At 62.4% G+C, this 53,006-nt stretch carries 47 protein-coding genes, 2 tRNA genes and 2 pseudogenes (1 of these 51 cut by a window edge); 18 read left to right on the top strand and 33 right to left on the bottom strand.

Features of this window, described 5'->3' with window-relative positions:
- The 5 genes from BLS27_RS14840 to alaS all read right to left on the bottom strand — a co-directional run bounded on the left by BLS27_RS14840 (position 1) and on the right by alaS (position 4,649).
- Positions 1–77, bottom strand: a tRNA-Arg gene (locus tag BLS27_RS14840).
- 106 nt (positions 78–183) lie between these two features.
- Positions 184–274, bottom strand: a tRNA-Ser gene (locus BLS27_RS14835).
- Positions 275–346: 72 nt separating this feature from the next.
- The gene (gene csrA, locus BLS27_RS14830) at positions 347–535 is read right to left on the bottom strand and encodes a carbon storage regulator CsrA (RefSeq protein ID WP_043209419.1); all 189 of its coding nucleotides are present in this window, start codon (positions 533–535) and stop codon (positions 347–349) included.
- A gap of 167 nt (positions 536–702) precedes the next feature.
- Positions 703–1,938, bottom strand: a complete 1,236-nt coding sequence (locus BLS27_RS14825; RefSeq protein ID WP_043209416.1) for an aspartate kinase — start codon at positions 1,936–1,938, stop codon at positions 703–705.
- A gap of 86 nt (positions 1,939–2,024) precedes the next feature.
- Positions 2,025–4,649: an alanine--tRNA ligase gene (gene alaS / locus BLS27_RS14820; protein ID WP_043209414.1), complete on the bottom strand. Its 2,625-nt coding sequence runs from the start codon at positions 4,647–4,649 to the stop codon at positions 2,025–2,027.
- 388 nt (positions 4,650–5,037) lie between these two features.
- Here alaS and BLS27_RS14815 point away from each other — a divergent pair, with 388 nt between their 5' ends.
- Complete coding sequence (locus tag BLS27_RS14815) at positions 5,038–5,874, top strand: hypothetical protein (protein ID WP_090345411.1); 837 nt, start codon at positions 5,038–5,040, stop codon at positions 5,872–5,874.
- A 158-nt stretch (positions 5,875–6,032) separates the two neighbouring features.
- On the opposite strand, the gene astE is transcribed toward BLS27_RS14815, so the two are convergent.
- The 13 genes from astE to acs form a co-directional block, all read right to left on the bottom strand.
- Positions 6,033–7,040 (bottom strand): succinylglutamate desuccinylase, encoded by a 1,008-nt coding sequence (astE, locus tag BLS27_RS14810; protein WP_043209412.1) that lies wholly within the window; start codon positions 7,038–7,040, stop codon positions 6,033–6,035.
- 11 nt (positions 7,041–7,051) lie between these two features.
- A complete protein-coding gene (locus tag BLS27_RS14805; RefSeq protein ID WP_043209409.1) occupies positions 7,052–7,339 on the bottom strand; it encodes a hypothetical protein in 288 nt (95 codons plus the stop codon).
- A gap of 13 nt (positions 7,340–7,352) precedes the next feature.
- The gene (gene astB / locus BLS27_RS14800) at positions 7,353–8,702 is read right to left on the bottom strand and encodes an N-succinylarginine dihydrolase (protein ID WP_090345409.1); all 1,350 of its coding nucleotides are present in this window, start codon (positions 8,700–8,702) and stop codon (positions 7,353–7,355) included.
- A 23-nt stretch (positions 8,703–8,725) separates the two neighbouring features.
- Complete coding sequence (gene astD / locus BLS27_RS14795; RefSeq protein ID WP_090345407.1) at positions 8,726–10,189, bottom strand: succinylglutamate-semialdehyde dehydrogenase; 1,464 nt, start codon at positions 10,187–10,189, stop codon at positions 8,726–8,728.
- Positions 10,190–11,215 (bottom strand): arginine N-succinyltransferase, encoded by a 1,026-nt coding sequence (gene astA / locus BLS27_RS14790; protein WP_043209403.1) that lies wholly within the window; start codon positions 11,213–11,215, stop codon positions 10,190–10,192.
- A gap of 81 nt (positions 11,216–11,296) precedes the next feature.
- Positions 11,297–12,316 (bottom strand): arginine/ornithine succinyltransferase subunit alpha, encoded by a 1,020-nt coding sequence (gene aruF, locus BLS27_RS14785; protein WP_090345405.1) that lies wholly within the window; start codon positions 12,314–12,316, stop codon positions 11,297–11,299.
- Positions 12,317–12,464: 148 nt separating this feature from the next.
- Entirely contained in the window at positions 12,465–13,685 is a 1,221-nt protein-coding gene (locus BLS27_RS14780; RefSeq protein ID WP_090345403.1) for an aspartate aminotransferase family protein, read from the bottom strand.
- A 327-nt stretch (positions 13,686–14,012) separates the two neighbouring features.
- Entirely contained in the window at positions 14,013–14,993 is a 981-nt protein-coding gene (gene argR, locus BLS27_RS14775; protein ID WP_043209396.1) for a transcriptional regulator ArgR, read from the bottom strand.
- 99 nt (positions 14,994–15,092) lie between these two features.
- Entirely contained in the window at positions 15,093–15,857 is a 765-nt protein-coding gene (locus BLS27_RS14770) for an ABC transporter ATP-binding protein (protein WP_043209394.1), read from the bottom strand.
- A gap of 22 nt (positions 15,858–15,879) precedes the next feature.
- Positions 15,880–16,578: an ABC transporter permease gene (locus BLS27_RS14765; protein WP_043209392.1), complete on the bottom strand. Its 699-nt coding sequence runs from the start codon at positions 16,576–16,578 to the stop codon at positions 15,880–15,882.
- Entirely contained in the window at positions 16,575–17,264 is a 690-nt protein-coding gene (locus BLS27_RS14760) for an ABC transporter permease (RefSeq protein WP_043209390.1), read from the bottom strand. Before BLS27_RS14760 ends, BLS27_RS14765 begins: the two co-directional genes overlap by 4 nt.
- Positions 17,265–17,354: 90 nt before the next feature.
- Positions 17,355–18,140 (bottom strand): ABC transporter substrate-binding protein, encoded by a 786-nt coding sequence (locus tag BLS27_RS14755; protein ID WP_043209388.1) that lies wholly within the window; start codon positions 18,138–18,140, stop codon positions 17,355–17,357.
- A 524-nt stretch (positions 18,141–18,664) separates the two neighbouring features.
- Positions 18,665–20,626 (bottom strand): acetate--CoA ligase, encoded by a 1,962-nt coding sequence (gene acs / locus BLS27_RS14750; RefSeq protein WP_090345401.1) that lies wholly within the window; start codon positions 20,624–20,626, stop codon positions 18,665–18,667.
- Between the two features lie 416 nt (positions 20,627–21,042).
- On the opposite strand from acs, the gene BLS27_RS14745 reads away from it, so the two are divergent.
- Positions 21,043–21,300, top strand: coding sequence for a DUF2790 domain-containing protein (locus BLS27_RS14745; protein ID WP_043209383.1), 258 nt, complete (start codon positions 21,043–21,045; stop codon positions 21,298–21,300).
- 94 nt (positions 21,301–21,394) lie between these two features.
- Here the strand turns inward: BLS27_RS14745 and BLS27_RS14740 are convergent, their stop codons facing one another.
- Positions 21,395–22,954: a sigma-54-dependent phenylalanine hydroxylase transcriptional regulator PhhR gene (locus tag BLS27_RS14740; protein ID WP_043209382.1), complete on the bottom strand. Its 1,560-nt coding sequence runs from the start codon at positions 22,952–22,954 to the stop codon at positions 21,395–21,397.
- A 257-nt stretch (positions 22,955–23,211) separates the two neighbouring features.
- Between BLS27_RS14740 and phhA the strand changes: the two genes are divergently transcribed.
- The 5 genes from phhA to BLS27_RS14715 all read left to right on the top strand — a co-directional run bounded on the left by phhA (position 23,212) and on the right by BLS27_RS14715 (position 27,252).
- Positions 23,212–24,000, top strand: coding sequence for a phenylalanine 4-monooxygenase (gene phhA, locus BLS27_RS14730; protein ID WP_043209381.1), 789 nt, complete (start codon positions 23,212–23,214; stop codon positions 23,998–24,000).
- Between the two features lie 39 nt (positions 24,001–24,039).
- Positions 24,040–24,396, top strand: coding sequence for a 4a-hydroxytetrahydrobiopterin dehydratase (locus tag BLS27_RS14725; RefSeq protein ID WP_028691075.1), 357 nt, complete (start codon positions 24,040–24,042; stop codon positions 24,394–24,396).
- Positions 24,393–25,589, top strand: coding sequence for an amino acid aminotransferase (locus BLS27_RS14720; RefSeq protein WP_167358103.1), 1,197 nt, complete (start codon positions 24,393–24,395; stop codon positions 25,587–25,589). Before BLS27_RS14725 ends, BLS27_RS14720 begins: the two co-directional genes overlap by 4 nt.
- A 232-nt stretch (positions 25,590–25,821) precedes the next feature.
- Positions 25,822–25,950 carry a hypothetical protein gene (locus BLS27_RS24065; RefSeq protein ID WP_256543836.1) on the top strand — a complete coding sequence of 43 codons (129 nt, stop codon included), beginning with the start codon at positions 25,822–25,824 and terminating at the stop codon, positions 25,948–25,950.
- Positions 25,951–26,052: 102 nt separating this feature from the next.
- Positions 26,053–27,252: an MFS transporter gene (locus BLS27_RS14715; RefSeq protein WP_090345397.1), complete on the top strand. Its 1,200-nt coding sequence runs from the start codon at positions 26,053–26,055 to the stop codon at positions 27,250–27,252.
- A 105-nt stretch (positions 27,253–27,357) separates the two neighbouring features.
- Here BLS27_RS14715 and ydiJ read toward each other — a convergent pair whose 3' ends face one another.
- Positions 27,358–30,381, bottom strand: coding sequence for a D-2-hydroxyglutarate dehydrogenase YdiJ (gene ydiJ, locus BLS27_RS14710; RefSeq protein ID WP_090345394.1), 3,024 nt, complete (start codon positions 30,379–30,381; stop codon positions 27,358–27,360).
- 149 nt (positions 30,382–30,530) lie between these two features.
- Here ydiJ and BLS27_RS14705 point away from each other — a divergent pair, with 149 nt between their 5' ends.
- Entirely contained in the window at positions 30,531–31,415 is an 885-nt protein-coding gene (locus tag BLS27_RS14705; RefSeq protein ID WP_090345392.1) for a LysR substrate-binding domain-containing protein, read from the top strand.
- A 7-nt stretch (positions 31,416–31,422) separates the two neighbouring features.
- On the opposite strand, the gene BLS27_RS14700 is transcribed toward BLS27_RS14705, so the two are convergent.
- The 4 genes and pseudogenes from BLS27_RS14700 to BLS27_RS14690 all read right to left on the bottom strand — a co-directional run bounded on the left by BLS27_RS14700 (position 31,423) and on the right by BLS27_RS14690 (position 34,688).
- On the bottom strand, positions 31,423–32,016 hold the full coding sequence (locus BLS27_RS14700; protein ID WP_090345390.1) for a tRNA-uridine aminocarboxypropyltransferase: 594 nt from the start codon (positions 32,014–32,016) through the stop codon (positions 31,423–31,425).
- A 75-nt stretch (positions 32,017–32,091) separates the two neighbouring features.
- Positions 32,092–33,072 (bottom strand): annotated as a pseudogene (locus BLS27_RS24270) (methyl-accepting chemotaxis protein); the annotation flags it as partial.
- A gap of 303 nt (positions 33,073–33,375) precedes the next feature.
- Positions 33,376–33,651 (bottom strand): annotated as a pseudogene (locus BLS27_RS24265) (PAS domain-containing protein); the annotation flags it as partial.
- Between the two features lie 143 nt (positions 33,652–33,794).
- Positions 33,795–34,688 carry a LysR family transcriptional regulator gene (locus tag BLS27_RS14690; protein ID WP_043209367.1) on the bottom strand — a complete coding sequence of 298 codons (894 nt, stop codon included), beginning with the start codon at positions 34,686–34,688 and terminating at the stop codon, positions 33,795–33,797.
- Between the two features lie 225 nt (positions 34,689–34,913).
- Here BLS27_RS14690 and speB point away from each other — a divergent pair, with 225 nt between their 5' ends.
- Positions 34,914–35,864, top strand: a complete 951-nt coding sequence (gene speB / locus BLS27_RS14685; RefSeq protein ID WP_043209365.1) for an agmatinase — start codon at positions 34,914–34,916, stop codon at positions 35,862–35,864.
- A 247-nt stretch (positions 35,865–36,111) separates the two neighbouring features.
- Positions 36,112–37,491 (top strand): sodium:solute symporter family protein, encoded by a 1,380-nt coding sequence (locus BLS27_RS14680; protein WP_090345388.1) that lies wholly within the window; start codon positions 36,112–36,114, stop codon positions 37,489–37,491.
- A gap of 87 nt (positions 37,492–37,578) precedes the next feature.
- On the opposite strand, the gene BLS27_RS24060 is transcribed toward BLS27_RS14680, so the two are convergent.
- Positions 37,579–37,707: a PA1414 family protein gene (locus BLS27_RS24060; protein WP_256543834.1), complete on the bottom strand. Its 129-nt coding sequence runs from the start codon at positions 37,705–37,707 to the stop codon at positions 37,579–37,581.
- A 125-nt stretch (positions 37,708–37,832) separates the two neighbouring features.
- The gene (gene ptrR / locus BLS27_RS14675) at positions 37,833–38,726 is read right to left on the bottom strand and encodes a putrescine utilization regulator PtrR (protein ID WP_090345386.1); all 894 of its coding nucleotides are present in this window, start codon (positions 38,724–38,726) and stop codon (positions 37,833–37,835) included.
- Positions 38,727–38,831: 105 nt separating this feature from the next.
- On the opposite strand from ptrR, the gene BLS27_RS14670 reads away from it, so the two are divergent.
- Positions 38,832–40,004, top strand: a complete 1,173-nt coding sequence (locus BLS27_RS14670) for a YbfB/YjiJ family MFS transporter (protein WP_090345384.1) — start codon at positions 38,832–38,834, stop codon at positions 40,002–40,004.
- A 21-nt stretch (positions 40,005–40,025) separates the two neighbouring features.
- Here the strand turns inward: BLS27_RS14670 and BLS27_RS14665 are convergent, their stop codons facing one another.
- Entirely contained in the window at positions 40,026–40,952 is a 927-nt protein-coding gene (locus BLS27_RS14665; protein ID WP_043209356.1) for a DMT family transporter, read from the bottom strand.
- A gap of 106 nt (positions 40,953–41,058) precedes the next feature.
- Positions 41,059–41,451: a transcriptional regulator gene (locus BLS27_RS14660; protein WP_043209353.1), complete on the bottom strand. Its 393-nt coding sequence runs from the start codon at positions 41,449–41,451 to the stop codon at positions 41,059–41,061.
- A 201-nt stretch (positions 41,452–41,652) separates the two neighbouring features.
- Between BLS27_RS14660 and BLS27_RS14655 the strand changes: the two genes are divergently transcribed.
- Positions 41,653–41,925 carry a hypothetical protein gene (locus BLS27_RS14655; protein WP_043209351.1) on the top strand — a complete coding sequence of 91 codons (273 nt, stop codon included), beginning with the start codon at positions 41,653–41,655 and terminating at the stop codon, positions 41,923–41,925.
- A gap of 107 nt (positions 41,926–42,032) precedes the next feature.
- Here BLS27_RS14655 and BLS27_RS14650 read toward each other — a convergent pair whose 3' ends face one another.
- Positions 42,033–43,358 (bottom strand): DEAD/DEAH box helicase, encoded by a 1,326-nt coding sequence (locus tag BLS27_RS14650; protein WP_043209349.1) that lies wholly within the window; start codon positions 43,356–43,358, stop codon positions 42,033–42,035.
- 144 nt (positions 43,359–43,502) lie between these two features.
- Between BLS27_RS14650 and BLS27_RS14645 the strand changes: the two genes are divergently transcribed.
- The gene (locus BLS27_RS14645) at positions 43,503–44,795 is read left to right on the top strand and encodes a mechanosensitive ion channel family protein (protein ID WP_090345382.1); all 1,293 of its coding nucleotides are present in this window, start codon (positions 43,503–43,505) and stop codon (positions 44,793–44,795) included.
- Positions 44,796–44,843: 48 nt separating this feature from the next.
- Here the strand turns inward: BLS27_RS14645 and BLS27_RS14640 are convergent, their stop codons facing one another.
- The 3 genes from BLS27_RS14640 to BLS27_RS14630 form a co-directional block, all read right to left on the bottom strand.
- Positions 44,844–45,713, bottom strand: a complete 870-nt coding sequence (locus BLS27_RS14640; RefSeq protein WP_090345380.1) for a carboxylate/amino acid/amine transporter — start codon at positions 45,711–45,713, stop codon at positions 44,844–44,846.
- Between the two features lie 196 nt (positions 45,714–45,909).
- A complete protein-coding gene (locus tag BLS27_RS14635; protein WP_090345378.1) occupies positions 45,910–46,509 on the bottom strand; it encodes an FMN-dependent NADH-azoreductase in 600 nt (199 codons plus the stop codon).
- Positions 46,510–46,610: 101 nt separating this feature from the next.
- Positions 46,611–46,937 carry a 3-phosphoglycerate kinase gene (locus BLS27_RS14630; RefSeq protein ID WP_090345376.1) on the bottom strand — a complete coding sequence of 109 codons (327 nt, stop codon included), beginning with the start codon at positions 46,935–46,937 and terminating at the stop codon, positions 46,611–46,613.
- Between the two features lie 48 nt (positions 46,938–46,985).
- Here BLS27_RS14630 and BLS27_RS14625 point away from each other — a divergent pair, with 48 nt between their 5' ends.
- The 4 genes from BLS27_RS14625 (at position 46,986) to BLS27_RS14610 (ending at position 51,181) form a co-directional block, all read left to right on the top strand.
- Positions 46,986–47,909, top strand: a complete 924-nt coding sequence (locus BLS27_RS14625) for a PA3225 family LysR-type transcriptional regulator (RefSeq protein ID WP_043209339.1) — start codon at positions 46,986–46,988, stop codon at positions 47,907–47,909.
- A 13-nt stretch (positions 47,910–47,922) separates the two neighbouring features.
- On the top strand, positions 47,923–48,735 hold the full coding sequence (locus BLS27_RS14620; RefSeq protein WP_090345373.1) for an alpha/beta fold hydrolase: 813 nt from the start codon (positions 47,923–47,925) through the stop codon (positions 48,733–48,735).
- On the top strand, positions 48,729–49,286 hold the full coding sequence (locus tag BLS27_RS14615; RefSeq protein WP_070571455.1) for a peptidylprolyl isomerase: 558 nt from the start codon (positions 48,729–48,731) through the stop codon (positions 49,284–49,286). Before BLS27_RS14620 ends, BLS27_RS14615 begins: the two co-directional genes overlap by 7 nt.
- Before the next feature lie 62 nt (positions 49,287–49,348).
- Positions 49,349–51,181 carry an ABC transporter ATP-binding protein gene (locus BLS27_RS14610; protein ID WP_043209332.1) on the top strand — a complete coding sequence of 611 codons (1,833 nt, stop codon included), beginning with the start codon at positions 49,349–49,351 and terminating at the stop codon, positions 51,179–51,181.
- A 59-nt stretch (positions 51,182–51,240) separates the two neighbouring features.
- Here the strand turns inward: BLS27_RS14610 and BLS27_RS14605 are convergent, their stop codons facing one another.
- Positions 51,241–52,368: a GNAT family N-acetyltransferase gene (locus BLS27_RS14605; protein ID WP_090345529.1), complete on the bottom strand. Its 1,128-nt coding sequence runs from the start codon at positions 52,366–52,368 to the stop codon at positions 51,241–51,243.
- A 253-nt stretch (positions 52,369–52,621) separates the two neighbouring features.
- Here BLS27_RS14605 and BLS27_RS14600 point away from each other — a divergent pair, with 253 nt between their 5' ends.
- Positions 52,622–53,006: the start of a putative porin gene (locus BLS27_RS14600; protein WP_043209330.1), read on the top strand. Its footprint extends 860 nt past the window's final position; 385 of the gene's 1,245 nt are visible here — the first part of the coding sequence; the start codon lies at positions 52,622–52,624; its stop codon lies off the right edge, out of view.

Here is a 53,006-nt window from a genome sequence, read left to right as displayed (position 1 = left end):
TGGCGGACTCAGGAGGATTCGAACCTCCGACCGCTCGGTTCGTAGCCGAGTACTCTATCCAGCTGAGCTATGAGTCCGTGTCTTGCCGTGCATTATAGTTCGCTGAATCGCTTTGCCAAGCACTTTTTCGTTTAATTTCAACGACTTAAGTGATCTGCCAATTACAGCGCCCTACACGAAAAATGGCGGTGAAGGGGGGATTCGAACCCCCGATACCCTTATGAGGTATACTCCCTTAGCAGGGGAGCGCCTTCGGCCACTCGGCCACCTCACCGCAACACGGGGCGTATAATAACCAGACCCTTCCCCGTTTGCAAACCCTTTTTTGAAAAAAAATCGATAAAAATTAAAGGGTTGGTTCTTCGTCCTTCTCTTTCTTGATCCGCAGGTAGATTTCTTCGCGGTGAACGGCCACTTCTTTAGGGGCGCTCACACCAATGCGCACCTGGTTGCCTTTCACACCCAGGACCGTCACGGTGATCTCACCGTCTCCAATGATCAGGCTCTCGGCGCACCGACGAGTCAGAATCAACATAACTTTCTCCTCACGCAATTCAATCAGGGACAACAGTCTGTAATGGGCAGGGCCTAGGCCGGGAAAGCAGCAGGCCCAGGTGAGCCATCGCGCGAGGCAGGACAGGTACCTGCGCAACAGCCAGAAACGCGAAGGGCGCGGCAAGCCGCGCCCCTCCAGGCAGCGTCTTACTCGCCCTGTCGGGCAGGAGCGTCAAGTTCGAACGCGGTGTGCAGCGCGCGAACAGCCAGCTCCAGATACTTCTCTTCGATGACGACCGAGACTTTGATCTCGGAGGTGGAGATCATCTGGATGTTGATGCTCTCCTTGGCCAGGGCTTCGAACATGCGGCTGGCGACACCCGCGTGGGAGCGCATGCCGACGCCGACGATGGAAACCTTGGCGATGTTGGTGTCGCCGATCACTTCACGGGCGCCGATTTCACGGGCGGTGTTCTCCAGCACGCTATGCGCCTTCTCGTACTCGTTGCGGTGCACGGTGAAGGTGAAGTCGGTGGTGTTATCGTGCGAGACGTTCTGCACGATCATGTCGACTTCGATGTTCGCCGCGCTGATCGGACCGAGGATCTTGAAGGCAACGCCGGGGGTATCCGGCACGCCGCGAATGGTCAGCTTGGCTTCATCACGGTTGAAGGCGATACCGGAAATGATCGGCTGTTCCATGGATTCCTCTTCATCAATGGTAATGAGGGTACCCGGACCCTCCTTGAAGCTGTGCAGCACGCGCAGCGGAACGTTGTACTTGCCTGCGAACTCGACCGAGCGGATCTGCAGCACCTTGGAGCCGAGGCTGGCCATTTCCAGCATCTCCTCGAAGGTGATCTTCTCCAGGCGCTGTGCCTGTGGCACCACGCGCGGGTCGGTGGTGTAGACACCATCGACATCGGTGTAGATCTGGCACTCATCAGCCTTGAGCGCTGCCGCCAGGGCCACGCCGGTGGTGTCGGAGCCGCCACGACCGAGGGTAGTGATGTTGCCGTGCTCATCGACCCCCTGGAAACCTGCCACCACGACTACGCGACCGGCCTTGAGGTCGGCGCGAATCTTCTGGTCGTCGATCTGCAGGATGCGCGCCTTGTTGTGCGCACTATCGGTGAGGATTCGCACCTGGTTGCCGGTGTAGGACACTGCCGGCACGCCACGCTTGATCAGGGCCATGGTCAACAGGGCAATAGTCACCTGTTCGCCAGTCGATACGATCACATCCAGCTCACGCGGGACGGGATGATCGGTAATCTGCTTGGCCAGGTCGATCAGGCGATTGGTTTCTCCGCTCATGGCCGAAAGCACTACCACCAGGTCGGTGCCTTGGTCGCGGAATTTCTTGACCTTGTCGGCAACCTGCTCGATCCGCTCGATGGAACCGACAGAGGTGCCGCCAAATTTCTGTACGATCAACGCCATTTCAAAGCTGCCTCAGCCCACGATGGGCACCCAATAAACAATCCATCACGCCAAGGCCCACTACTAGACAGTGGGCCTCGGTCATCTCAAAGCCCCTGCTCGGCGAACGGCACGGCCAGGGCCAGGGCATCGTCCAGCGCAGCGACGTCGACGCCACCACCCTGGGCCATGTCCGGACGGCCACCGCCCTTGCCACCGACTTTCGCAGCGGCCTGTTTCATCAGGTCACCAGCCTTGAGTTGGCTGGAGAGGTCCTTGGTCACGCCGGCCACCAGCACGACCTTGCCCTCATGCTCGCTGCCCAGCAGGATCACTGCGTGGCCGAGCTTGTTCTTCAGCTGATCGACCAGGGCCAACAGAGCCTTGCCGTCCTGCCCATCCAGGCGAGCGGCGAGAACCTTGGCGCCCTTGACCTCAACGGCCGCATTGGAGAGATCGTCCCCGGCGGCGCTGGCGGCCTTGGCCTGCAGCTGCTCGAGCTGCTTTTCCAGCTGACGGTTGCGCTCGAGCACAGCCGACAGCTTGTCGATCAGGTTGTCACGATTGCCCTTGACCAGCTGCGCGGCTTCCTTGACCTGCTCTTCGGCAGCGTTCAGGTAGGCCAGCGCGGCGGCGCCGGTGATCGCTTCGATACGGCGTACGCCAGAGGCCACGCCGCCCTCGCTGATGATCTTGAACAGGCTGATATCACCGGTACGCTTGGCATGGATACCGCCGCACAGCTCCACCGAGAAGTCGCCACCCATGGTCAGCACGCGCACGGTATCGCCGTACTTCTCGCCGAACAGGGCCATGGCGCCCTTGCGCTTGGCGGTTTCGATGTCGGTGATCTCGGTTTCCACCGCAGTATTCTTGCGCACTTCGCGGTTGACGATGTCTTCCAGCGCCTTGATCTGTTCAGGCTTCACCGCCTCGAAGTGGCTGAAGTCGAAACGCAGGCGCTGGCTGTCGACCAACGAACCCTTCTGCTGGACATGCTCGCCCAGTACTTGGCGCAGCGCTTCGTGCAGCAGGTGAGTGGCGGAGTGGTTCAGCGAGGTGGCGTGCTGCACGTCGGCATCGACCTGCGCCGCGACCTCGGCACCCACGCTCAGCGCGCCACTGGCGACAACGCCGTGGTGCAGGAAGGCGCCACCGGTCTTGGTGGTGTCACGCACATCGAAACGCATGTCGCCGGCCTGCAGGTAACCGGTGTCACCTACCTGGCCACCGGACTCGGCGTAGAACGGGGTGCGATCCAGGATCACGACGCCCTGCTCGCCTTCGCCCAGTCGCTCGACGGACTGACCATCCTTGTACAGGGCAACGACCTTGCCCTTGCCTTCGGTGGTGCTGTAGCCGAGGAAGTCAGTGGCTACATCGACCTTCACCAGGCTGTTGTAGTCCATGCCGAAGGCGCTGGCGGAGCGGGCACGCTCGCGCTGGGCCTCCATCTCGCGCTCGAAGCCGGCTTCGTCGATGGTCAGTTCGCGCTCACGGGCGATGTCGGCAGTGAGGTCCATGGGGAAACCGTAGGTGTCGTACAGTTTGAACACCACGTCACCTGGCACTACGTCACCCTTGAGCTGGGCCAAGTCCTGTTCGAGGATGCGCAGGCCTTGTTCCAGGGTCTTGGCGAACTGCTCTTCCTCGGTCTTGAGAACGCGCTCGATGTGCGCCTGCTGGGCTTTGAGCTCAGGGAAGGCGTCGCCCATTTCGGCCACCAAGGCCGCGACGATCTGGTAGAAGAAGCTGCCCTTGGCGCCGAGCTTGTTACCGTGACGGCATGCACGACGGATGATGCGGCGCAACACATAGCCGCGGCCCTCGTTGGAGGGCAGTACACCATCGGCGATCAGGAAGCCGCAGGAACGGATGTGGTCGGCGACAACTTTCAGCGAAGGTTGATCGTCGTTGCTGCAACCGATGGCCTTGGCCGCGGCGGCCAGCAGACTGCGGAACAGGTCGATCTCGTAGTTCGAGTGCACGTGCTGCATGACCGCACTGATGCGCTCCAGGCCCATCCCAGTGTCCACCGACGGGGCCGGCAGCGGGTGCAGGACGCCATCGGCGGTGCGGTTGAACTGCATGAAGACGTTGTTCCAGATCTCGATGTAGCGGTCGCCGTCCTCTTCTGGCGAGCCGGGTGGGCCGCCCCAGATGTCCGGGCCGTGATCGTAGAAGATCTCGGTGCATGGACCGCATGGGCCGGTGTCGCCCATGGTCCAGAAGTTGTCGGAAGCGTACGGCGCCCCCTTGTTGTCACCGATGCGCACCATGCGCTCGGCCGGTACGCCGACTTCCTTGGTCCAGATGTCGTAGGCTTCGTCGTCGCTGGCGTAGACGGTGACCCAGAGCTTTTCCTTCGGCAGGTTCAGCCACTTATCGGAGGTCAGGAAGGTCCAGGCGAAGGTAATGGCATCGCGCTTGAAGTAGTCGCCGAAGCTGAAGTTGCCCAGCATTTCGAAGAACGTGTGGTGACGAGCGGTATAACCGACGTTTTCCAGGTCGTTGTGCTTGCCGCCGGCGCGTACGCACTTCTGGCTGCTCACGGCACGGGTGTAGGCGCGCTTCTCCGCACCCAGGAAGCAGTCCTTGAACTGGTTCATGCCTGCGTTGGTGAACAGCAGGGTCGGGTCGTTGTTCGGGATCAGCGAACTGGAGGCGACTCGGGTATGTCCCTGCTCTTCGAAGAAGCGAAGGAAGGCTTCACGGATTTCGGCGCTTTTCATAGGTTCTTCCACGGAAACGGCGGCCCTAAGGGGCAAACACGTCGACGAAACGACGGCAAAGGGCCGCATTATATCGGTCCTGCAAGCAAGGTGCAGTGTGTTTATGCGATAGAAAGCGTCGTTTCGACGGCTTTTAAGGCGCTTGCAAATTAAAAAGACATGGCCGGATGCTAAATGCAGCCTTTCGCCACTGGCAAGCCCATTACCGCCCAAGGGAATGGAAAATGGAACAGACGGTGAATGAAAAGGTTTTTATCAGAGATTGGCGGCCAGAATCGGACTGCCCCCCCATTAGCACAGGGGCCACCTTTTCGGCCCTACATGTATAGCGACGCGTCCGCCCTCTACCGGCTTAGCCTGCCCTCCCCATTCAAAGGAGGTCACGCTGATGACAACCCAAGCAGCAAACGCACAGATCATCGATGGCAACGGCAAAGTTCAGGAAGTCGCTATCGGCGAGATGGACGAGGCCATCGCCTACGACAATCCGACCGAGTCACAGCTCACCGCAGCACGGGTCTATTTCAACTACGAGCTGTTTGATCTCTACAAGGCAAGCAATGTCCATGTTCAGCGCAGGCTCATCGAAGCGATCGACGCCGGGACTGTGGCCGGCACACTCGACGAAATCCTGGTCTGGCTCACCACCACCGACGTGACACTGCGCCAGGAAGGCGCCTTCACCCTGCAAGCCGATGGCCAGCCTTTGACCATCCAACAAGCCTCGCCGAAGCAGCGCATTCATCTGCTGTTCATGGGCACGGAAGCCCCGGCGCATCTCACCGAGGGCATCACCCTTCCTCTGCGCGTGGACGGCAACGCAGGCGCGCAGGCGCAATTCGAGGTCACGGCGATCGACAATCTGTATCTCTACGGCACACCGCAGTTCCAGGAAAGGGTATTTGAGCAGTTGGCCTTGCTGCCAGGCTATCCGCAGCTCAGCCGGCTATTGGATACGGCGCGCAAGCAGTACGCCACGGTGCCTGACATCGTATTGATGCAATGCCATGCAGGCCCGCCCCAACAGGGCCCCGGCTTCGACCTGCACAGGGCGATGCCGGACAAGTACGCCCATCTGTTGAGCGGAAACTACACGGTCGTGCTCTATGATCCCTACGATGCAGAAGGCCTCGACGGGCTCACCACGCTCCTGCGGATGCTGCAACACGCATACGACACCCTGGCGTCCGGCATGTTGTTCCCAGCCCCAACGCAGGGCGACTGACCACCTCAAGGCCGGCTGAGACCGGCGCCGGACACAATGAAAACCCCTGCCCTGAGGCCGCTTTTGGCCTTGGGGCAAGGTTCAGGATCTGGGTATGAGCTTTGCCAAAGAAAGGCGCGGACGCGCCAGGCCTGGAAGTACGAGAGTCTGCGAACGCGTCAGCCAAGCTCACCGGCCAACGCAGGCACGATCAAGATGCCAGCGCGCAGCCCATTCCTGACCTTGGGGTTGGGGAAAATGATGCGCGCGCCCTCCTCCTCGACGACCCAGCGCATTTCAGCCAGGTCTTCAGCCAGCAGGTAGCCCTTGCTGAGCTCAGAGAAGTTTTCGATGTCAGCGGGCAGGTGCAGGTGGAAGTTATCGCTGTGTTTGATGATCTCGCGGGCGACGCTGAACAGCTGCAATCCATCGAGGCTCTCTTCGCCCTCAGGCTCGTTGCCCTCGATGATCTGCAACAGGCGAGCCTGCAAGCGGTCCAGGTTGACTTGCTGGTTATGACCAAACGGCCGCGCCTTGCCCAGCTCCAGCGTGAAAGCCTCGGCTTCCAGTTGCTCGTAGGTGAAAGCACTGAAGGTGATCGATGACTTGTTCTGCAGCAACACCGCTTCCATCCCCGCGGCGTTCAGGCGAGCCAGCTCACGACGGGAATGGCGACGCCCTTCCTTGTACGGATACAGCGCGAACTGCTCGATCTTCGAACCCCGGATCGCCGTGTGCAGGTCGTAATGCAGGCGGGTACGCCCCGGCAGGCTGAAGAACACCCGGGCGAACTGCTCCAGCTCTGCCGCGCGCAAGGCCTCGGGGCCACTGGAGAGTTCATGCCGACCGTTGAACAGGCGGTTGATGTCTTGCTCGACGTAACGCTCGCCCTTGCGGATCGCCTCGGGATTGCCGAACAGGAACAATACACGCGCCCGTGGCTTGATCTCGCCACGGGCCACACCGTGGAGGAGCTCGTCGAGCAGTTCAATGGGTGCGGTTTCATTGCCGTGGATGCCGGCCGACAGCAGCAGGTCCAGGCCATTGTCCTTGCCTTCGGGCGGACGTACCTCAAGGGCGCCCTCCCCCAGCCAGCGCAAGCGCACGCCCTCGACCGTCACTTGCGTTTTCTCGGCCGGTTCATGATCGGCCAGGGTCAGGTCAAGCAGTTTTCCGAGGGCGAGCATAGGGCGTTTCCTTAGTGATGGTGACCGCAATCCGGGCCATGCACGTGATCGTCGTCACCGACTTCAGCCGGCTCCATTTCCAGTTGCAGGCTGACCAGGTTGGTCGCCATGGGGCGCAGCAGCAGGTTGGCGTATTCGGTATCGCCTTCCTCCACGTCGACGCCGATCAGCAGCTGGCCGCGGCCATCCTGCTGGATCCAGACTTCCTTGCCCTGCCAGACCACAGCAAAGCGAGTGCAGGAGGTTTCCAGCTGGGTACCATCGTTGTCTTCAAGGATCAGCCGCAGGGCATCGGACATTACAAGTTCTCTCTCAAGGTTGGCGTTGGAACGGATAGACCGAACCCAGTTTCAGGATTTGGGTCAGCTCATCCAGTGCCGTACGGCATTCGTCCAGCAGTTGCGGGTCGGCCAGGTCCGCTTCGCTCAGGCGATCGCGGTAATGCTTGTCGACCCACTGGACCAAGGTATCGTACAGCGGCGCGGTCATGATAACGCCTGGATTGACCGCTGCCAGTTCGTTGTCCTTCAAAGCGACCCGCAGACGCAGGCAAGCCGGGCCACCGCCGTTCTGCATGCTCTGCTTGAGGTCGAACACCTTGACTTCCTTCACCGGGCCACCCTGGCTGGTCAACTGCCCCAGGTAGGACCATACCCGCTCGTTGTTACGGCACTCCTCCGGCACCACCAACAACATGGAGCCATCATTCCGGCTGAGCAGCTGGCTATTGAACAGGTAGGAGCGCACCGCGTCCTCCACCGTCACCTCGGCCCGCGGCACACGGATCGCCTGGAAGTTGCCGCCCTTGCTGGCCAGTTTAGCCTGCAACTGGCCAAGCACCGTATCGGTCTCGAGGAAGGCATCCTCGTGATAGAACAGCACTTCGCCATTGCCTACCGAAATCACGTCGTTGTGGAACACACCCTGATCGATCACCGCCGGGTTCTGTTGAGCGTAGACCACACCGTCATCGGCGAGCCCGTGCAGCCGTGCCACAGCCTGGGACGCTTCCAGGGTCTGGCGCGCCGGGTACTTCTGCGGCGCCGGGTACCGGCTGTCGAAGGCGCTGCGCCCGTAGACGAAGAACTCAACGCCTGGCTCGCCATAGGTACGGCAGAAGCGCGTGTGGTTGGCCGCACCTTCGTCACCGAATTGGGCGACTGCCGGCAGGGCCTGGTGGTGGGCGAAGTGCTTTTCGTCCGCGAACATGGCGCCCAGCACACGGCTGGTGGTGGGGTGCTCGATACTGCGGTGGTACTTGCAGTTCAGGTTGGCAGCGGTGAAATGCACGCGGCCATCGGCGGTGTCGGCGCTGGGGCTGACGGTCGCGGCGTTGGCCACCCACATGCTCGAGGCCGAGCAGCTTGCCACCAGCAGAGGCATGGCCTCTTTCGCCGCGAGGCGGATCACCTCGGCGTCGCTGCCGCTGAAGCCCAGGCGACGCAAGGCTGCAACGTCCGGACGCTCCTGCGGGGCCAGCACGCCTTGCTTGAAGCCCATGTCGGCCAGAGCCTTCATCTTCGCCAAGCCTTGGCGCGCCGCTTCACGCGGGTTGGACTGCTGCTGGCTGTTGCTCTGCGAAGCCACGTTGCCGTAGGACAGACCACCATAGTTGTGGGTAGGCCCCACCAGGCCATCAAAATTCACTTCGTAGGATTTCATCGGCTAGGCTCCGAGACCTGTTGTTATAGGGTGACGCCCGGCGTCAGAGTCGCCGGCAGAGTGAGGCTCGCGGTCTCCAGCGAAGCCACTGGGTAGGCGCAATAATCAGCCGCGTAATAGGCGCTGGCGCGGTGGTTGCCGCTGGCCCCGACGCCACCGAACGGCGCGCTGCTGGCGGCGCCGGTCAGTTGTTTGTTCCAGTTGACGATGCCGGCGCGACTGCGCAGCCAGAAGTACTGGTAGCGCGCCCGGGAGTCCGACAGCAGCCCTGCGGCCAGGCCGTACTGGGTGTTGTTGGCCTCGTCGATCGCGGCATCGAAGTCGCTGTAGCGGATCACTTGCAGCAGGGGGCCGAAAAATTCTTCGTCCGGGCGGCCAGCCACAGCAGTGACGTCGATGATGCCGGGGGTCAGCAGGGCAGCGCCGGCTTGTGGCTGGGTCATCTCCAGCAGCGCCACGGCGCCTTTACCCAGCAACTCGGCCTGGGCATCCAGCAGTGCGCGGGCGGCCTGCAGCGAAATCACCGACCCCATGAACGGCGCCGGTTGCTGGTCGAACGCGCCGACACTGATGGCACGGCTGACTTCGACCAGACGCGCCAGCAGCGCGTCACCCCAGGCGCCTTGAGGCACCAGCAGGCGGCGAGCGCAGGTGCAGCGCTGGCCGGCGGAAATGAAGGCAGACTGGATGATGGTATAGACGGCAGCGTCCAGGTCCTGGACCTCGTCCACCACCAACGGGTTGTTGCCGCCCATCTCCAGGGCGAGGATCTTGTCCGGACGACCAGCGAACTGCTGGTGCAACAGGTTGCCGGTACGGCTGGAGCCGGTGAAGAACAGACCATCGATACCGGGATTGGCGGCCAGCGCGACACCGGTCTCACGGGCGCCTTGCACCAGGTTGAGCACGCCTGCCGGCAGCCCCGCCTCGATCCAACACTTGACGGTCAGCTCGGCCACCTTGGGGGTCAGCTCACTGGGTTTGAACACCACGCAATTGCCCGCCAGCAAGGCCGGGACGATGTGGCCGTTGGGCAGGTGCCCAGGGAAGTTGTAAGGGCCGAACACCGCCACCACGCCGTGGGGTTTGTGTCGCAGCACGGCAGTGGCGTCGGCCAGTGGCCCACTCTTCTCGCCCGTACGCTCACGGTAGCTCTGCACCGAGATGGCCACTTTGTTGACCATGCTGGTGACTTCGGTGGCCGATTCCCACAGAGGCTTGCCGGTTTCCTCGCCGATGCAGCGGGCCAGGGCGTCACCATTGGCCTTGAGCTTTTCGGCAAAGGCTTCCAGCACACCGATGCGCGCATCCAGGCTCAACTGCGCCCAGGCTGGAAAGGCCTGGCGTGCGGCCTGCACGGCTGCCTGCACCTGCGCCTCGTCGGCCCCCTGCCCCTCCCAGACTACGGCCTGGGTCACCGGGTTGAGCGATTGCAGGGCCTGGCCCTGCCCGGCCTGCCATTGGCCGGCGATGTAATGGGTCGTCATTTAATTGGCCTCCCGGCTAGCGGACAGCGTCACGGCGCGCACACTGTCGCCGGCCCCCAGGCGCAGGCGCTTGGCGGTCTGTGGATCGACCACCAAAGTGCCAGCCGCCAGGCGTGCCGGCGCCGCGGTGATGCGGCAGTCCTCGCGCTTGCGGTTATGAATCAGATAAGGGGTCGCATCGTCGCCTGGCGTCCCGACCGCCAGCACCAGGGTCTGGCTTTCGCGCACGGCACGGATCTTCGAGGTTTCGCATTCGATGGCCGGGCCGGCGTCGAAGATGTCGACATAGCCCTGGTAACTGAAGCCTTCGCGCTTGAGCATGGCCAGCGCAGGCTCGGTGTCGGGGTGCACACGACCGATGATGTTGCGCGCAGCCTCCGACAGGAAGCAGGTATACAGCGGGAACTTGGGCATCAGTTCTGCGATGAAGGACTTGTTGCCTACACCGGTAAGGTAGTCGGCCTGGCTGAACTCCATCTTGAAGAAGTGCCGCCCCAGGCTCTCCCAGAATGGCGAACGACCGTTCTCGTCGGACATGCCACGCATTTCGGCGATGATCTTGTTGCCGAACAGCTCCGGGAATTCGGCGATGAACAGCATGCGCGCCTTGGACAACAGGCGGCCATTGAGGCCGCTGCGGTAGTCGCCCCGCAGGAACAGGGAGCACAGCTCGGAGTTGCCCGTCAGGTCGTTGGCCAGGAACAGGGTCGGGATCTCGCGATAGATCTTCAGTTCCTGAGAGGCGCTGACGGTCAGGCCGACGCGGTAGTTGTACCAAGGCTCGCGCAGTCCCACGGCGCCGGCGATGGCGCAGATGCCGACCACCAGGCCTTCGTCGTTCTCCAGCACGAACAGGTAGTCGGTATCAGCGCGCTCGGCCTCGCCACGGAAGCTCTTCTCGGCCCAGCCGACACGGTGTCCGAGGCGACCTTCGTTGGCCGGCAAGGTGGTCAGGCCGGTGCCGGTGCTGCGTGCCAATTCGATCAGCGCGGGTAAGTCGCTGCTGCGTACGGGACGAACGATCATGCTATCTCCTTGTGCGGCGGCTCGTGCCTACCGCGAATCTCTCTGAACCGGCGCCCCGACACGGGCGGGCCGGGCGCAGGCTTAGACGGCGACCAGGCGGACACTGCCGCCCTCACCGACCCCCAGGGCATCAGCGGCTTCGTGGCTGAGGCCGACCGGTTTACCCGGCACCCAGTCCAGCTCCAGCAGCACGGCGCGGTAATCCTGCAACTGGCCGTTGCAGACCAGATAGGCGCGCCCGCCCTTGATCGGGCTATCGTCGAGTTTTACCGGCACCACCCGGCTCTGGGCGATCGAGCGGATGCCCGAAGTGCGCGCGTGCAACGTCGGGCCACCGTCGAAGATGTCGATGTAGTGCTCGGTCTCGAAGCCTTCGCGCATGAGGATGTCGAAGGTGATCTGCGCTCGCGGATGGACCTGGCCCATGGCCTCCTGGGCCTCATCGGCCAGCAGCGGCACGTAGATCGGGTAGTGCGGCATCAGTTCGGCGAGGAAGGTGCGGCTCTTCAGGCCACACAGGCGCTCGGCGTCGGCGTAGTTGAGATCGAAGAAGTTGCGACCGATGGCGTCCCAGAACGGCGACTCCCCCTGCTCGTCGCTGTAGCCGACGATCTCGGTGACCACCGAATCGGCAAAGCGCTCCGGATGCGAAGCCATGAACAGCAGACGACCGCGGGAGTTGAGTTCGGCGAAGGCGCTGTTCACCAACTCCGGCAGCACGTAGAAGCTGGTCAGCAGGCTGTTGCCGGTCAGGTCGTGGCACAACGACAGGACGTGGATCTTGTTGTGGATCTTCAGCTCGCGCGAGGCGTGCACGAAGGTCTCGTTACGAAAACTGTAGAACGGCTCGGAGTAGCCCGCCGAGGCGACGATCGCCGAGCAACCGACGAGCTTGCCGGTTTCGTTGTCCTCAAGGACGAAGAAGTAGCTTTCTTCGCCGTTGAAGCTCACTTCGGCGGCAAACGACGTTTCCGAGGCGGCGATCTTGTCGCCCAGGCGACCGGCGTCGTCGGGCAGCGAGGTGACACCAATGGGGCTGTCGGCAGCCATGCGCTGCACTTCGTTCAGATCCGCCATTTGCGCGGGGCGCATCACCAGCATGGTGTCACTCCTTTGGGAAAACAGGCCGACGCATCGGCACGGAAAAACAACGGGCGCGCTACTTCGTTGGAAAGCGGGCGCCCGCGCAGAAATTCGGGTATCGCCAGCCCCGACCGCAGTCAGGGCCGGCGAAGGTGACCGCGGGCTATCAGCCCTGGATCAGCTTGGCCACAGCACGCTCGAAGCGCGCCAGACCTTCGTCGATGTCAGCATCTTCCACCACCAAGCTCGGGGCGAAGCGCACCACGTCCGGGCCGGCTTGCAGGACCATCACGCCTTCTTTCTCGGCGGCATTGAGGATGTCCTTGGCCTTACCTTTCCAGGCATCGCTGAGCACGCAACCGATCAGCAGGCCGACGCCACGCACCTGGGTGAACAGGCCGGACTGCTGGCCGATCTGCTCCAGGCGAGACTTGAAGCGCTCGTGCTTGGCCTTGATGCCGGCCAGCGTCTCAGGCGTGTTGACCACGTCGAGCACGGCGCAGGCCACGGCGCAGGCCAGCGGGTTACCGCCATAGGTGGTGCCGTGGGTGCCGACGGCCAGGTGCTTGGCAAGGTCGGTGGTGGTCAGCATGGCGCCAATCGGGAAACCGCCGCCCAGGCTCTTGGCGCTGGTGAGGATATCCGGGGTCACGCCATAGTGCTGGTAGGCATACAGCGAGCCGGTACGGCCCACGCCGGTCTGCACTTCGTCGAAGATCAGCAGCGCGTTGTGTTCGTCGCACAGCTTGCGCGCGCCTTCCAGGTAGGCCTTGTCAGCCGGAACCACACCACTCTCGCCCTGGATCGGCTCGATCACCACAGCGCAGGTCTTGTCGGAAATCTGGGCTTTCAGCGCTTCGAGGTCGTTGTATGGCACATGGCTGATACCGGTGATCTTCGGACCGAAGCCATCGGAGTACTTGGGCTGGCCACCGACACTGACGGTGAACAGGGTGCGACCGTGGAAGCTGTTCACGGTGGCGATGATCTCGTGCTTCTCCGGGCCGAAGCGGTCATGGGCCACGCGACGGGCCAGCTTGAAAGCGGCCTCGTTGGACTCGGCGCCAGAGTTGCAGAAGAAGGCACGCTCGGCGAAGGTCGCGTCCACCAGCTTGTGGGCCAGGCGCAGGGCCGGCTCGTTGGTGAAGACGTTGGACACATGCCACAGGGTATTGGCCTGCTCGGTGAGGGCCTTGACCAGCGCCGGATGGCAATGACCCAAGGCGTTCACGGCGATACCACCGGCGAAGTCGATCAGTTCGCGACCCGACTGGTCCCAGACTCGGGAGCCCTCGCCTCGCACAGGAATGAAGGCCGCCGGAGAATAGTTGGGAACCATGACCTGGTCGAAATCGGCACGTTGCACCGGGGCTTGCTCAACGGACATCTGAGTCTCCTGAAGAGGAACGCTGGCCTGGAAGTGGCGAGCGATGGGGGGATTGTAAGGACTGATCGGCGCCTGTCCTTGCTGCCAGGCGACAACTTGTTACAGCGCAAAACCCTGTTTCAGGCAGGTTTTCGGCAATGCGACAAACACTGTCGCAATCGCGCAGTGTACGGGAGAGAAAGGGATGGGTGAACGGGTGTTCACATAAGAAGAGCGGTGGCCTTTTCGCAGGTGAGCCCGCCCCACAGGCCACGCCGGGCACCAACGCCGACGGGGACCTGCAGGCGCAGGCTCACCTGCGAAAAAGGCCGACTCGAACGATCAGACTCAGCCCTTTTCGGCAGGCGCCGAACTGAGCTCGAACGGGCTGGCGCTGCGCCGCTGATTGCGGTCTTCGCGCGGGGTGGCCCCAAAGAAGTTGCGGTAGGCACTGGAGAAATGCGGCCCGGAGGAAAACCCGCACGACAACCCGATCTGGATGATCGACTTGCTAGTCTGCATCAGCATCTGCCGCGCCTTGTTCAGGCGCAGCTCCAAGTAATACTGGCTGGGTACGCGATTGAGGTACTGCTTGAAGATTCGCTCGAGTTGCCGACGGGACACACACACGTGCTGGGCGATTTCGTCGGTGGTCAGCGGCTCTTCGATGTTGGCCTCCATCAGCAGCACCGCCTGGGTGAGCTTCGGATGGCTGGAGCCGAGCCGATTCTGCAGCGGAATACGCTGGCGCTCGCCCCCTTCACGGATGCGCTCGACCACCAGCTCCTCAGACACCGCTCCGGCAAGCTCGGCGCCGTGATCACGCGCCAGCACCGCCAGCAGCAGGTCGGTGACAGCCATGCCACCGCATGCGGTCAGGCGATCACGGTCCCAGTCGAATAGGTGACTGGTGGCGATGACCTTGGGAAAGCGCTCGGCAAAGTCATCCTGCCAACGCCAGTGCACTGCGGCGCGATAACCATCGAGCAGACCCAGCGCCGCCAGCGGGTACACACCGGCCGACAGACCACCGATCAGGCAACCGCTGCGCGCCAATTGCTTGAGCGCGGACGACAGGGCCGAGCCCACCGCCACTGGCGGCTCATCCGCCAGAAGAAAGAGCTTCTGACAGCCCTCCAGACGACCGCTCCAAGGCTCGCCCGGCAAGCGCCAGGCCCCATCGGGCGCTACTTCAGCCTGGAGAAACACCAACTCGTAAGACACATCCGGATGCACCCGCTGGGCGACCTGCAGCACTTCCTCGGCCAGCGCCAGGGTCAGCGGCCGGGTACTGGGCCAGATGAGAAATCCGATTCGCTGGGTGGTCATAGGGCGTGGTCCGAAACCTGGGATCGTTCGTGTCTGTGGCGCCGGGTCAGGCTGCGCTTCGCTGCGCAGCATGCCCTATTCTGGTGCAAGGTGCAGCCTTTACTTCAGGCTGCCGGAAAGAAACTGCTTGAGTCGCTCCGACTGCGGATTGACCAGCACTTCACGCGGGTTGCCGCGCTCTTCCACCAACCCCTTGTGCAGGAACACCAATTGGTTGGACACCTCACGGGCGAAGCCCATTTCGTGAGTCACCACGACCATGGTGCGGCCTTCCTGAGCCAGCGATTGCATGACCTTGAGCACATCGCCCACCAGCTCCGGGTCAAGGGCCGAGGTCGGCTCGTCGAACAGCATCACCTCAGGCTCCATGGCCAAGGCCCGGGCGATCGCGACCCGCTGCTGCTCACCACCGGACATGTGCCCGGGGAAGGCATCCTTGCGATGGGCCACGCCCACCTTGTTCAAGTAGTGCTCGGCTTTTTCCAGCGCTTGCTTGCGGCTCACGCCCAGCACATGCACAGGAGCCTCGATCACATTCTCCAGCGCCGTCATGTGCGACCAGAGGTTGAAGTGCTGGAACACCATCGACAGGCGCGAACGCATGCGCTGCAACTGTTTGGGGTCGGCGGCCTTGAGCGCGCCATCCTTGCCGGGGACCAGCTTGAGCTCTTCATTGTTGAGCAGGATCTTCCCGGCGTGCGGCTGCTCGAGCAGGTTGATGCAGCGCAGGAAGGTCGACTTGCCCGAACCACTGGAGCCGATGATGCTGATCACGTCGCCCGCCTTGGCTTCGAGCGAAATGCCCTTGAGCACTTCGTGGCTGCCGTAGCGCTTATGCAGGTCTTGGACTTGAAGTTTGTACATGCTGTCGGTTCTCACAGAGCGATCAGTGCTTGCGTGGCGCCAGGTAGCTGAGCCAGCGGCGTTCGGCCATCTTGAACAGGCGCACCAGAATGAAGGTCAGGCACAGGTAGAACACGCCCGCCGTGATGTAGGCCTCGAAAGGCAGGTAGTACTGGGCATTGACGGTACGTGCCGCGCCCGTGATGTCGATCAGGGTGACGATCGAGGCCAGACTGGTGGTCTGCAGCATCATGATCACCTCGTTGCTGTACTGCGGCAGCGCCCGGCGCAAGGCCGACGGCAGCAGGATGCGGCGGTACATCATCATGCGCGACATGCCCATGGCCTTGGCCGCTTCGATCTCACCGTGCGGGGTGGCCCGCAGACTGCCGGCGATGATCTCGGCCGTGTAGGCGCTGGTATTGATCGCAAAGGCCAGGCACGCGCAGAAGGTCGCGCTCGACAGCCAGGGCCAGAGGAAGCTTTCGCGCACGGCTTCGAACTGCGCCAGACCGTAGTAGATCAGGAACAGCTGCACGAGCATCGGCGTGCCACGGATCACATAGGTATAGAGCCAGGCGACCAGGCTCACCAGCGGCTGCTTGGAGACACGCATCAGGCCCAGGGGAATGGCCGTCAGCAAGCCGAAGAACAGCGACAGCGCCAGCAGCTTCAAGGTGGTCAGCAGGCCGCCCAGGTAAAGGGGCATGGCCTCCCAGATGACGTTGTAGTCGAAGATCATAGTTCAGCCACCTTTACGCCCACCGAATAGCGTCGCTCGAGGTACTTCAGGGCCAGCAGCGAGATGCTGGTGAGCACCAGGTACAGTGCCGCTACTGCCAGGAAGAAGGTAAAAGGCTCGCGTGTGGCGTCGGCCGCCTGCTTGGCCTTGAACATCATGTCCTGCAGGCCGACCACCGAGATCAGCGCCGTGGCCTTGGTCAGCACCAACCAGTTGTTGGTGAAGCCCGGGATCGCCAGACGGATCATTTGCGGCACCATGATGCGGAAGAAAACCTGCATGCCGCTCATGCCATAGGCCATGCCCGCCTCGGCCTGCCCTTTGGGTATACCCAGGAAGGCACCGCGGAATGTTTCGGAAAGGTACGCACCGAAAATGAAGCCCAAGGTGCCCACACCGGCCACTAACGGATTGAGGTCAATGTAGTCTTCATAGCCGACCAGCGGCGCAATGCGGTTGATCAGATCCTGACCGCCATAGAAGATCAGCAGGATCAGCACCAGATCTGGAATGCCACGGATCACCGTGGCGTACATATCACCCAGCCAGGCCAACCAGCGTACTGGCGACAAACGCAGCGCCACGCCGATCAGGCCAAGCACGATAGCCAGGGCCATCGACGACAGGGCGAGCTGCAGCGTCAGCCATGCCCCATCGAGGATGACTGCCCCGTAGCCTTTCAACATGATTGGGATTCCTCGGGACTTGGAATGAAAAATGGTGCAAACCTCAGAGCCTCTGCTGTTTGCACCATTGCACAGGTGAAACCCAACGTCTTACTGAGCTTCAGGCCCATAGATGTCGAAGTTGAAGTACTTGGCTTCGATGGCCTTGTACTTACCGTTCTTGCGGATCGCGTCGATCGCGGCATTGATGCGCTCACGATTGGCGTTGTCGCCCTTGCGCACGGCGATGCCGACGCCGTCACCGAAGTACTTCACGTCGGTGAACGATGGACCGACGAAGGCAAAGCCCTTGCCGGCGTCAGTCTTGAGGAAGCCGTCCTCGAGCAGGGTGGCGTCGGCAACGGTGCCGTCCAGGCGACCGGCCGCGACGTCGAGATAGATTTCGTTCTGAGTGCCGTAAGGCACGACGGTGGCCCCTTTGGGCGCCAGGACTTCCTTGGCGAAGCGGTCATGGATCGAACCGCGCTGCACGCCGATCTTCTTGCCGCTGAGTTCATGCAGGTCTTCGCTGACCTGAGTGCCATCCTTCATGACCAGGCGAGCCGGGGTCAGGTAGTAGCGCTTGGTGAAGTCGACCGACTTCTTGCGGTCTTCGGTGATGGACATGGACGAGAGAATGGCGTCGATCTTGCGCACTTTCAGCGCCGGGATCAGGCCGTCGAACTCTTGCTCGACCCAGGTGCACTTGGCTTTCATCTCTTCGCACAGGGCGTTGCCGATGTCGTAGTCGAAACCGGCGATGCTGCCGTCGGGTTGCTTGAAGGCGAAGGGTGGGTAGGCAGCCTCGATACCGATTTTCAACGGTTTCTCATCGGCCTGCGATACCAGGGACAACACGGACAGCGCCAGGGCGCCAAGCAGTGCGAGCTTCTTCATCAGGTAACTCCATCGGTACAGGGCAATACAAGGCAGGTGTAACGACTGCCCGACATGCGAATGGGTACAACGCGAGCCGCGGGGGTATCGACCAAGGTCGCAGACCACGAGCGAGTGAGTGGCATTTTAACGACAGCCCGGTGGCCGATATTTCTTCAAAGCGACAACTACTTACAGAAGCGCCTTGAACCGCGGCGGGCGATATTGACAGCTCCCGCGCAATATGCAAGAGCAAAAGAAAAATAACCTATAAGCCAAGCAATAAGCGGGCCTATTATTGGCAAAGCCTTGTACTCCGGCAAGTCCAGCGTGCCAGCTTGCAAGAAAAGCCCGCGCGCAGCACCACAAAGGTATCTAACTGTTTCGACTCGCCCCGCTTTTGTGCGAATCCGGTGACAGGAAAGGTTACCGATGAATGTCGGGTAACATCCCTCCAGTAAAGCAAAAACCCCGCCGGTTGCCCGAGCGGGGTTTCGTTGTTTCGAAAAACGCGAGCGAAAGGGGCGCGAAGCGCCCCACAACCATCACGCCGACGCCAACGCCATCGACTTGTGGGTGTCGATCAGATGCTGCACCACCCCAGGGTCGGCCAGCGTCGAGATGTCCCCCAACGCATCGTATTCACCCGTGGCGATCTTGCGCAGGATGCGCCGCATGATCTTGCCCGAGCGAGTCTTGGGCAGCCCCGGCGCCCACTGGATCACGTCCGGCGAAGCGATCGGGCCGATCTCCTTGCGCACCCAGTTCTTAAGCTCCAGACGCAGCGCCTCGCTCGGTTGCTCGCCAGCATTGAGCGTCACGTACACATAGATGCCCTGCCCCTTGATGTCGTGCGGCACGCCCACCACCGCAGCTTCGGCGACCTTGGCATGCGCCACCATGGCGCTTTCGATCTCGGCCGTGCCCATGCGGTGACCGGATACGTTGAGCACGTCATCGACGCGGCCGGTGATCCAGTAGTAGCCATCCTCGTCACGGCGGGCACCGTCACCGGTGAAATACATGCCGCGGAAGGTCTTGAAGTAGGTATCGACGAAGCGGTCGTGGTCGCCGTACAACGAACGCGACTGGCCCGGCCAGGAGTCGAGGATCACCAGGTTACCCTCGGCAGCGCCCTCGATCAGATTGCCCAGGTTGTCCACCAACGCCGGCACTACGCCGAAGAACGGACGGGTCGCCGAGCCAGGCTTCAGGCCCGTGGCGCCTGGCAGCGGGCTGATCAGGATGCCGCCCGTCTCGGTTTGCCACCAAGTGTCAACGATCGGGCAACGCTCCTTGCCCACAGTCTGGTAGTACCAGTTCCAGGCTTCAGGGTTGATCGGCTCGCCCACCGAACCCAGCAGGCGCAGGCTGGAGCCGTCGGCACCGGCCACTGCGGCCTGCCCTTCGGCCATCATGGCGCGAATGGCGGTCGGTGCGGTGTAGAGAATGTTGACCTTGTGCTTGTCGATGATCTTCGACACGCGGGTGATGTCCGGGTAGTTCGGCACGCCTTCGAACAACAGCGTGGTCGCGCCGTTGGCCAGAGGGCCGTAGACGATATAGCTGTGACCGGTGACCCAACCCACGTCGGCGGTGCACCAGTAGACTTCGCCCGGACGGTAGTCGAACACCCGCTCGTGGGTCAGTGCGGCGTACACCAGGTAGCCACCGGTGGTGTGCAGCACACCCTTGGGCTTGCCGGTCGAGCCGGAGGTATAAAGGATGAACAGCGGCTCCTCGGCACCCATTTCCTTCGGGGCGCAGTGGCTGGAGGCGACCTTCATCAAGTCCTCGTACCAGATGTCACGGTGCTGGTGCCAGGCAATGTCACCGCCAGTGCGCTTGCACACGATGATCTTCTGAACGCTGCTGGTTTCAGGGTTAGTCAGGGCCAGGTCGACATTGGCCTTGAGCGGGGTACGACGACCACCGCGCACACCTTCGTCGGCGGTGATGACGACCTTCGAGCGGCAGTCGATGATGCGCCCAGCCAACGCCTCGGGCGAGAAGCCACCGAACACCACCGAGTGGATCGCGCCGATGCGTGCGCAGGCCAGCATGGCCACCACGGCCTCAGGGATCATCGGCATATAGATAGTCACCACGTCACCGCGGTGCACGTCCTGGCCACGCAGGGCGTTGGCGAACTTGCAGACCTGCTCGTGCAACTCGCGATAGGTGATGTTACGGCTGTCAGCCGGGTCGTCGCCTTCCCAAATGATGGCGACCTGATCGCCACGCTCGGCCAGATGACGGTCGAGGCAGTTGTAGGAAACGTTCAGAGTGCCATCAGCGAACCACTTGATGTCGACATGGTGATCGTCGAAGGAGGTCTGCTTGACCTTGGTGAAGGGCTTGATCCAGTCCAGGCGCTGGGCCTGCTCGCGCCAGAAGCCGTCCGGGTTGATCACCGACTGCTGGTACATGGCCTTGTAGGTGGCCTCGTCGGTCAGGGTATTGGCCGCAACCTCGGGACGAACGGGATACAGGGGAGCCGCACTCATCTGTTTTACCTCGGTGTAATAGTTGTTTTTGTATGGAATCGTTTGTAACTGTACCAGAGCGCGAAAAGCCATTCGACGTTGGTAGTAGCGAAACGCTGAATTCCCTACAAAAACTTACACAACCGCTCTAACCCAGCACTCACAGGGCGGTGAAGAAAAAAAACGAGGAGCCGATCCTGGGGATTGTTACAGATTCTGTCAAAAGGCAAAAAAACTTTATCAAAAGTCCATCTGTTTCAGTGCACTGCCCCGCCATAAAATTCATCTCGCCAACAACGGCAAGGCGATTAACTCAAGTAACAGCCCCCACGAAGGCAAGTTGATCCCTCTCTTGATCCGATAGTTAAGACCTGGCTGTACTCGCGGCGCCAAAAGCGCCGCGTGCCCCCTCACGACCTAAAATAGGTAAATTGAAAATGAAAGCGTTACTGGCATTGGTACTTGGCGGTCTTTGCAGCGCGGCGATGGCCGACGAAGTTGCAAAGGATGTCGAGCAGATTCCGGTTGAGCAGTACAGTTACTCGCAGCATCTGGACATCGCCCGGGTGCTCTCCATGAGCGAAGTCCCGAACGTCTGTGAAGTGGTTCCAGCCCGCATGACGTATGAGGATTCCCAGGGCCAGAAGCACATCCTCGAATACCGCGTGATGGGCAACGGCTGCTCCAACGGCTGACATTGGCAGTAACGCCCGCTGCGCCTCGAACATCCCGAGGCGCGGCGCCAAAAGTTGTGTTTATTCAATATCCGAGTAATTCATATCTCTTACTTCATTCCGCCGATTTGTTGAGCGAGTAATCGCGCAACTTATTGGCTATTGTCGTATGTGAAACACCCAGACGTTTGCCCAGCGCTCGACTACTGGAATATTCCGTCATCAAGGATTCCAGCACGGCCTTTTCAAATCGTCCGACAATTTGCGCAAGATCCCCTTCCAGCGAAAACTCACCCAATGGTTGCCGCGCCCCATAGTCCGGCAGGCGAATATGCTCGCCCTTCACTACCCCGCCCTCGCACAACGACACCGCCTGGAACAGCACGTTCTCCAACTGGCGCACATTGCCTGGCCAGTGGTACTGGCTGAGCTTGTCCATTGCCGCTGGCGCCAGACGCGGCATCGGGCAACCAATCTGCCGACTGGCCTGGTCGAGAAAATGCTGCACCAGCCCGTCCAGCCCGTCCATGCACTCGCGCAGCGGCGGGATATGCAGCGACAACACATTGAGGCGGTGATACAGGTCCTGGCGGAACTCGCCCCGGGCGCACAACTCGGAGAGATCGACCTGGGTGGCGCAAATGACCCGCACATCGAGATACACCTCCTCGTCACTGCCCACCCGGCGGAAGCAGCCATCCTGCAGGAACCGCAGCAGCTTGACCTGCAGGCGCGGGCTCATCTCTCCCACACCGTCGAGGAACAACGTGCCACCGGCGGTCAGCTCCAGCAGGCCCAGCTTGCCTTCGGCCCGGGCGCCTTCGAAAGCCCCCGGGCCATAGCCGAACAGCTCAGTCTCAGCCATCGATTCCGGAAGGCCCGCGCAGTTGAGTGCCATCAGCGGCGCCTGGCCGCGTGGGCTGGCCAGGTGACAGGCACGCGCCAACAGCTCCTTGCCGGTACCCGTTTCGCCTTCGATCAGCAGCGGTGCATCCAGAGGCGCCATGCGCCGCGCCTCGCGCACCACCGCAGCCATCACCCGAGAGCTCTGGAAAATACTGTCGAAGCCGCGCAGCTCCTGCTTGCGCACGTTGTAGATACGCTCACCGATACGATCTGCCCGGTGTAGCGTCAGCACCGCACCCGCCAGCGCCTCGCTGTCGTCGTGCTCCGATTGCAGCGGCGCGATATCGGCAAGAAACACATCGCCCTTGACCTTGACGCGCAAGCCGTTGATCCGCGACTTGTTGGCCCGTACCAGTTCCGGCAGGTCGAAGTCCTCGACATAACGCGCCAGCGGAAGCCCCGGCACTTCGTCGACCCGCACCCCCAGCAACTGGGCGGCGCTGCGGTTGGCCGCGACGATGCTGCCGCCCATGTCGACCGACAATACCGGGAAATCCAGCGCACCGAGCAAGGCGTTGAGTTCCATGTGCCGGCGTTCGCTGGGCATCAAGCCTACGCGTTTGACCCCGAACACACCGGCGATCGACTCGAACTTGGGCCGCAGCGCCTGGAACTGCAGGTTGATCAGGTTCGGGCAGTGCAGGTAGATGGCATTGCCGTGATCGCCGCCAACCTCCCCACGCAACACGTTGATGCCGTATTCCACCAACAGGTTGAGGATGTCCCGCAGGATGCCGATGCGGTTCTGACAATGCACTTTGATACGCATGGAAAAGCCCCGAGGCGCGCAGAAATTTCAGCGACGCGTGGAAAAGTCGTAAAGATAAGCTGACAAAAACCCAGCTAAGGCCAGCTCGATGCCTGTGATTTTCCGGCATCCCGGCCTTTTTGTAAAATTAACGTTACAGAAACTACGTAGCGATTCGGCCCACCCACGCGCCATACCCCGTGCAAAGGCTCAGGCAAGGGGATATTCCTTAAGGCATGTCCTGCACATAACAAGAAAGCCCTCACCAGGAGAGCCACATGAAACAGACGCAATACGTGGCACGCGAGCCCGATGCGCATGGTTTTATCGACTACCCGCAACAGGAACACGCGGTGTGGAACACCCTGATCACCCGACAGATGAAAGTGATCGAAGGCCGCGCCTGCCAGGAATACCTCGACGGCATCGAGCAGCTCAAGCTGCCCTACGACCGCATCCCGCAACTGGGCGAAATCAACAAGGTCCTGGGCGCCACCACCGGCTGGCAAGTCGCCCGCGTCCCTGCGTTGATCCCTTTCCAGACCTTCTTCGAGCTGCTGGCCAGCAAACGCTTCCCGGTGGCCACGTTCATCCGTACCCCCGAAGAGCTGGACTACCTGCAGGAACCGGACATCTTCCATGAGATCTTCGGCCATTGCCCGCTGCTGACCAACCCCTGGTTCGCCGAGTTCACCCACACCTACGGCAAGCTGGGCCTGGCGGCGACCAAGGAAGAACGCGTCTACCTGGCCCGCCTGTACTGGATGACCATCGAGTTCGGCCTGATGGAGACTGCCCAAGGTCGCAAGATCTACGGCGGCGGCATCCTCTCCTCGCCCAAGGAAACCGTCTACAGCCTGTCCGACGAGCCAGAGCACCAGGCGTTCGATCCGATCGAAGCCATGCGCACGCCCTATCGCATCGATATCCTGCAGCCTCTGTACTTTGTCCTGCCTAACCTCAAGCGTTTGTTCGACCTGGCCCACGAAGACATCATGGGCATGGTCCACCAGGCCATGAAACTGGGCCTGCACGCGCCGAAGTTTCCACCCAAGGCGGCTGCCTGAGCTGCCTTGTCGATAACAACTCAAATCGGAAAAACACCCATGAATGCCTTGAACCAAGCCCATTGCGAAGCCTGCCGCGCCGACGCCCCTAAAGTCACCGACGAAGAACTGGCCGAACTGATCCGTGAGATCCCGGACTGGAACATTGAAGTGCGTGACGGCCACATGGAGCTGGAGCGTGTCTTCCTGTTCAAGAACTTCAAGCATGCCCTGGCCTTTACCAACGCCATCGGTGAAATCGCCGAAGCCGAAGGCCACCACCCTGGTCTGCTGACCGAGTGGGGCAAGGTCACCGTTACCTGGTGGAGCCACTCGATCAAGGGCCTGCACCGCAACGACTTCATCATGTGCGCCCGCACCGACGAAGTCGCCAAGACCGCCGAAGGGCGCAAGTGATGCATTTCGCGGCCATTGGCCGGGTCCCAGGCGACCCGATCCTCGGGCTGATGGAAGCCTACGCCCGCGACACCAACCCGGCCAAGTTCGACCTGGGCGTGGGCGTGTTCAAGGACGCCCAGGGCATGACCCCGATTCCCGCGGCGGTCAAGCAGGCCGAACAGCGCCTGGTGGAGCATCAAGCCACCAAGAGCTACGTGGGCGGCCATGGCGATGCTGAGTTCGGCCGCCTGGTCAGCGAACTGGTCTTGGGCAGCGCCTCGCCGCTGCTCGACAGCCACCGTGCCGGCGCCACCCAGACCCCTGGCGGCACCGGCGCCCTGCGCCTGGCGGCGGAGTTCATCGCCCATTGCCTGCCGGGGCGTGGCATCTGGCTCAGCGACCCCACCTGGCCGATCCACGAGACCATTTTTGCTGGCGCCAAGCTTAAGGTGTCCCATTATCCCTACGTGGGTGCGGACAACCGCCTGGATGTCGCCGGCATGCTGGCCGCTTTGGAACAGGCTCCGGAAGGCGACGTCGTGCTGCTGCACGCCTGCTGCCACAACCCCACCGGTTTCGACCTGAGCCAGGACGATTGGCGCGCCGTGCTCGAAGTCGTGCGCAAGCGCAACCTGCTGCCGCTGATCGACTTTGCCTACCAAGGTTTCGGTGATGGTCTGGAAGAAGACGCCTGGGCGGTTCGCCTGTTCGCTGCGCAACTGCCTGAACTGCTGATCACCAGTAGCTGCTCGAAAAACTTTGGCTTGTACCGCGACCGGACCGGCGCACTGCTGGTCTGCAGCCATGACGCCGAAAAGCTCCTGGATGTACGTAGCCAACTGGCGCTGCTGGCCCGCAACCTGTGGTCCACACCACCGGACCATGGCGCCGCGGTGGTCGCACAGATCCTCGGCGATCCGGCCCTCAAGGCGCTCTGGATCGAAGAGGTCAACGCCATGCGCCAGCGCATCGCCGAATTGCGCGAGGGACTGGTCAAGGCCTTGGCCCCCCATGGTCTGGCCGAGCGCTTCGCCCACATCGCCGCGCAACGCGGGATGTTCTCCTACACAGGGCTGAACCCGGAGCAGGTCCGCCTGCTGCGTGAAAAGCACAGTGTGTACATGGTCGGCACAGGTCGGGCGAATATCGCCGGGGCCGATGCGCAGCGACTGGAGCAACTGGCAGCGGCCATCGCCGACGTCTGCCGGTAAGTGCCTATTCGCGGGTAAACCGCTCTGCCAAGGCTTGCACGAGGCCTTTGCCGGAGCGGGCTTACCCCCGCGAAAAAGCTTCCCCGATTGTCCGATAGCCGCCCGCAAAACCGCGCCGCAGGGCGGAAAAAACTCAAACTGTCATCCGGACTCCTGTATCCTGCCCCAGCTTTTCGAAGCCACTCACGCGCCTGGCGCAGTCTTTTCACTCACACTTGCGAGGAACGACGAGATGCATGAAATCCCGAATCTTCCCTTCCCAAGCCTGAACCCCGAAGAGCAAACCGTTGCCGCCCACACCGAACCGACGCCTGCCGTCGAACAGGATGGCGACGATCAATCCAGCGCTGACCAGGAATAAATCGCGCATCCCCCAGACTGTGTGAAAACGGCTGACTCGCGGGAACTTGCCCGTCATCGCGTTTTCACACCGTCCAGAACCCTCTACCCGCCAAAGACCTCCATGCCCGACTCACCGCGTCCCCTTGCGGTCACCCTGCAAGTCGTCTCCATCGTCCTTTTCACCTTTATCGGCTACCTGAACATCGGCATTCCCTTGGCTGTGCTGCCGGGCTATGTGCACAACGACCTGGGTTTCAGCGCGATCGTCGCAGGGCTGGTGATCAGCGTGCAGTACCTGGCCACCCTGCTCAGCCGCCCCCATGCCGGGCGCATCATCGACAATCTCGGCAGCAAGAAGGCCGTGATGTATGGCCTGCTCGGCTGCGGCCTGAGCGGCGTGCTGATGCTGGCCAGCAGCTTCTTCCCCCACCTGCCCTGGCTGAGCCTGGCGTGCCTGCTCATTGGACGCCTGGTGCTGGGCAGCGCAGAAAGCCTGGTCGGCTCAGGCGCCATCGGCTGGGGCATCGGCCGGGTCGGTGCCGAGCACACCGCCAAGGTGATTTCCTGGAACGGCATCGCCAGCTATGGCGCCCTGGCGGTTGGTGCACCGCTTGGAGTGCTGATGGTGGAAAGCCTGGGGCTGTGGAGCATGGGCGTGAGCATCATCCTGCTGGGGATCATCGGCCTGTTGCTGGCCTGGCCCAAGCGTGCCGCGCCGATCGTCGCCGGCGTGCGGCTACCGTTCCTACGGGTCTTGGGCAAGGTATTCCCGCATGGCTCGGGGCTGGCCCTGGGCTCGATCGGTTTCGGCACCATTGCCACCTTCATCACGCTCTATTACGCCAGCCGCGACTGGAACAACGCAGCGCTGTGCCTGAGCGTGTTCGGGGCCTGCTTCATCGGGGCCCGCTTGTTGTTCGGCCACTTGATCAATCGTATCGGCGGGTTCCGCGTGGCCATCGCCTGCCTGGCCGTCGAAGCCCTTGGCCTGTTGATGCTATGGCAGGCGACCAGCGCGGAGCTGGCCCTGGCGGGCGCCGCCCTCAGTGGTTTCGGTTTTTCGCTGGTGTTTCCGGCGCTGGGCGTGGAGGCAGTCAATCAAGTCTCAGCTGCCAACCGCGGGGCTGCGGTAGGCGCCTATTCGCTATTCATCGATCTGTCGCTGGGCATCACCGGGCCCTTGGTGGGCGCGGTGGCGTCGGGCTTCGGCTTTGCTTCGATCTTTCTGTTCGCCGCCGGCGCGGCGGCTTGCGGGCTGGTGTTGAGTCTCTATTTGTACCGCCAGGCACGACGCCCGCGCCAGCACGCCGACGAAACCTGAGAGCCCTGCACTGCCTGATCCGCTTCTTCGCGGGTAAGCCCGCTTCCACAAGGGTTGGCGATGATCCTTGTGGGGGCGGGTTTACCTGCGAAGAGGCCAGAACGACTAACGCTGCGCGTACTGCAACACCACTTCCAGTGGATGGCGCATCTGACGCTCGGTCATGCGCTTGACCTGGCTGCGGCACGAATACCCCGTGGCCAATGGCTCTCCCTCCTTGTCCAGCTTGGTGGCCCAGGACTGCTCGAAGATGGTCCGCGAGGTCTGCTGGTTGCGCGCCTCGTGGCCATAGGTGCCGGACATGCCGCAGCAACCGGTAGCCTCAGTGACCAGCTTCAGGCCCAGACGCGCGAACACCTGTTCCCATTGCCGGGTGCTGGCCGGCACATTGGTCTTCTCGGTGCAGTGGGCCATCAGGCGGAAGCTGCCAGCGTCGACGGCAGCCTGCTCCGGCAGCACGTCCATCAGCCACTCCTGGGGCAACAGTACCTTCGGACAGCCGTCCAAGCCATCGACCTTCTGGTACTCCTGGCGATACACCAGGGTCATGGCCGGGTCCAGGCCTACCAGCGGTACACCGCATTCGGCCAGCGCCTTGAGCTGGGTGGCATTGCGGATCGCCGCCTTGGCGAAGGCCCCCAAGAAGCCCTGCACTTGCAGCGGCTTGCCATTGGCGCTGTAAGGCGCCAGGAACACCCGATGGCCCAGACGATGCGCCAGCTCGATGAAGGCCGCCAGCAATGGCGTCTCGAAGTAACGGGTAAAGGCATCCTGAACCAGCACGATGGCGCGCTCGCGCTGGGCCGGGGTCAGCTCGCGCAGAGCCGGCACACTCGCCACACCGACGCGGCAGCGGGTCAAGGTCGACTGGAAGTTGAAGCGGCTGATCAACGGGCTGTCGACCATGCCGACCTTGTCGGCCAATAGCTTGCTCACCCATTTGGAGCCCATCACGGCGTTGTACAGGCCAGGCGCGTGAGCCAGATACGGGATGGTGAACTCCAGCGAACCGATCAGGTAGTCGCGCAGCGGGCGCTGGTAACGGCCGTGGTACAGCTCGAGGAAGCGCGAGCGGAAGTCCGGCACGTTGACTTTGATTGGGCACTGTCCGGCACAGGATTTACAGGCCAGGCAGCCGGCCATGGCGTCATAGACCTCGTGGGAGAAATCCTCCTGCCCCTGCTGACGGGCGCGGGCATTGCGCAGGCGTGCCGGCAAACCCTTGAGCCAGGACACCCCCTTGCCACGTGCGGCAGCGAGCACATCGATATCCGCCTCGCCCTGCAAGCGCAACCATTCGCGAATCAGCGAAGCGCGGCCCTTGGGCGAATGCTGACGCTCGCGGGTGGCTTTCCAGGAGGGGCACATGGCGTCGTTGGGGTCGTAGTTGTAGCAGGCGCCGTTACCGTTACAGTGCACCGCGCTGCCAAAGCTCTGCCAGACACGCTCGTCGATGGTGCGGTCCAGGTCGCCGCGCAGGGTCACGCCATCGACCGGGGTCAGGCCTTCGCTGCTGTCCGGCGGGGTGCAGATCTTGCCCGGGTTGAGCTGGTTATGCGGGTCGAAAGCGCCCTTGAGGCGTTGTAGCGCCGGGTACAGCTCGCCGAAGTATTCCGGCACGTATTCCGAGCGCAGGCCCTTGCCGTGCTCGCCCCACAACAGGCCGCCATAGCGTTGGGTCAATGCGGCGACGGCATCGGAGATCGGCTTGACCAGCGCAGCCTGGGCCGGATCCTTCATGTCCAGGGCTGGGCGCACGTGCAGCACACCGGCATCGACGTGACCGAACATGCCGTAGGCCAGGCCATGGCTGTCGAGCAATGCACGGAAATCCGCGATGTAATCGGCCAGTCGCTCCGGCGGTACCGCAGTGTCTTCGACGAACGGCTGCGGGCGAACCTCGCCCTCGACATTGCCCAGCAAGCCCACCGAGCGCTTGCGCATGGTATAGACCTTGGTCACCGCCTCGGCGCCTTCGGCCAAGGTGTGGCCCAGGCGCTCGACGCTGGTATCGGCTTTCAAGTGAGCGATGAATGCCTCGACCCGAGCGTTGACCTCGGCCGGCTCGTCACCGCAGAACTCGACCAGGTTGATGCCCAGGGTCGGACGCTCGGGGTCGGCCGGAAAGTATTCAGCGACGCTGTGCCAGACGATGTCCTGCATCGCCAGCATCAGCACCTTGGAATCGACGGTCTCGATCGACAATGGCTTGTGCGCCATCAGCGCGTTGGCATCGCGCAGGGCATCCATGAAGCTGGTATAGCGCACGTTCACCAGCACAGCGTACTTCGGAATCGGCAGCACGTTGAGCTTGGCCTCGACCACATAGCCCAGCGAGCCCTCAGCGCCGCACAGCACGCTGTTGAGGTTGAAACGGCCCTGTTCGTCGCGCAGGTGCGCCAGGTCGTAGCCGGTCAGGCAGCGGTTTAGCTTGGGGAAAGTGCTCTCGATCAGCTCGCCCTGGGTTTGCTGGATCTCCCGGGCCATGCGGTACACCTCACCGACCCGGCCGGGCGCAGCGCAGGCCTGCTCCAGCGTGGCATCGTCAATCGGCAGGCTGTGCAGACGCTCACCGCCGAGCAGGATGCTGTGCAGTTCGAGCACGTGGTCGCGGGTCTTGCCGTAGGTGCAGCTGCCTTGGCCGCTGGCGTCGGTGTTGATCATGCCACCGACGGTGGCACGGTTGGAGGTGGACAGCTCCGGGGCGAAGAACAGCCCATGGGGTTTGAGCGCAGCGTTGAGCTGGTCCTTGACGGTGCCGGCCTGGACCCGGACCCAACGCTCCTCGACGTTGATCTCAAGGATCTTGTTCATGTGCCGCGACAGGTCGACAACGATACCGTCGGTGAGCGACTGGCCGTTGGTGCCGGTGCCGCCACCACGCGGGGTCAGCTTGATCTGGCGGAACCGTGGCTCGGCCATCAATGTGGCAACCCGGGCGACATCGTCGGCGTCCATCGGGAACACCGCCGCCTGGGGCAGGCGCTGGTAGATGGAGTTGTCCGTGGCAAGCACGGTACGGGTGCCGTAGTCGGCGCTGATCTGGCCACGGAAGCCGCTGTTGCGCAGCGCTTCGAGGAATTCTGGGTAGTGGGCGGCGGGCGCACGGGTCGACAGCTGGGCGATCATCGAAGGATGGCCTCTATATAGGCAAATTCACGGAAATACTGTCACTCCGGCATGGATGGAATGCGCAGGGATGACGAATGCGCCAATGTTCCTGTAGTTTCCAGCCAAGGGCAAACGGATATTCCTGCCGCTATCGATGAGTTTTGCGAATGAATTACCGCCACCTGACCCCATCGATGTCGTTACTGCTGGCCTTCGAGGCCGCCGCCCGACATGAGAGCTACACCCGCGCTGCTGCCGAACTGTCCCTGACCCAGAGCGCGGTCAGCCGACAGGTGCAGGCGCTGGAGCAGCAGCTGGGTTTGACGCTGTTTCGCCGTGAAGGGCGCCAGGTCCAGCTGACCGACGTAGGCCGCCTGTATCAGCGCGAGCTCAGCGAAGCCCTGGGGCGCATCCGCAGCGCCACCTTGCAGGCCCTGGCTTACCAGTCGGGCGTCGGTACCTTGCGCCTGGCCACCTTGCCGACCTTCGGCTCCAAATGGCTGCTGCCACGCCTGCATGCGTTCTATACCGCGCACCCCGGGATGCTGGTGCACATCCATTCACGGATCGAAGCGATCAACTTCGACACCAGCGAAATCGACGCCGCCATCGGTGTCGCCACCCATGACCTGCCGGGACTGATTTGCCATCGGCTGCATGCCGAGGAGCTGGTCGTCATCCTGCCACCAACGGCTGCGGACGATGTCCAAGGCTGGGACCCTGCGCGCATCAGCGAACAAGTGCTGCTCAACGTCGCCAACAACCCGCATGCGTGGGGCGAGTGGTTCTCCCACCACGGCCTGCCCCATCGCAGCATGCGCCTGGGGCCAAGCTTCGAGCTGACATCGCATCTGATCCAGGCCGTACGGGCGGGAATCGGCATCGGCCTGGTACCGCGGATCCTGGTGGAAGAAGAATTCGCCAGCGGTGAGCTGGTCAGCGCCGGGGGCGCCTTTGCCAGCCAGCGCAGCTATTACCTGATCTATCCACCGCGCAACGAGGCGCTGCCCTCGCTGCGGGCGTTCCGGGGGTGGTTGCTGGAACAGATCTGATCGCCGCCTAGCCGTGATTGCGCTCGAACGTCTCCCGCCCCATCGCCTTGATCTGCCCTTCGATCAAGGCATCGAAAGGCCGGCACAGCGCATCGAAACGCCCTGCCCCCTCCAGGGCATTCAAGGCTTCGACCACGGCCTCGATGGTCGACAAGGCGCCCGGCTCCGGCGCCTTGCGCAACCGGTAGCGTGAGGGCGGTACCTGACCCAGGGTCACCCGTGGCAACGCGTCGAGCAGCGGATTGAGATACAGCAGCTTGCGTGCCTTGCGCCAAGTGCCATCGGGCACGATCAACAAAAGCGGCGTATCGTCTGCGATTTCGTAAGCCGACAACACCTGCGCCTGCTCCCCTGGGAACAACAGCACCGGCCGGTACCCGGGTGTGGCGAGCAGTGCCGGCAGGTCATCGAATACCTCGCCTACCCGCAGTTCGGCGTTCACCAGGCCAAGCGCGGCCAGGCGTGCGGTGTTCAAAGCATGGGACACTTCGCTGGGATGCTGCAGCAGGATCACGCGGGTCCTGCTGTCGAGGCTGGGAATCAATGGGCAAAGGCAGTGATCGAGCGGACGCTGGCAGCGTTCGCAGCGGGGTCTGGACATCGGCTTCTCCTTACCCGGCGCAGTGTGCCACAGCCGCTCGGAAAAGCCCCACATCCCTGTGGGAGAGGTGAATTTTCAGCGATTGAATCGTTCGGCCAGGCTGTGCAGGTACTCGGCCATGCGTTCGAGGTCCTGGCTGATCTGCGCGCCCTGCTTGGCCTGCCCGGCGCTCTCGTCGCACAGGTGGGCGATCCGCACGATCTGCTGATTGATGTCCTCGGCGACATGGCTCTGCTGCTCCGAGGCCGTTGCCATCTGCTGGCTCATGCCAGTGATACGGCTGACCGCCTGGACGATACCGGACAACGCCTCCTGGACCGCTTCGACGCTGTGCACGCTGTCTCGGGAAATCTGCTCGCCGCGGTTGGCGGTGGTGACCGCCCGCTCGGCGCCCGAACGCAGCGAGGCGATGATGTGATGGATTTCGTCGGTGGAAGCACGGGTGCGCTGGGCCAGGGAACGTACTTCATCGGCCACCACCGCGAACCCACGCCCCTGCTCGCCCGCCCGCGCGGCCTCGATCGCTGCGTTGAGCGCCAGCAGGTTGGTCTGCTCGGCAATGGAAGTGATCACATCCACCACGCTGCCGATCGACTGGGTCTGTTCGGCCAGCGCATTGACCGCCTGCCCGATGTCGTTGACCGCATCGCTCATGCTGCCCATGGCCTTCAGACTCTGTTGCGCCAGCTCACTGCCTTGCTGGGCCAGATGATCGGCATCGCTGGCGGCGTGAGCGGTGCTTTGCACGTTGTGGGTAACTTGCTGGATGGTTGCGGCCATCTGGGCGATGGCGGTGGCCGACTGGTCGGTCTCGCTGCGCTGGCGGTCGAGCATCTGCGCCTGGGCATCGGACAAACCGGCCGACTCCGCCGCCCGCGACTTGACCCCGACGCCGGCATCCACCAGACGGGTCAGGGCTGTTTGCAGGCGAGCCTCTTCACTGATGATGGCCAAGTCCAACTGCCCTTGCAGACCAGGGTTGTCGCTGTAGGTCAGGGCCACCAACGGGCTGGTGAACGCCTTGGGGTGCTCGGCCAAGGTCCGGCGAATGGCTTGGTTCTGCCGGTGTTCGATCCAGTACCAGGCCCCCAGCATGCTGGCCATCAGCACGCCCAGCGCCGCGTACTGCGGTAACCAGAGATAAGCGGCGGCCGACGCGAGACCTGCGCCAATCAGCGGCAAGCCATGTTGCAGCCCGGACCCGAGGCGTGCGGCCCAAGGCACTGCCGAACGTCCGCCACGCAAACGCGCATAAAGCGCCTCGGCACGGCGAATCTGGTCACGGGTCGGGACCGAACGTACCGACTCGTAGCCGCTGATCCGGCCATTTTCATAGATGGCCGTGACGTAGGCGCTGACCCAATAGAAATCACCGTTCTTGGCGCGGTTCTTGACCACCCCCATCCAAGGTTTGCCCTGCTTGATGGTTTCCCACATGTGGCCAAACACCGACGGTGGCATGTCGGGGTGCCGCACTAGGTTGTGCGGCTGCCCCACCAGTTCGTCGTAGGTAAAACCGCTGATGGCCACGAACGCGTCATTGCAATAGGTAATGCGGCTGTTCAGGTCGGTGGTGGAAATGAGCCGCTGGTCGGACGGGAAGGTTCTTTCTTGCTCTGTGACGGGCAAATTCATGCGCATCTGGGCAGTCCTTGCTTTGTTAGATGATGGGAAATTTCATCAAAGCAAATAGATATTTAGCAGAACGCCATCACTCCAGTCGCATGCCTCCCAGGAAATTTACACAGCCTGACGCAATGTTCTAAAAGCGACGTTTTTTAACTGACATTCAGTTGCGACTTGAGCAGGTCACGGAAGGTCTGGATCAAGGGCTCGCGGCTACGCCCACGGCGGATGATCAACGAAAACGGCGCCTGATAGCCAAAGGTGGCAGGCGACAGGACGCGCAGGTCTCCCTTGTCGACCCAGGCCTGGGCATAGTGTTCGGGCAGATAACCGATATAGGCGCCGGAGAGGATGAGAATCAACTGGGCCTCCATGCTCTCAACCGTCGCCGCGCTGTGCTTGAAACCGTGGCGCGCCAGCTCCGCTTGGCTCCAGTAGCCCCGCCCCACCATGCGTTGTTGGGTGATCACTTCTTCCGGCACCCGCCGCTCGCCGAACAACGGGTGCCGGCTGCTGCAGTACAGCCAGTGCTGCTCGCGGTACAACGGCTGATACACCAGACCGCTCATGCGCGAAGAGAAGGCGCCGATGGCCAGGTCCAGGCGGTTGTCCTGTACCCCCAGTTGCAACTCATAGGGGCTGGAGACCGACAGGTGCAGATGCACCGCCGGATGCTCCTGGCTATAGGCCCCGATGGCCTCGGCCAGCGGCAGGGCGCGGTCGCCCACGGTGGAGTCGATCACCCCGAGATTGAGGGTACCGCGCAGCTCGCCCTTGAGCGCCGCGGCGTATTGCTCGAAGCCATCGAGTTCGGCCAGCAGGCGCAACGTCTCCTGGTGGAATAGCTCGCCTTTGCTGGTCAGGCTGAAACCGCCACGGCCACGGTGACACAGGACGATGCCCAAGGCGCTTTCCAACTGGCTCATGTAAGTGCTGATGGCCGATGTAGAGAGGTTCAGTTCGCGCTGGGCGTTGGCGAAGCCCTGGTGGCGTACCACGCTGACGAAGATACGCAGCAGTTTCAGGTCGGGCAGTGAAGAAGCCATGGTGCAACGGTTCCGCAGGGTGGAAATCACCAGAGTCTAACCCGCTGTGAACGGATAGTTTAGAAAATCCTGAAGTAAGTATTTGTCTGTAGCGATTCCTCCTGCCCACTACCTTGCGCAGACTGGCTCCCAATGTCCCTGCCCGCCGGCGTCTCCTTGCCTGCCTGGCACGCTGCGGCACAGGTTCGAACAAACAAAACAATCGACCGACTGATGAGGCCCACCGTGGAAAAGATTCTCCACCAACCACTGGGCGGCAACGAAATGCCGCGTTTCGGCGGCATCGCCACCATGCTCCGTCTCCCCCACCTGCAAAGCGCCGAAGGCCTGGACGCCGCGTTCATTGGCGTACCGCTGGACATCGGCACTTCGCTGCGCTCGGGCACTCGTTTCGGTCCGCGTCAGATCCGCGCCGAGTCGGTGATGATCCGTCCGTACAACATGGCGACCGGAGCCGCTCCGTTCGATTCGCTGTCGGTCGCCGACATCGGTGACGTGGCGATCAACACCTTCAACCTGCTCGACGCCGTGCGCATCATCGAAGAGGCCTACGACGAGATCCTCGAGCACAACATCATCCCCCTGACCCTCGGTGGCGACCACACCATCACGCTGCCGATCCTGCGTGCGCTGCACAAAAAGCACGGCAAGATCGGCCTGGTGCATATCGACGCCCACGCCGACGTCAACGATCATATGTTCGGTGAGAAGATCGCCCACGGCACCACCTTCCGCCGCGCCGTGGAAGAAGGCCTGCTCGACTGCGACCGCGTAGTGCAGATCGGCCTGCGCGCCCAGGGCTATACCGCCGATGACTTCAACTGGAGCCGTCGTCAAGGTTTCCGCGTCGTGCAGGCCGAAGAGTGCTGGCACAAGTCGCTGGAGCCGCTGATGGCCGAAGTACGTGAAAAGGTCGGTGGCGGTCCGGTGTACCTGTCGTTCGACATCGACGGCATCGACCCAGCCTGGGCGCCTGGCACCGGCACCCCGGAAATCGGTGGCCTGACCACCATCCAGGCGATGGAGATCATCCGTGGCTGCCACGGCCTGGACCTGATCGGCTGCGACCTGGTCGAAGTCTCGCCGCCCTACGACACCACCGGTAACACCTCACTGCTCGGCGCGAACCTGCTGTTCGAGATGCTCTGCGTTCTGCCGGGCGTGGTACGCCGCTGAGCGAGTAGTCACACACCTTTGTAGGCGCAGGCTGCCTTGCGATGACGATGGCATGACCGGCCATGCAGTCCTCGCGACCGTGATCGCCGGGCCAGCCCGCACCGACGAAGGACGTGAACGCAATACCTGCGGCAGGAGCCATTAGGAAGGGCCATAGAGGCCCGTCAACACAAGACAAGACCGCTGGGCGCCATGAACCGCCCGGACGGTCGATCTCGCCATAATAAAGATAATCGGGAGACCCCCAATGGCCTTGGACATCTTCGTTGTACTGATCTATGCCGCAGGCATGCTCGGCCTCGGCTGGTATGGCATGCGACGCGCGAAAACCCATGAAGACTACCTGGTGGCAGGGCGCAACCTCGGCCCTACCTTGTACATGGGCACCATGGCCACCACCGTGCTGGGCGGCGCTTCCACTGTCGGCACCGTGCGCCTGGGCTACGTCCACGGCATTTCCGGCTTCTGGCTGTGTGCGGCCCTGGGTCTGGGGATCATCGCCCTGAACCTGTTCCTCGCCAAACCCCTGCTGCGCCTGAAGATCTTCACCGTCACCCAGGTTCTGGAGCGCCGCTACAATCCGATGGCCCGTCAGGCCAGCGCAGCGATCATGCTCGCCTATGCCTTGATGATCGCGGTCACTTCGACCCTGGCCATGGGCACCGTGCTGCAAGTGCTGCTGGATGTACCGTTCTGGATGGCCCTGCTGTTCGGCGGTGGCGTAGTGGTGGTGTACTCGACCATCGGCGGCATGTGGTCGCTGACGTTGACCGACATCGTCCAGTTCATCATCAAGACCGTGGGCCTGATGTTCATTCTGCTGCCGATCTGCCTGTACAAGGCCGGTGGCTGGGACACCCTGGTAGCCAAGCTGCCGGCGGCCAGCTTCAGCTGGACCACCATCGGCTGGGACACCATCATCACTTACTTCCTGATCTACTTCTTCGGCATCCTGATCGGCCAGGACATCTGGCAACGTGTGTTCACCGCCCGTGACGAGAAGGTCTGCCAGCGCGCCGGTACTGTCGCCGGTATCTACTGCGTCCTGTACGGCCTGGCCTGCGCCCTGATCGGCATGGCTGCCCACGTGTTGCTGCCTGACCTGGCCAACCCGAACAATGCCTTCGCCGAAATGATCAAGGGCCAACTGCCAGAAGGCGTCCGAGGCCTGCTGATGGCTGCTGCCCTCGCAGCGATGATGTCCACCGCCAGCGCAGGCCTGTTGGCGGCCTCGACCACCCTGACCGAAGACCTGCTGCCTAAACTGCGTGGCGGCAAGCAATCGAGCCTGGGCGTCAACCGCCTGTTCACCCTCCTCACCGGTCTGGTGGTACTGGGCATCGCCCTGGCGGTGAACGATGTGATCAGCGCCTTGACCCTGGCCTACAACCTGCTGGTCGGCGGCATGTTGATTCCGCTGATCGGGGCGATCTTCTGGAAGCGCGCCACCACCGCAGGCGCCATCACCAGCATGGCGCTGGGCTTCGCCACCGCACTGTTCTTCATGTTCAAGGACGGTCTGGATGCCAACTCGCCGATCTACTACAGCCTGGCGATCGGCCTGGTGAGCTTCGTGGTGGTCAGCCTGCTGTCGCGCCGCCCGGTGGCAACTGCCAACCTGGCGTGATGTAAAGCGAACGCTTGGCGCCCCGACGGGCGCCAGGCAAGAAAAAGCAAAGGCCGCGGCATCGTCAGATGCGGCGGCCTTTTCGTTTCAGCGGCGACGCGGTTGGCGCTTGCGCTGCTCTTCGTCGGTAGGAATCGGCACCGGTTGCAGCGGAGGTGGGAGCAAGCCCAGGGCGACGGCAAGGTCATGGAGCCAGTTGTACATTCGATTGTTCATAAATGCCCCCTTAACGGGTCAACCTCACGGCGATTCAGTCCTTCGATGCTTCATACAGATCATAGCCCGATGTCCTACATCGCGCATGCCTCTGATACTACAGATAGGGGCGAGTTTGACGCGGATCAAGCGGTAATGGCACGTGCCGACCGTCGGTCAATTGTTTCCCGTTGTTGCACATCGATCCACGCCTGCAGATTGGCCCCCAGCATGCCCTGGCGCCACATCAGCCAGGTGACTGCGTGATCGAACGGCGCCTGCAAACGGTGCGCCTGCACCTGGTCGCGACCAGGTAGGGTGTCGAGCATGGACTGGGCCATCAATGCCACCCCTGCCCCGGCAATTACGCACGCCAGCATGCTCTGGTATGACTCGATCTCCATCACCCGCCCCATGGGGGTGTGGTCATGGGCGTACCAGGCTTCCAGGCGCATGCGGTAGGAACAGCCCTGCCGGAACGCGAACACTGCACGCCCCGCGACGTCCCGCGCGCTGTGAACCGGCGGATGTTCCGGGCGGGTGATCAGCACCAGCACCTCCTCGCACAACGGCACGCCATCGAGCCCGGCCAGGCTCAGCGGGCCGTCCACCAGCGCTGCGTCCAACCGGTGGGCCATTAACCCCTCCAGCAATTCACCACTGGGCGCGGCTTGCACCTGCAGGTTCACCGCCGGGTAGGTTTGGTGATAACGCGCCAGCAACGGCGGCAAATGCGTCGCCGCGGTGCTGTACATGGTACCGAGGACGAAGTCGCCTGCCGGTTGACCGCCCTGCACCGCAGCGACCGCCTCATCGCGCAGGGTCGACAGACGATTGGCGTAGTCCAGCAGGACCTTGCCTGCCGGAGACAACTGCAAACGCTGGCGCTCGCGCACGAACAGTTCCACCCCCAGTTGCTCTTCCAACTGACGCAGGCGCGTCGACAGGTTCGAAGGCACCCGATGCAAGCGCTCGGCAGCACGCGTGACCGACCCCTCCTCGGCCACGGCCTGGAAGATGCGCAGTTGGCTGAACTCCATGGCATTCTCCAAAACAGAATAACTTGATCATCATTATTCAATTTTATTGAAAGTCAATCCCCTCTAACCTGCCCTCATCATTTTCGTCTGGCAGGAGACGCCGCCATGTCACCCTTCGTGCAACTGCTGGCCAGCGCCATGGCCTTGATGATGGCCATGGGCATCGGCCGCTTCGCCCTCACCCCGCAACTGCCACGCCTGATCACCGAAGGTCAGCTCGACCTGACCGCAGGCGGCCTGGTCGCAGCGGCCAACTACCTGGGCTATTTTCTCGGCGCGGTCGACAGCATGTTCGCCCGTCAGCCGGGCCAAGTGCGCCTGCGTCTGCTTGCCGGCCTCTGGCTATGCGTGTTGCTGACCCTCGCCTCCTGGGCTGCCGATGGCTTCTGGGGTCATATGCTCCTGCGCTTCGGCACAGGGGTGGCCAGCGCCTGGGTGTTGGTGATGATCACCAGTCTCAGTCAGCAAGTGGCCACCGCATACGGCCGTCCTCGCCTCGGCGCCCTGGTATTCGCCGGGCCAGGCGTGGGTATCGCCTTGACCGGCCTGCTGGCCCTGGGCGCACACTTGCTGGGGCTGGGGTCGGCCGCCCTTTGGCTGATCTATGCGGTGGCGGCGCTGGTCGTGCTGTTGGCCGTATTGCCCTGGCTGCCGCAGCCGCAGGCCACGAAGGTGCCGTCGGGCATGACCGACAGCGCAGCTGTACCCACCACCGGGATCGGACGGCTGGGCGTGATCTACGCCCTGTATGGCATCGGCTACATCCTGCCGGCGACTTTTCTGTCACAGATGGCCAGCCATCAGTTTCAGGGACATTGGGCGGCCGATCTGTTCTGGCCGGCGTTCGGCCTGGCGGCAGCATTGGGCGTGGTGCTGGTCAATCTGCGGCGCCCCACCCGGACATCCACCTGGCTGAGCGCGACTTTGTGGTTGCAGGGCCTGGGTGTGCTGGCGTGCTTGCTGGGCGACGGTCTTGGCCTGGCCTTGGGCGTGCTGCTGTGTGGCGCCCCCTTCCTGGCATGCATGCAGCTGGTAATGCAGCGCTCGCGAGAGTTGGCGCCCTATGCGACCCAACGGAATGCCGGCCTGTTGACCGCCTGTTTCGCGTTGGGGCAGCTCAGCGGCCCCTTGCTGGCAGCAGCGAGCACTCACTATTGGGGCGGGCTGCAGCCTGCCTTGATGCTCGCCGCAGGCGGGCTGGGGTTGGCCGGTGTATTGGCGCTGACCGGCCTCAGCGCCGCGCAGGTCAGCACGCCAAGGGCCTGCACCAGTTCCTGAAGTCCGATCGTGTTCGTTCCATCAGCCCACGAATCTGCGTAACTGCTGACGCACCCAGGGTTCGGCGCTGACCAGGATGACCCCGCCCAGGACCATCAATGCGCCCAACACGAAGTTCAGGCTCAAGGGCTCGCCCAGCAACAGCACGCCGAAGGTCACGCCGAACAACGGCGTGATGAAGGAAAACACCGCCAGGTTGGAGGCCAGGTACTTGCGCAGCAACCAGAACCAGGTCAGGTAACTGATGAAGGACACCACCACCGCTTGGAACAACACGCTGCCAACGGCTACCGGTGTGAACGCAACCCTGCCGATCTGGCCGCTGACCAGCGCAATCAGCAGCAACCCGACAAAGCCCACCAGCAACTGATAGAACAGGGTCAGATCGGCCGGGGCTTCCGACAGTCGCGACCCACGCACCACCACAGTGGTCGCGCCCCAGGCAAGGCCCGCCAGCACGCCCAAGGCGTCACCGAGCAACATTCGCCCATCCAGTTGGCTCAGCGACATTCCGCCGGCGAACGCCGTGGCGATCCCGGCGAAAGCCAACAGGATGCCCAGCCACTGCAGCAGCCGCAGGCGCTCGCTTGGCAGCGTGAAATGCAACCCCAGGGCTGTGAACACCGGGGCAGTGTAGAGAAACACCGACATGTGCGCCGCCGATGTCAGCTTCAGCCCCTCGGCGATGAACAAGAACTCCAGGCCAAACAAGGCGCCGGCCAACATGCCCGCCCGCCAGGTGCTGCCCACCATGGACCAGCCGCCGCGCCAGCAGACCAGCAGCCCCACCAGCACCGCGGCGATCCCGGAACGCAACGCCGCCTGCATCACCGGCGCAATGTCGCTGGCGGCCCATTTGATCATCACCTGCTGGCTGCCCCAGATCAGGCACAGGCCCAGCATGACCTGCAACGCAAAAGCATCGGGGTTCTTGCGGGCAGCGCTCATGGGCGACCCCCGTGGTCTATCGATGGCATGGGCGAGGTCCTGTCTCTGGCAACTGAGTGCCGATTATCGGGTTTGCCGGGGTGCCCATGCCAGTCTCAAAACGACCTCAAGCGATTTGCGCCTTGGTGGCCACCTGTTCGAAAGTCGCCTCATCGAGGGCGTCGTCCTGTTCGTCCAGCACCTGACGCGGATGCTCGAACCCAGGGATGCTGCTGTCGATCAGGCTGAGCAGGCGCGAGCCACGCTCGGTGAGAACGAAATTCTCGCCATTACCGCCGTCCTCCTCCGGACGGCTTTCGATGTAACCGCGCTCGAAGAGGATCTTCTCGTACTCGCAGGCCCGCGTCTTGAGATGATCCAGATCGCCCACCGGCTGACCGGCGGCGGCCAGGGCAGCCGCATGCTGCTCGGCATAGGGACGTGGCGTGAAGCTGTGGCCTGCGCTGTTCTGCACTTCATGCAACAAGCGTTCGATCAGGTCCCAGTCATAGGTGCTCATGTGGTGGCCTCCTGCTGTGAACGTGTGGGGTACACAGCATGGGACCGGTGAGTGGTGATGGGTGTTCCGGCGAAATCGGATGGCTAAAAAGCCGCTGGGACATACAGCGCTCTGTCAGGGTCAATGCCACCCATGCCATCTCGTTGAACTTCCAGAGTTCCCGTCTTTCAACCGCGTACACCCCACTCGGGAGGAAAATGGATGAAACGCTTACTGCCCTTCATGTGCGCGAGTGCATTGCTCTACGCCTTGCCCGGCTGGGCCTGCACACCGGAAGAAGCGACTCAGAAACGCGAGGAGCTGGCCGGGCTGGTGACCCAGTTGACGGAGCAGAATCCGCAGAAGGCCAAGGAAATCAACGAGGAGTTGCAGGGGATGGATCTGGGCACGGCCAGCAAGGACCTGCCGGACAAGTGCCAGCTGATCGACAAGCGAATCCAGGAACTCAAAGCAGCGGAGAAAAAGGCAGACTAACCCGCTGAAGGCCCTTTCACGGCAAACCCGCTTCCACAAGGATGACGCCCCTCCAGGTGGTGGGAGCGGGTTGATCCGCAAAGAGCCGCGCAGCGGCCCTGATGAGCTTACTCCGCCTTGGGCGCGCGTTTCTTCAGCGGGGCCATGCCATCGGCACTGGCCAAAGGCGCCTTGGACTTGGGCTTGGCGGCCGGCTTGCGCTTGGCGGTGGCGCCTTTCTTCTCGCCTGCCTTCTTCTCGATCTTTTTCTTCTTGGTACCGGCGGCCTTGCCCGAGGCCTTGACCTTCTTCGGCCCGCTGTAGGTGCCTTTGACCTCTTTGATGACCCGGCGCTCGAACTGCTGCTTGAGGTAGCGCTCGATGCTCGACATCAGGTTCCAGTCGTTGTGGCAGATCAGCGAGATCGCCAAGCCCTCGGCACCTGCGCGCCCAGTACGACCGATGCGGTGTACATACTCGTCGCCACTGCGCGGCATGTCGAAGTTGATCACCAGGTCCAGACCATCGATGTCCAGGCCTCGCGCGGCCACGTCAGTCGCCACCAGGACCTTGGAACCGCCTTGTTTGAAACGGTCGATCGCCAGCTTGCGATCCTTCTGGTCCTTCTCGCCGTGCAACACGAAGGCCTTCACATCCTTGGCCACCAGGTGACCGTAGATCCGGTCGGCCAGGGCACGGGTGTTGGTGAAGATGATCGCCTTCTGGTAGGTCTCGTTGGCCAGCAGCCACTGGACGATCTGCTCTTTGTGCTGGTCGTGGTCGGCGGTGATGATCTGCTGACGGGTGCCCTCGGAGAGCTGCGACACGCTGTTGAGCATCAGGTGCTCAGGATCCTTCAGCACCTTGCCGATGATGTCGCGCAGGGCTGCACCACCGGTTGTGGCAGAGAACAGCAGGGTCTGCTCACGGTTTTCGCATTCTTTGCACAGGCGCTCCATGTCCTCGGCAAAGCCCATGTCCAGCATGCGGTCGGCCTCGTCCAGTACCAGCACCTGGACATGGGAGAGGTCCAGGTTGCCGGCATTGAGATGTTCCAGTAGACGACCCGGGGTACCGATCAGCACGTCCGGGACCTTGCGCAACAGTGCGGCCTGCTCCTTGAAGTCCTCGCCACCGGTAACCAGGCCCGACTTGACGTAGGTGAACTGGGAGAAGCGCTGCACCTCTTTGAGGGTCTGCTGGGCCAGCTCACGGGTCGGCAGCAGGATCAGCGCGCGGATCTCGACGCGGCGCTCGCGCAGATCGACCAAGCGATTGAGCAATGGCAGCACGAAGGCGGCGGTCTTGCCGCTACCGGTCTGCGCGGTCACCCGCAGGTCACGCCCTTGCAGGGCCAGGGGAATGGCCGCTGCCTGCACCGGAGTCGGCTCGACAAAGTTCAGCTCGGCCACAGCTTTGAGCAGGCGTTCGTGCAGGGCGAATTGGGAAAACACGGATGTACCTCGGGCAGTCGCTGGAAATTCAGTTGCATAGGGTAACGTTTTCCATCGCTGGCGCCGAATTTCTTTTGGCAACTTGTTGCCGATCCGCGCTCTAATGGGCCTCGTTTTCGCAACACAGACCCTGCTATTACCCTCATGGATATACAACGACTCTGGAACGACGCCCTGGACCTCTGGGGCACCCTCGATCAACACCCCATGCTGCATGCGGCGCTAGGCCTGACGGTGCTGCTGTTGATTTCCCTGATCATCGGCCGCCTCGCGCGCTTTCTGATGCTGCACGCCAGCCGGTTGCTCGCTCGGCAGCAACCGCTCAAGTGGCTCGATGACCTGCGTCACAACAAGGTCTTCCACCGCCTGGCCCAAACCACCCCCTCGCTGGTGATCCAGTTCGGCCTCAAGCTGGTGCCGGAGCTGGGCGACACCGCCCAGCATTTCCTCGGCAACGTCGCCCTGGCCTTCACCCTGCTGTTCATGACCATGGCCGTCTCCTGCCTGCTCGATGCCCTGCTGGACATCTACGCCCGAACCGAGCACGCCCGCACCCGCTCCATCAAAGGTTACGTGCAACTGGCCAAGATGATGCTGTGGATCTTCGCCTCCATCGTCATCGTCGCCACGCTCATCGACCGCTCGCCGCTGTTGCTGCTGTCCGGTCTGGGTGCCATGTCGGCGGTGCTGCTATTGGTGTACAAGGACACGCTGCTGTCGTTCGTCGCCAGCGTGCAGTTGACGAGCAACGACATGCTCCACGTCGGAGACTGGATCGAGATGCCTCAGGTGGGCGCCGATGGTGACGTGGTGGACATCACCCTGCACACGGTCAAGGTGCAGAACTTCGACAAGACCATCGTCTCCATCCCCACCTGGCGCCTGATGAGCGAGTCCTTCCGCAACTGGCGCGGCATGCAGCAATCAGGTGGGCGCCGCATCAAGCGCAGCCTGTTCATCGACGCTGTTGGCGTACGCTTCCTTACCCCGGAAGAGGAGCAGCGCCTGGGCCAGGTCCGCCTGCTGGGTGATTACCTGGCGCAAAAGCGCAAAGAGTTGAGCACCTGGAACGAGTCGCTGGGCCCGGTGGCCGCTCTGTCGGCCAACCGTCGCCAATTGACCAATATCGGTACCTTCCGCGCCTTCGCCCTGGCCTATCTGCAGAACCACCCCGACGTGCAGCAAGGCATGACCTGCATGGTCCGCCAGATGCAGGCCACCGCCGAGGGCGTGCCGCTGGAGATCTACTGCTTTACGCGCACCACTGCCTGGGGCGAGTACGAGCGGATCCAGGGCGATATCTTCGACTATTTGCTGGCCGTGTTGCCGGAGTTCGGCCTGAGCCTGTATCAGCAGCCAAGCGGCAACGACATGCGAGTGGGTCTTGCTGGCAGGCCTCATTCCGCACAACGGCTGAGTGAACTCACCGAGGCTTGAAGCCGGCAGAACGGGGCCGCGCTGCGGCCCCAACGAGCCCTGACACTGTCAGCCAGATGCTGTTGCCGGGCGCTGCAGGCCCAGCCGGCTCATCCAGACCGACCCCAGAATCACCGCCCCGCCTATGAACAGCCGCCCCAGCGGCTCGTCCTGATTCCAGATAAGCAAGTTGAGCAACAAGCCAACGGGCACATGCAGGTTGTTCATTACCGCCAGTGTGCCACCACTGACCAGGCACGCCCCCTTGTTCCACCAGTACAGTCCAAGGGCGGTCGGGAACAAACCGAGGAACAACAACACCAGCCATTGCACGTCGGTGCTTGGCAGGTGCTGGGCGTTGCCGAACAACGCAAAGGCCGGCAGCACGACGATCAACGCCCCGAGGTAGAAGTAGCCAAAGCGCCGGTAGTGCGGCAGATCACTGGGATGCCGGGCGACCAGATGACGGTAGAGCACCTGGCCGGCGGCATAAGTGAAGTTGGCCAACTGCAGCAACAAAAAGCCCATGAAGAACTCACCACTGATGCTGTCGAAGCGGATCACCGCGGCACCGGCCACCGCCATCAGCGCAGCCAGCAAGGCCCAAGCGTTGAAGCGGCGGTTGAGCGCATCTTCGATCAAGGTCACATGCAGCGGTGTGAGGATGGTGAACAGCAGCACTTCCGGCACCGTCAGCACGCGGAAGCTCAGGTACAGGCAGACATAGGTGATGCCGTACTGCAGCGCCCCGATCAACAGCATCGCACGCATGAAGCGCGGCTCCACCTGGCGCCAGCGGGTCAGTGGCAGGAACACCAGCAGCGCCAGCACCACCCGTGCCAGCACTGCGAAGTAGCTGTCCACGTTGCCGGCCAGGTAGACCCCGATCAGGTTGAAGGAGAACGCCTGGATCAGCGCGACGATTATCAGATAGCCCATGATTGCCTCTCGTGAATCAAGGCGGCGACCTTAGCCGGTTGGCCTGCCGTCGTTCAACTATCAAGGCTTCGGCTAGCGCCGGGAACACAAGGCAGTGGCCTCGGCTGACGCGGCAAAAAAAAGCCCGGCCATCATATGGCCGGGCGGATACACCCAAAGGAGCGACAGGTGTCAGGGGTTGGGAATGCGTTGCGTGTCAGGCCACTGCCGCCAGCTTGGCCTTGGCCTGATTCAGGCCCTTCTCGTGGAAATCGCTGCTCATGTTCAAACCTTCGGCGTGAATGAACTCAACGTCGTGGATGCCGATGAAGGCCATGACCTGGCGCAGGTAGGGTTCCTGGTGGTCGGTGCTGGCACCGGCATGAATGCCGCCACGGGCAGTGAGCACAATGGCGCGCTTGCCAGTCAGCAGGCCCTGCGGGCCGGTCGGGGTGTACTTGAAGGTGATGCCGGCACGCAGTACATGGTCCAGCCAAGCCTTCAGCGTGCTGGGGATGGTGAAGTTGTACATGGGCGCAGCCATCACCAGCACGTCAGCGGCCAGCAGTTCATCGGTCAATTCATTGGAGCGAGCCAGAGCCTGAAGCTCGGTCGGCGAGCGCTGCTCCTGTGGCTTCATCCAACCACCGAGCAGGTCCGCGTCCAGGTGCGGTACAGGGGTAACCGCCAAGTCGCGCACACTGATTTCATCGCTCGGATGAGCGGCCTGCCATTGCTGGATGAAGTCGCGGGTCAATTGACGAGAAACGGAATCCTGCTGGCGGGCGCTGCTTTCAATGATCAGTACGCGGGACATGGGAGCCTCCATCGGCAAACAAGGGGATGCGATTCGATGGAGGTGAGATTAATACTTGACCTATCGATAAAAAAGCGTAAAAAGTGGGTGCAATCTATCGATTAATCAGTTCCTTCGGCTTTGCAGCTCAATGCGATGCGCAGCTTGATGATCTCCCGGTTGAAGGTGGCCGTGACATCGCGGCTCTTGCCCGCCGGCACGTTCACCCGTCGCACCCGCGGCGCTTCAGGCCCATTGCGGAAGGTTACCTTGCACGCCGCCGGGACCTGCCCATAGTTGTTCAGGTTGATCGAGCCGATATTGCGCGCGGTGTCGTAGGTGGTGTAGTCGAGCTTGACCCCTTCCAAGTCCTTCTCGACATCGATGGGGTAATAGGCCATCGCCCCGAGGGGCAGGCACATCAGCAATGCCGCACAACATTTCTTCATAGGGCGCTCTCCTTGACAGAGCGCAGCTTAGGACAACAGGAGCCGAAGATGAAAGCGCCACGCGTAACCCTGGATCAGTGGCGAACTCTCCAGGCAGTGGTCGATCATGGCGGATTCGCCCAGGCCGCCGAGGCCCTGCACCGCTCGCAATCGTCGGTGAGCTACACGGTCGCACGGATGCAGGAGCAACTGGGCGTACCACTGCTGCGCATCGATGGTCGCAAGGCGGTACTGACCGAAGCCGGCAACGTGCTGCTGCGCCGCTCACGCCATCTGGTCAAGCAGGCCAGCCAGCTCGAGGACCTCGCCCACCACATGGAGCAAGGCTGGGAGGCCGAGGTGCGCGTAGTGGTCGACGCCGCCTACCCCAGCGCCCGGCTGGTCCGCGCCCTGAGTGCCTTCATGCCGCAGAGCCGCGGTTGCCGCGTACGCCTGCGCGAGGAGGTGCTGTCGGGCGTCGAGGAAGTCCTGCACGAGGGAATCGCGGACCTGGCCATCAGCAGCTATAGCATTGGCGGCTATCTGGGCGCTGAGCTCAGTTCGGTGGAATTCATCGCCGTTGCCCACCCCGATCACAGCCTGCATCGCCTGGGACGGGAAATCACCTTCCAGGATCTGGAAAGCCAACTGCAAGTGGTTATCCGCGACTCCGGTCGCGCCCAGCCCCGGGATGTCGGCTGGCTCGGCGCCGAGCAACGCTGGACCGTCGGCAGCCTGGGCACCGCCGCCACCTTCGTCAGCAGCGGGCTGGGCTTTGCCTGGCTGCCACGGCACATGATCGAGCGCGAGCTGCAAGAGGGCGTGCTCAAGCCTTTGCCGCTGGATCAGGGTGGCAGCCGCCATCCGCTGTTCTACCTTTATTCGAACAAGGACAAGACCTTGGGTCCGGCCACGCAGATCCTCATCGAGCTGCTGCGCAACTTCGACACCGCGCCACTGGACGTGCCCTTCGCAGCCCCCCCGCAAGCCTGAGAGGACCGCGCCCATGGCCTATTTCGAACACGAAGGATGCACGCTGCATTACGAGGAATACGGCCAGGGCGAACCCCTGGTGCTGTTACACGGACTGGGCTCAAGCTGCCAGGATTGGGAGCTGCAGGTCCCGACGCTGAGCCGAAACTACCGGGTGATCCTCATGGACATCCGCGGCCATGGGCGCTCCGACAAACCCCGTGACGGCTACCAGATCGCGACCTTCAGCGCTGACCTGCTGGCGCTGCTGGAGCACCTGCACACCGGCCCCGTGCACTTCGTCGGCCTGTCGATGGGGGGCATGGTGGGTTTCCAGTTCGCCGTCGACCACCCCGCCTGGCTGCGCAGTCTGTGCATCGTGAACAGCGCACCTGAGGTCAGGCGCAACTCCGTCGCCCACTGGATCTGGTGGATCAAGCGCTGGAGCCTGGCCCGCATCCTGAGCGTCGAGACCATCGGCAAGGGCCTGGCCGAACGCCTGTTTCCCAAGCCCGAACAAACCGAGCTGCGTCACAAGATGGCCCTACGCTGGGCACGCAACGACAAGCGCGCCTACCTCAAGAGCTTCGATGCCATTGTCGACTGGGGGGTGCAGGAACGCATCGGGCAGATCCACTGTCCCACCCTGGTGATCGCCGCCGACCATGATTACACCCCGATACAACTGAAGGAGCGCTATGTCGCCCTGATGCCCCAGGCAACACTGGCGGTCATCGAGGATTCGCGGCACGCTACGCCCCTGGACCAACCCGAGGTCTTCAACCAGACCCTGCTGTGTTTTCTCGCAGCCGCCTCCACTCCTCAAGGATCTTTGAGCCCATGCTGAAAAAACTTCTGCTCACCGCCTGTTCGGTCGCCTTCGCCACCAGCGTCATGGCCTCCGACAAGACCCCTCACGTCCTGCTCGACACCAGCTTCGGCCCGGTCGAAATCGAGCTCAATGCCGAGAAGGCGCCGATCAGCACGAAGAACTTCCTCGAGTACGTCGACAGCGGCTTCTACAACAACACCATCTTCCACCGCGTGATCCCGGGCTTCATGGCCCAGGGCGGCGGTTTCACCGACCGGATGGTGCAAAAGCCGACCCGCGACCCGATCCGCAACGAAGCCAGCAATGGCCTGGCCAACACCCGCGGTACCCTCGCCATGGCACGCACCTCGGACCCGAACTCGGCCACCAGCCAGTTCTTCATCAACGTGGCCGACAACGACTTCCTCAACCCAGGCCGCGACCGTGGCTATGCCGTGTTCGGCAAGGTGACCAAAGGCATGGAAGTGGTCGATCAGATCGTCAACTCACCCACCACCATCAAGCAAGGCATGCGTGACGTGCCGGCGGACCCTGTGTACATCAAGTCCGCCAAACGCATCGACTGACCGAAGGTCTCACAAGGACGTGAAACCGCCTCAGGGTCGGATGGAACAGGAGTGTGCCCATCATGCTGTACCGTCGTTTCGAACAATTGATCGACATCTTTCGCGAGGCACCGAGCGAAGCACCGCCTAGCCAGGTATGGCCGTTCTACCTCTATTACCTGCGCCAGGTCTGGCCCAGCTTCCTTGCACTGCTGGTCGTCGGGCTGGTGGCGGCCCTGATCGAAGTGGCCATGTTCAGTTACCTGAGCCGCATCATCGACCTGGCCCAGGCCACCCCAGGCAGCGAGTTCTTCAGCCTGCACAGCGGCGAGCTGATCTGGATGCTGGTGGTGGTCCTGGTGCTGCGCCCCGTGTTCTTCGGCCTGCACGACCTGCTGGTGCATCAGACCATCAGCCCCGGCATGACCAGCTTGATCCGCTGGCAGAACCACACCTATGTGCTCAAGCAGAGCCTGAATTTCTTCCAGAGCGACTTCGCCGGGCGTATCGCCCAGCGCATCATGCAGACCGGCAACTCCCTGCGCGACTCTGCCGTCCAGGCTGTCGATGCCCTGTGGCACGTGCTGATCTATGCAATCAGCTCGCTGGTGCTGTTTGCCGAGGCCGATTGGCGCCTGATGCTGCCGCTGCTGACCTGGATCGTCTGCTACATCGGCGCGCTCTATTACTTCGTTCCGCGGGTCAAGGAGCGCTCGGTGATTTCCTCCGATGCCCGCTCCAAGCTGATGGGGCGGATCGTCGACGGCTACACCAACATCGCCACGCTCAAACTGTTCGCCCATACCGACTACGAGCAACAGTATGCCCGCGAGGCGATCAGCGAACAGACCGAAAAAACCCAGCTGGCCGCACGGGTCGTCACCAGCATGGACGTCGTCATCACCGGCCTGAACGGGCTTCTGGTGGTGGGGACCACAGGCCTTGCCCTGTGGTTGTGGAGCCAGTCGTTGATCACCGTCGGTGCCATTGCCCTGGCCACAGGCCTGGTGATCCGCATCATCAACATGTCCGGCTGGATCATGTGGGTGGTCAACGGCATCTTCGAGAACATCGGCATGGTCCAGGACGGCCTGCAGACCATCGCCCAACCGGTCAGCGTCACCGACAAGCCCAATGCCCCTGCGCTGAAGGTCAGCCGTGGGGCCGTGCATTTCGATGACGTGAGCTTTCACTATGGCAAGGGCAGCAAAGTCATCGACGGGCTGAGCCTGGATATTCGTCCCGGCGAGAAGATCGGCCTGATCGGCCCGTCCGGAGCCGGCAAGTCGACCCTGGTCAACCTGCTGCTGCGCCTGTACGACGTACAGGGCGGGCGGATCACAATCGATGGCCAGGACATCGCCGAGGTCAACCAGGCCAGCCTGCGCGCGCAGATCGGCATGATCACCCAGGACACCTCTCTGCTGCACCGCTCGATCCGCGACAACCTGCTGTATGGCCGTCCGGATGCCAGCGAAGCGCAAGTCTGGGAAGCCGTGCGCCGGGCCCGGGCCGATGAGTTCATCCCACAACTCTCAGATGCCCAGGGGCGCACCGGCTTCGATGCCCATGTCGGCGAGCGTGGGGTCAAGCTTTCAGGCGGGCAGCGGCAACGGATCGCCATTGCCCGGGTACTGCTCAAGAACGCGCCCATTCTGATCATGGACGAAGCCACCTCGGCGCTGGATTCGGAGGTCGAGGCGGCGATCCAGGAAAGCCTGGAAACCCTGATGCAGGGCAAGACGGTGATCGCCATCGCCCACCGCCTGTCCACCATCGCCCGCATGGATCGGTTGGTGGTGCTGGACAAAGGGCACATCGTCGAGAGCGGCACCCATGCCGAGCTGTTGGCCCAGCATGGGCTTTATGCCCGGCTCTGGCATCACCAGACCGGAGGGTTCGTCGGGGTGGATTGATCGCCGCAACTGCGCCCGTTCGCGGGCTTACCCGCGAACAAAGGGCCAGGCGGCGGCTTTCAATCCTTGCGGTAAGGCAACATCCCCAGCGCCTCTTCGGCATAGGCCTTGACCCCTGCCCGCTCCTGCTCGAGAAAATCCTCGACCGCCCGACGCAACCCCGGATGCAACAGGTAATGCCAGGAGCGCGTCAGCACCGGCTCGAATCCGCGTATCAGCTTGTGCTCCCCTTGGGCCCCAGCATCGAACCGCTGTATCCCTTGGCTGATGGCAAAGTCCATACCCTGGTAAAAACAGGTCTCGAAATGCAGGCGGTCGAACTCGGCCAGGCAGCCCCAATACCGGCCGAATAGGCTGTCGCCACCGACCAGGCTCAAGGCCATGGCCACATCCCGCCCTTGCTGGCGCGCGATGACCACGCGCACTGCCTCGGGCATGCGCTCTGCCAGCAGGCTGAAGAAGTGGCGGGTCAGATAGGGCGTGCGGCGGCGCACCGCGTAGGTGTTGGCATAGCACAGGTAGACGAAGTCCCATTGCACCTGGCTCAACTCATCGCCACGGTACCAGTGGAAGTCGATCCCCTGCCCCGCCACTTGTTCACGCTCCTTGCGCATCTGCTTGCGCTTGCGTGAGCTGAGGGTGTCGAGGAAATCCTGGAAGTCCCGATAGCCACGATTGTGCCAATGAAACTGGCAGCCCAGGCGCTCCATCCAGCCCGGCACATCGGCGATCTGCTCATCCAGGGCATGGTCGGTGAAGTTGATGTGAGCGCCTGAGAGCCCTCCCTTGACCAGGTACTCAGGGATGGCCTGGAGCAACAGCAGGCCATCGGCGCAGTCTGCCGCCAGCAGGCGGGGGCCACTCACAGGGCTGAAGGGCACCGCGCCAAGCAGCTTGGGGTAGTAGGGAATGCGGGCTCGCTCGCAGGCATCGGCCCACCCCTGGTCGAACACGTATTCGCCGAACGAATGCCATTTGCGATACGCCGGCAGCACCGCGCGCACCTTTTCATCACGCTCCAGCACCAGGTGCTCGGTGGCCCAGCCTGTGGCAGGCGCGACGCTGCCGCTGTCTTCCAGAGCGCTTAGAAACGCATGGCGCAAGAACGGCTGGCCCTCGGGGACCAAGGCGTCCCAGGTCGCCGCCGGCAGATCGTGCAAATGAGCAAGGCTGTACAGGCTGGTCACGATTTCGACTCGCTGCAAAGAGATGGCCAGTATCCCGGATATGGGGCCCCGCACTCAAATGAAGGGGCGCTTGGATCCCACGCACTTAACCGCAGTGCCACCAAATAGACATCATTCTGTCATTCCCCCTCGCAATACTTGCGCCTGTTTTTCGGAACCCCAGCAACCTGTCTATTCAGGCCCTTTCCGAAGACATGCCAACTTGGGGGTGGGCGCCAAAGCCTCCCCACTTTTTTCCAACAGGGAGAACCTTATGCGTCTTGTTTCTACACTTACCGGAGTCAGCCTCACCGGCATGATGCTGGCACTGAGTGCTCCGGCCAGTGCTGCAGTCGACGCCAAGCTGCTCGAAATGCTCCGCGCCAACGGCTCGATCAACCAGGCGCAGTACAACGAACTGCAGGCCGATCTGGCCAAGGAAACCAAGGAAAAGGCAGAGCAGAAAGCCCAGTCCGAGCGCCTGAGCTCCTTCGAACAGAAAGTGGCCTGGGCCGCCAAGACCCAGATCAAAGGCGACGTGCGCCTGCGCTACGAAGACGTCAACGTCGACGACCCCAACCGCAAGAGCCCCAACCAGGACCGCGAGCGCGTCCGTGCCCGTGTCGGCTTCTACAGCGAGATCAACCCGCAGGTCGATG

Origin of the sequence: Pseudomonas guariconensis (genome assembly GCF_900102675.1) — a bacterium.
GTDB lineage: Bacteria > Pseudomonadota > Gammaproteobacteria > Pseudomonadales > Pseudomonadaceae > Aquipseudomonas > Aquipseudomonas guariconensis.
This window is presented reverse-complemented; position numbering and strand designations above follow the sequence as displayed.

What these genes read in the sequence shown, in the direction of transcription:
- csrA (WP_043209419.1), bottom strand. Translation starts at nt 535, where the DNA reads ATGTTGATTCTGACTCGTCGGTGCGCCGAGAGCCTGATCATTGGAGAC.
- BLS27_RS14825 (WP_043209416.1), bottom strand. Translation starts at nt 1,938, where the DNA reads ATGGCGTTGATCGTACAGAAATTTGGCGGCACCTCTGTCGGTTCCATC.
- alaS (WP_043209414.1), bottom strand. Translation starts at nt 4,649, where the DNA reads ATGAAAAGCGCCGAAATCCGTGAAGCCTTCCTTCGCTTCTTCGAAGAG.
- BLS27_RS14815 (WP_090345411.1), top strand. Translation starts at nt 5,038, where the DNA reads ATGACAACCCAAGCAGCAAACGCACAGATCATCGATGGCAACGGCAAA.
- astE (WP_043209412.1), bottom strand. Translation starts at nt 7,040, where the DNA reads ATGCTCGCCCTCGGAAAACTGCTTGACCTGACCCTGGCCGATCATGAA.
- BLS27_RS14805 (WP_043209409.1), bottom strand. Translation starts at nt 7,339, where the DNA reads ATGTCCGATGCCCTGCGGCTGATCCTTGAAGACAACGATGGTACCCAG.
- astB (WP_090345409.1), bottom strand. Translation starts at nt 8,702, where the DNA reads ATGAAATCCTACGAAGTGAATTTTGATGGCCTGGTGGGGCCTACCCAC.
- astD (WP_090345407.1), bottom strand. Translation starts at nt 10,189, where the DNA reads ATGACGACCCATTACATCGCCGGCCAATGGCAGGCCGGGCAGGGCCAG.
- astA (WP_043209403.1), bottom strand. Translation starts at nt 11,215, where the DNA reads ATGATCGTTCGTCCCGTACGCAGCAGCGACTTACCCGCGCTGATCGAA.
- aruF (WP_090345405.1), bottom strand. Translation starts at nt 12,316, where the DNA reads ATGCTGGTGATGCGCCCCGCGCAAATGGCGGATCTGAACGAAGTGCAG.
- BLS27_RS14780 (WP_090345403.1), bottom strand. Translation starts at nt 13,685, where the DNA reads ATGTCCGTTGAGCAAGCCCCGGTGCAACGTGCCGATTTCGACCAGGTC.
- argR (WP_043209396.1), bottom strand. Translation starts at nt 14,993, where the DNA reads ATGACCACCCAGCGAATCGGATTTCTCATCTGGCCCAGTACCCGGCCG.
- BLS27_RS14770 (WP_043209394.1), bottom strand. Translation starts at nt 15,857, where the DNA reads ATGTACAAACTTCAAGTCCAAGACCTGCATAAGCGCTACGGCAGCCAC.
- BLS27_RS14765 (WP_043209392.1), bottom strand. Translation starts at nt 16,578, where the DNA reads ATGATCTTCGACTACAACGTCATCTGGGAGGCCATGCCCCTTTACCTG.
- BLS27_RS14760 (WP_043209390.1), bottom strand. Translation starts at nt 17,264, where the DNA reads ATGTTGAAAGGCTACGGGGCAGTCATCCTCGATGGGGCATGGCTGACG.
- BLS27_RS14755 (WP_043209388.1), bottom strand. Translation starts at nt 18,140, where the DNA reads ATGAAGAAGCTCGCACTGCTTGGCGCCCTGGCGCTGTCCGTGTTGTCC.
- acs (WP_090345401.1), bottom strand. Translation starts at nt 20,626, where the DNA reads ATGAGTGCGGCTCCCCTGTATCCCGTTCGTCCCGAGGTTGCGGCCAAT.
- BLS27_RS14745 (WP_043209383.1), top strand. Translation starts at nt 21,043, where the DNA reads ATGAAAGCGTTACTGGCATTGGTACTTGGCGGTCTTTGCAGCGCGGCG.
- BLS27_RS14740 (WP_043209382.1), bottom strand. Translation starts at nt 22,954, where the DNA reads ATGCGTATCAAAGTGCATTGTCAGAACCGCATCGGCATCCTGCGGGAC.
- phhA (WP_043209381.1), top strand. Translation starts at nt 23,212, where the DNA reads ATGAAACAGACGCAATACGTGGCACGCGAGCCCGATGCGCATGGTTTT.
- BLS27_RS14725 (WP_028691075.1), top strand. Translation starts at nt 24,040, where the DNA reads ATGAATGCCTTGAACCAAGCCCATTGCGAAGCCTGCCGCGCCGACGCC.
- BLS27_RS24065 (WP_256543836.1), top strand. Translation starts at nt 25,822, where the DNA reads ATGCATGAAATCCCGAATCTTCCCTTCCCAAGCCTGAACCCCGAAGAG.
- BLS27_RS14715 (WP_090345397.1), top strand. Translation starts at nt 26,053, where the DNA reads ATGCCCGACTCACCGCGTCCCCTTGCGGTCACCCTGCAAGTCGTCTCC.
- ydiJ (WP_090345394.1), bottom strand. Translation starts at nt 30,381, where the DNA reads ATGATCGCCCAGCTGTCGACCCGTGCGCCCGCCGCCCACTACCCAGAA.
- BLS27_RS14705 (WP_090345392.1), top strand. Translation starts at nt 30,531, where the DNA reads ATGAATTACCGCCACCTGACCCCATCGATGTCGTTACTGCTGGCCTTC.
- BLS27_RS14700 (WP_090345390.1), bottom strand. Translation starts at nt 32,016, where the DNA reads ATGTCCAGACCCCGCTGCGAACGCTGCCAGCGTCCGCTCGATCACTGC.
- BLS27_RS14690 (WP_043209367.1), bottom strand. Translation starts at nt 34,688, where the DNA reads ATGGCTTCTTCACTGCCCGACCTGAAACTGCTGCGTATCTTCGTCAGC.
- BLS27_RS14680 (WP_090345388.1), top strand. Translation starts at nt 36,112, where the DNA reads ATGGCCTTGGACATCTTCGTTGTACTGATCTATGCCGCAGGCATGCTC.
- BLS27_RS24060 (WP_256543834.1), bottom strand. Translation starts at nt 37,707, where the DNA reads ATGAACAATCGAATGTACAACTGGCTCCATGACCTTGCCGTCGCCCTG.
- ptrR (WP_090345386.1), bottom strand. Translation starts at nt 38,726, where the DNA reads ATGGAGTTCAGCCAACTGCGCATCTTCCAGGCCGTGGCCGAGGAGGGG.
- BLS27_RS14670 (WP_090345384.1), top strand. Translation starts at nt 38,832, where the DNA reads ATGTCACCCTTCGTGCAACTGCTGGCCAGCGCCATGGCCTTGATGATG.
- BLS27_RS14665 (WP_043209356.1), bottom strand. Translation starts at nt 40,952, where the DNA reads ATGAGCGCTGCCCGCAAGAACCCCGATGCTTTTGCGTTGCAGGTCATG.
- BLS27_RS14660 (WP_043209353.1), bottom strand. Translation starts at nt 41,451, where the DNA reads ATGAGCACCTATGACTGGGACCTGATCGAACGCTTGTTGCATGAAGTG.
- BLS27_RS14655 (WP_043209351.1), top strand. Translation starts at nt 41,653, where the DNA reads ATGAAACGCTTACTGCCCTTCATGTGCGCGAGTGCATTGCTCTACGCC.
- BLS27_RS14645 (WP_090345382.1), top strand. Translation starts at nt 43,503, where the DNA reads ATGGATATACAACGACTCTGGAACGACGCCCTGGACCTCTGGGGCACC.
- BLS27_RS14640 (WP_090345380.1), bottom strand. Translation starts at nt 45,713, where the DNA reads ATGGGCTATCTGATAATCGTCGCGCTGATCCAGGCGTTCTCCTTCAAC.
- BLS27_RS14635 (WP_090345378.1), bottom strand. Translation starts at nt 46,509, where the DNA reads ATGTCCCGCGTACTGATCATTGAAAGCAGCGCCCGCCAGCAGGATTCC.
- BLS27_RS14630 (WP_090345376.1), bottom strand. Translation starts at nt 46,937, where the DNA reads ATGAAGAAATGTTGTGCGGCATTGCTGATGTGCCTGCCCCTCGGGGCG.
- BLS27_RS14625 (WP_043209339.1), top strand. Translation starts at nt 46,986, where the DNA reads ATGAAAGCGCCACGCGTAACCCTGGATCAGTGGCGAACTCTCCAGGCA.
- BLS27_RS14620 (WP_090345373.1), top strand. Translation starts at nt 47,923, where the DNA reads ATGGCCTATTTCGAACACGAAGGATGCACGCTGCATTACGAGGAATAC.
- BLS27_RS14615 (WP_070571455.1), top strand. Translation starts at nt 48,729, where the DNA reads ATGCTGAAAAAACTTCTGCTCACCGCCTGTTCGGTCGCCTTCGCCACC.
- BLS27_RS14610 (WP_043209332.1), top strand. Translation starts at nt 49,349, where the DNA reads ATGCTGTACCGTCGTTTCGAACAATTGATCGACATCTTTCGCGAGGCA.